We start from the raw sequence: 57,671 nt of genomic DNA on the forward strand, positions 1-57,671 counted from the left end.
TGACGCTGTAGATTCATACAGGAGAAGATTGCCACCTCGCAGGTTCGGTGGTACTCTTCGTCTGTACTTGGGGTCGATTCAGGATTCGACGGGATACTCGAAGCCCAAGGTGCATGCCGTGGGGCGGTTGGCCACGTAAAAAGCCGCAAAAAAATAGTCGCAAACGACGAAAACTACGCCCTCGCTGCCTAATAAGCAGTAGAGTGCCTGCCTCCAACGCCCCGCTTGCTGGCTGAGGATTATAGGCAGTCAAACCCTGCAAGATCGCGTGGAACCTTTGTCCGGAGGTGAAGCGTTAAAACCAATCGGACTCGCCTCGACGAAGCCTGTTGCTCGGCGTCTGAAAAGGTTAACTAAAAGAGTAACTAAGCATGTAGTACCGACGGTGTAGGTGTTTCGGACGCGGGTTCAACTCCCGCCGACTCCACCAAACGCGTTTGATAAAGCCCATCTAAGGCACCACTTAGATGGGCTTTGTTGTTTCTAAAAGCTTTTTCCCTTCCATCCGATTGCCGCTCCCGGCGTGCTGTGCCAACATCGTCGGACCCTTATGACCGTTGAGCCGCTATGGACGCTTACTCCCGCATCGAACATCTTTATCTCGACCTGATAAGCCAGGATCCCAATGCCTGTGTTGAACTGGGCCTGACGCAGCGTCTCGGCGATCTGCCTGACCCCTCGCTCAGTGCTCATCGCGCTGATGCCGAGCGGGCGCAGGAGCTGCTGGACGCGATCGCCCGGTACCCCGATGCCACGGACTTTGACCAGCAACAGGATCTTACCTTGATGGCGCTGACCGCCCAGCGAGTGTGCTTCGAGGCTGAGCTGCGTTACAACGACCGTCCTCACCTAACGCAGCTCCCCCGAGCCGGCGAGACACTCAGTAGCGGGATCTTCCTGCTGGTAGTGGCGGATCCCCGCCCTGCCCACCAGCGGCTCGATGACATCCTCTCTCGCCTTCAGCAGGCGCCAGCGTTCCTCAGCGCCATGTTCAGCCGCCTGGACAGGCCAATCCAGCGCTGGGTGGAGATCGATCTGGAGACCCTCGCTGGCCTGCCGGATCTCTTTGCCAGCATCCAGAAATGGGCGGAGCAGGAAGACTACCCCCAGCTACCAGCCCTTAAGCGGGCAGTGACGGTCGCCGACGACGCCATGGAGCGCTATGCCCGGGCACTGAAAGGGCTTGAAACCGAACAGGCATTCGCCATTGGTCCCCAAAGTGCACAAGCACTGCTGCGCTGTAACGGTATAGAGCAAAGCCTGGATGAAGTTCACCAGTATGCCTGCGACTTCGTACGCCGTACGCGGGACGATATCGAGCGGTTGCGCCAACAACTCTGCACCAAGTATCAACGCCCGGCGTCCACCACAGTGGCGCAACTGCAGGAATTCCTGAACCAACGCTTTGCAGTGGCCACCCCTGACGGGGATCTCCAGACGATACTCGAGCGCTACCACCAGGAGGCAGAGCGGATCGCACAGTTCATCCAGGAGAAGGGGCTGTTTCCGCTGCCTGCCGATCAGGCCATGAACATCATGCAGACCCCCGCGTTCATGGCACCGATGATCCCGGCTGGCGCCATGATGCAGCCGGCGGCATTGCGTCCGGGCACCAAGGTCTCTCAGATCTACCTGACCCTGAGCGAATCCTTGAGAGATGAACATACCGAGCTTGGGATCCCGGTGATGATGGTGCATGAGGGGATCCCCGGGCATCACCTGCAGTTGGCCACCGCCTGCGGCCACCCTTCGCTGGTCCGCCGGGTGTTCCCCGCCATGGAACTGGCCGAGGGCTGGACTACCATGCTAGAGGATTACATGCTCGATCAGGGCCTGATGGGCGACCTGACGGACGAAGCACGTTTTATCGCCAAACTGGATATCAGCCGGATCAGCGCCCGGGTGGCGATCGATCTCTATTTCATGACCGGGCAAACGCGCTACCTGGAGATCGGCTACCCAGTCTCCTTAGAGAGCGATGACCCCTTCGCCAACGCCGGCGTCCTGCTCAAAGCGGTCACCGGATTTACCGATGAACGCGTTCAGGCCGAACTCAACTGGTATTCACAGGAGCGCGGATACCCTCTCTGTTACCTGCTGGGGAATACCCTGGTTTGGAGGCTGAAACGGGAGTTTAACGCCGCTCACTCACACCTGAGCAGCGACGAACAGGACCGAGCGTTTCATGCGCACTTCCTTGAGGCCGGCAACATGCCCCTGGCGATGCTGCGTCAACGCTTTGAGCGTCTCGGTCTGCTGAACATCGACTGAAAATGGCACTCCCGGGCGGGGAACAAAGGAGGCAGACCGGGACAGGCTATCGTTAGGAGAGGATTTATTTCTCCACGACTGACCAAGAGGAGGCGCAGATGAGCGAATTTCGCGAAGAGGAGGATGCACTGGGTTTGGTACGGATCCCTATCGATGCTCTGCATGGCCCCCAAACCCAGAGGGCGCTGGATAACCTGCCTTTTCGCCAGTCGCCCCTGCCCCAGGACTTTATCGATGCCATCTTGATGATCAAGCTCGCCGCGGCCCGCAGCCATGGAGCGCTTAACGCCCTACCCCAGGCCCGTGCAGACGCCATTGCCCGGGCCTGCCAGTCTCTGCTGGCCGATCCCCAGCGTCATCGCCACTTCCCCCTGAGTCGCTTCCAGACCGGATCCGCCACCAGCAGCCATATGAACGTCAACGAAGTGATCGCCACCCTGGCCAGCCAGGCACTGGGATCGCGGCTCCACCCCAATGACGACGTGAACCTCGGCCAGAGCAGCAATGATGTGGTCCCCTCTGCCATTCACATCAGCTGCCACCTGGCGCTGCAGAATCAGCTGCTTCCCGCCCTGGATGAGATCCGCGCGCTCCTTGTCAGGCGGTCCGAGGAGCTGCATGACGTGATCAAGACCGGCAGGACACACTTGATGGATGCCCTGCCCATCCGTTTCAGCCAGTGCTTGCGAAGCTGGGAGTGCCAGCTGGCACACCATCAGAATGCCCTGCAACAGAGCCTGCTCCCCCTGGCTCAATTACCCCTGGGCGGGACGGCCGTGGGCACCGGTATCAACGCCCCTGTGGGTTTTAGGAAACAGGTCCACCAGGAACTGTCCCAGCTTACAAATATCGCACTGTCGCCTGCAGCGCATCCCGGCGCCTTGATATCGGCCCTGGATCCAAGCCTGACCCTCTCCGGCGACCTTAAAGGCGTTGCCTGCGCCCTGGTCAAGATAAGCAACGACCTGCGCTGGATGAACTCCGGGCCCAACGCCGGCATCGGCGAGATCCAACTGCCGGAGCTGCAGCCCGGATCCTCCATCATGCCGGGTAAGGTTAACCCCGTGGTGCCGGAGGCGGTGCTGATGGCCGCCAGCGAGGTGATCGGAAATGACACTACGGTGACCCTGGCTGGACAATCGGGTAACTTCGAACTCACGGTCATGTTGCCCCTGGTGGCGGAGAAACTGCTCGGCAGCATTGCACTGCTCACCGATGCCGTGACACTGCTCAATCGCCAGGCTCTGGCCCGGTTTAGTCTGCGGCATGACGCCATCGAGGCGCCTCTGGCCCGCAACCCCATACTGGTCACCGCCCTGGCTCCCCATATCGGCTACAGCCAGGCGGCAAAGATCGCCAAAACCGCCCAGGCCAGTGGTCGACCCATTTTAGAGGTTGCCAGGGAGATGACGGATCTCGAGTCGGCGTACCTCGAAGCACTGCTCTCTCCCGAGAAGATGGTCGATAACAACGACGCTGCAGACCCCGAAACGGATAGGAAGCCTGGGGCTAGGAACAGCCAAACAGAGAAAAAAGATCGAGAAGACCCGAAGCCTAAAGAGGATTGAGTAAAGGGGAACAAGCGGGAAGAGTTTCGGAACTCACCGAATAGAGCGCCCCGAGGGCAGTTGATCGCAATCAAGAAGAGCTGGCGTGCCGGTTAAGATATGGCACCGCCGGCACAACCTCCCTGTAAGCCAAGTTACGCCGAGATCGGCACCAGGGACTCGTCGTCATCCAGGGTGACCTTCGCGCGCTCAAGACAATACTCCGTCAGAGCTTCAAAAATCTTGTCATTGGCCTGGCGTTGGTGGTCCAGGACATCCGGCAGCGGAGCATCATAGTGCCAGAGCACCGGGAAAGGGTTCGGCTCCCACATTACCAACTCCCCTGCGATCGTCAGGGAGTAATCAAAGGCAACCCAGTCCAACCCCATCCGCTGACGCAGTAATTGCAGCCGCTGGAACTGGGCCCCCTGCTCCTTCAACAGGTAATCACGCTCCAGTGCCAGATGATGCTCATCAAAGCTGCGCTCTGCGGTATGCACACACCAGTGCCGGGAGATCACCAGGTGTCTCGGGTAGCTCTTATCCCCGATCAGTACACAGCGAAACTTGTGAAACCAGCCGTGTTGAGCGGTATCGATGAACTCACAGGCAACCGGTTCGATGAAGGGCATCCGATCGATACGATCGAAGCTCTCGCGGTCTGTGATCAAGTGCATGCGACAACGATGAGCCGCATTGTCTCTGAGGATAAAGGGCAGGCCCAGCTCATCCGTAAGCCGGTCAAATCCGCAGCTGGGCGGACAGGGCACGAAGCGCGCCGCCAGCAAACCCAGCTCTCGTGCAAGAAGGGTCGCTTCGGACTTTTTGGTATTACTGAGAGAGCGTACTGAGTTTATGACCGGGAGTCCCCGTCGTTCATACCAGCGCTCAATCCGACGCACACGACGGTAGAGCGCCAGGGAGCGCTCCTTAACCGGGTCCTGGAGCCAGGGTAAGAGTAATGCGGAACCACGTCGCGGCCTAGAGAAGATGCCTCCCACCACGGTGAAGCGCAGATGCCGATAGAGTTGCGGGCGGTTCTCTTTTAGCCACTGAAAGTAAGCGAAATTAAAGCGACGGTCGTTCTCCACCAACACCTGGAAATGCAGTCCGCCGAAGCAGAACCGTAAGTCTCGCACGTAAAACAGGTACCAGCGTTCGAGCTTTCCCCTGAGGCGTCGCAGTAGTGGATGGCGCTCAGCCGAGCCCGGCGGCGACGATGTCGCATCCTGGTTTTCAGGACTTGCGCCGCCGGCGGCTCCTGGCCAACCGCGCTGGCCGTTTAGCAGGGCGAAAACCCTCGGGGTGAATCGCGCCAGGAACCAGGCGAAACCAACCAGCAGGGTAATGGACAACAGGGGCATCAACAACCAGGTCAACAGCTGGCCCATGGGCCCGGACACCCAGGGCGCCACTAGGTGCTTGAGTAAAACCACCGTGGGGTAGTGACTGGCAAAAAGGAAAAACGCCGCTGGCGCCAGAGGCTGAATTCGATGCACCACTCCGGGTGATGCCCAGACCAGGCGAAGCATTGTCACGGTGCCAAAGAGACGGATCCCACACTCCAGCCAATGCTCAAAAGGCATGGTGCCGACCGGCTGAGTCCAGGCGGGGACAAGGACACGGGTCAGCAGCATCGCCACCAGGCCAGAGCACCAGAACAGGGTACTGCCCGGGATCGGCCCTCGCCATCCATTCAGTGCAACCGCTGCCCCGATGGAAAAGAAAAAGAGGACGTTGGCATTGAACATCAGGGGTGGTTCGTATCCGCTGAGCCACACCATGGCGAGGAAACCTAGGGTGACCAGTGCATGGCGCTTAAGCAGCCAGGCTAGAATGGGAGTCGCCAAAAGGGTCAACACGAGATCATGGATAAACCAGAACTGCAAAGCGACCGGCTGCCCGGTGGCGTCATTGAGCCACCGGTAAAGCGAACGCACGCCGCTGGGGAGGGGGTGTTCTGGCCACTGAAATCCCGTCAATGCCGTGACAATCGCGCCGGGATCTTTGGCGACATTCAATGACTGAACCGCCGCAGGCAAAAGGCCGGCCAGCGCCCACCCCACCAAGAGCCAGAGGGTCAGCCATAAGAGCGAGGGCAGCAGCAGCGTATGAACCCGCCGCCTTAACTTGTCTAGCAGGGGGCGATCACCAAGGAAAAAAAGGTAGCCGGAGATCAGACTTAACAGAGGTACGGCACTGAAAAATAGGTAGAGCACCAGGCTGTTCGCCATCTCCGGAACTAGGTTCGAGAGATCGGCGACGCCGCGAAAGGGGTTGCTGGCAGAGTGGGGTAAGGGGCCGAAGTGGACGTAAACCAGCCCGGCCACCAATAGGAAACGTAACGCCGAAATCCTGCGACTGAGCCATGATTCCAAAGCACAACCCTCTCATATCTATGAGTTAAGGAGTTTAGTTCAGCATGTGGACGACGATTGTGCTTTCTACTCAGCAAGTCGTGTCGGCTATCCCAACACGAAGAATACAACTGGGAAGAAGGCCAATTTATGGTTCCATCACCCAGCGACAGCAAACATTAGATCCAACTAAACTAGTAAAATACAAAGAGGGGAAACAGAGCCGCCCCCTTCGCCCAGATAAACCCCATGGAGTCTGTTTATGCGCCTGATGATTCTCCCCCTGTTGATACTGCCGACGTTGGCCCAAACTGCTCCTGCCCCGGCAGAGAGAGGGGCCCAATTACTCACCCCATTCAAAATGGAGTTGAAACAGACCTTGATGAAGGGCCTGGAGGAGGGGCCAGAGAGCGCCGTTACCCTATGCCAGCAGGAAGCCCCCGCCATCGCCCGTCGGCACTCCAACAACGGTATCCAGATGGGCCGCAGCAGCGACAAGCTACGCAGCCCGGAGAATCGCCCTCCCGCCTGGGTCGAGCCAATCCTGTCCCAGTTCCAGCGGGGCGAGCTCACTCCCGTCACGGTTGAGATCACCAAGGAGACCACCGGCTATGCGGAGCCCATCACCATCGCGCCGCCCTGCTTAGCCTGCCATGGCCAGCAAATCGCCAATGAGACGCGGGCACTCCTGAGCCACTACTACCCGGAGGATGAGGCTACCGGGTACCAGTTAGGCCAATGGCGTGGGCTGTTCTGGGTGGAGTTCCCCACAGAGTCAGCACAAAAAGGCGGTTAGCGGGGAAGACAAAAGTGTTTTAACCCCACCGCCTGTGATTGCGAGAAATGAAAACTGGCACGTGATAGGACCTCGCTGATGCTTCGTGAGCGGTCTGCGACAACACGGAAAGCGCAACGAAACTAAAGACCCGGCGTTGCCCAAGAGAGGAAGTCGATATCACCCAGGGCCGTTGGGCTGGGTGCCAGGAAAAGCACCACTCTCAGTCCATCGGTAAAATAGGGATCCTTGGTGTAGTTAAACTTAGGGTCTTCCCAACTCGCCCGTCCGACCCCTTCCACGTAGCCAACGGCGGCCAAATAGCGGGACGCAACCAGGTCCAGAGTGATGTAGAGCCGGGCTTCGTCGATAACCGGATCAATCTTATGGGTGACCAGGGTCTTGCTGCTGAATTTGATCCCGATATCCCGGCTTATCTGGCCAAGCCACACCGGCTGTCCATCCACCGTCACTGGCGCCAACCAAAGCCTCAGGTGATTACGTTCATCGACGTTACTCCGCGTTTTCTGTAATGCAAAGTCTTGCGCACGGTCGAACAGGTAGAGCGGGGACACCGGTGAGGTACGGTACTGGGCCCCGAACAGTGACGAGCGGACAGTGCGCCAGGCCGAGCCTCGGTGGAGCGTTTCCGTCAGATCCCAACCACGGCGTACCAAAGTAGCAAGCAGGTGTCGGCCATCGCCAACGATCACCAGGTTAAGCGGGTCCCCATCACTGCGTTGATCGCCCCCTAAGGTGCAGCAGGGCAAGGCCTGCAGGTATTGTCGAAAGGCCTCCCTATCCAGTTCACGATACTGCTCTGCTGGATACAGTTTTTCAAAATCGACGCGCACGAAATCCGCTTCAAGCCCGGGGACAAGCTGCGCAAACTCAAAACTGTGGTAGACCTGTTCCCCGAACAGCTCGATGGAGAAGGCTTTAGCCCCGGGGTCTTCGTTAGTAAACACGAAGCCGGACAGGGTTTGTCCCGCGGGGATCACCACGGGTATGTGCTGCTCTAACAGCTGTTGTTGGAGTGCTTCAAAGCTGAGCGAACTGCGTTTACGAAGCCGCCAAGCCACCTCTGAGGGCGCGAAGTAGTCAGGGTCGACACTCAGAAGCTGCAGGACGAGCTCGCTTTGTCCGCCGTTACGGATGGAGATCCAGATGGGTTGAATCCCCTGCTTTTCCATCGGCAATTGGAAATGATGCAGGGCCTCTCCGGCGCTGAGGACAACGGCCGACACCCGGATCTCCCCCCGCTCCTGCTGCTGTGCGCGAAGCCGGTAGTCTGTGGCCTGGGGCTTTGTTGACGATGCACAACCGGCTAGATAGCAAACCAGCAGCACGACCACACATGAGTGCAGGAGATAAAAAGGGCGGGATTTGGAGAGAGATTGGTGGTTCATTGAGCTCGAGAGCCAGTACGTCCGAGTTCAAAGCGTAGCAAAGAGGCGTTCTACTCGATCTGCCTAAGCATCAACGGGCAAGATTCAAGGCGCACTGTGCCCAAAGCCGATGGTGCCTCGCTGAAGCCAGGTAAAATCCAGGGTTTTGATTAAAGGAGAGTATTGACCCGAAACGTTCACTTGAGGGTCGAATTAAGCTTTGGTGGGAGTTCACAACTTCGAGGTAAGTTGGGTGGCGCCCCAGCCACATCCCGGCACATGCGTCCTCCGCGTTGGCTGCTCCCTTCCGGGCCTGACCAGGTGCACGAATTAGCATTGCGAGAGGACCGGGGCACCATAGACAGGTGCGTCCGAAAACGCTGGGGCATTATCACTGGGGGCGAAGCCCGATGCAAGGGACGGCCGAAGAATTCGCCCCGCTCTGTGTGCGTTCGCACACTTTGTCGTCAACCTCGTTCCGGCTCTCTTTCGAACCTGCGCCCTCGACTCAGCACAATCGGGTTAACTGCCTGGCTTGACACCCATCAGCCATAAGTGTGCCGATTGGCCATTCGAAACCATGCCCTGTTTTCTGAACTCAAAGCCCGGTGAGCAACGCCGTAAGCTTTCGCCTCCCGCCGGTTGAGGGTCGATTAAACGCAAGGAATGAGGGAGTTACTTCACCGGTCCACACCTTTGTTTTTGTCTCCCATGCAGCTCTGCGTCTAGAGTCAAAATTCCGATCCACCTTCGGAAACTTCAACAAGGATGTGTCATGAAAAAACTTCTACCGATCTGCCTCGCCCTCCTCTGCCAGCCCGCGCTGGCGGCTGAACCTGTCAATAATCCGGCTGCCTCACCGAGTACTGAATCGGTACACGCCATTGAAAAGGTCAACATCAACACCGCCGACGCCGAAACCCTGGCTGCAGCCCTCATCGGCGTTGGCCCTAAAAAGGCGGAAGCCATCGTCCGCTACCGGGAGCAAGAGGGGGCCTTCCGAACTCCCGAGCAGTTGACGGAAGTCAAAGGGATTGGCGCCCAAACCCTGGCTAAGAACCTGAGCCGCATTCAACTCTGAACTCGGGTATCAGGACGTAAAAAAGGGGAAGCTATCGCTTCCCCTTTTTTACGTCCTGAGCGTTCGATATTCCTTCACAGCACAGATCCCGTGACTACACTTCGTCAGGCTTTCCCACCGTGTATCCCACGCATTTAACAGGAGGTCTTGAGATGCAAGAGTTGGTCAAGAAAGCCGTGATCCCCGTTGCCGGTCTTGGCACTCGCATGCTTCCCGCCACCAAGGCGATCCCCAAGGAGATGCTGCCGGTGGTCGATAAGCCACTCATACAGCATGTCGTCGATGAAGTCGTGGCTGCCGGGATCCGAGAGATCGTCCTGGTCACCCACTCCAGCAAAAACTCCATCGAAAACCACTTCGACACCTCGTTCGAACTGGAGGCCACCCTGGAACGTCGGGTCAAGCGCCAACTTCTCAGAGAGGTGCGGGCCATCTGCCCCGATGACGTTACGGTGATAAGCGTCCGCCAGCATGAGCCCAGGGGTCTGGGCGATGCGATCCTCACCGCCTACCCCATCGTCGGCGATGCCCCGGTCGCGGTGATCCTGCCGGATGTTCTGATCGATCCCTTCGCCTGCGATCTAAGCCGGGACAACTTGGCGATGATGGTGGCACAGTTCCATCAGCGCCAGCGCAGCCAGGTGCTGGTCGAGACGGTACCGCCGGAGCTCACGGGACTTTATGGGATCGCAGACATCGGCTCGCACAGCATCGGCCCCAGCGATTCCGCCCCGATCCAGGCCCTGGTCGAGAAGCCGGAGCCAGAGACGGCCCCATCCAACCTCGCGGTCGTCGGTCGCTACGTGCTCTCCAAGTCGATCTGGCCCTTGCTGAAACAACAGGCGCCGGGGGCCGGAGGAGAGGTGCAACTGACCGACGCCATTGCCAAACTGCTGTCGACCGAATCCGTCGATGCCTTCGCCATGCAGGGGCGCAGCCACGACTGTGGCAGCAAGTTGGGCTACCTACTGGCCAACCTGGAATACGCCCTTCGCCATCCGGCTCTCAGCGAGCCCCTGCGGCAGCGGCTGAACGAGATCGCCCACTCTCCGGAGCCCTCCCCCTAACCGGTTGGTCAGCAAAAAATGAGTTAGGCGGTGGATTTTTTTCCCTATCAGCGGCATAGTCCCTGCTTGGCAGGGGCGTGCTGTCGCCACCGCCTCACCCAATTGCCTTGATTTATAACCGGAAAGATCCGCCACCATGTTTGGAAAAAATAGCAAAAGCCGCGCTTCATCTACCCTCACCTACATCGCCGAAGACTGCCGCCTCAAAGGGGAACTGACCCTCGACAGTGACTGCCTTGTCGAAGGCAACCTGGAGGGGACGATCACCGCCAAGGGCACTGTGACTATTGAGCAATCAGGCCGGATCGAAGGGGAACTGGAAGCGGCCGAAGTCCGCGTTGCGGGCAACTTCAAGGGCAAACTTAAGTGTCAGCGCCTCTCCATCACCGCTAACGGCATGGTGGACGGTGAGGTCCTCTCCGAAAAGATCGAGATCTTCGAAGGAGGCCAATTTGTCGGCACCCGCCTCAAAGAAGCGATGCTGCGCCTGGAAAGCCCCAAGCCTGCGGAAGCAGCTGAACCCAAAGCGAAAGCCAAAACCAGCGCAGCCTGACTCCAACCCAGCCCAGCGGTGCTAGGCTGAAAAAATGGACAGCCTGACCTTTACGCCTATCAGCCGCCGTAACAGCCTGACGATGCTCTTCGGCGGCCTACTCCTCGTGGCCATTAGCCTGCTGATGTACGCCTTCGGGATCACCCCGATCCTGGGCTTCTCCACCGGTCTGGTCGGCATGGTGATCACCATCCTTGGCGTCTTGAAGCGCCTGGATCCTCCCATCAGCCTCAAGCTGACCCCCGAAGGCCTGCACTACTACCACCGCAAGGGCACCTGGTTTGTTCCCTGGGAGGCGATGCAGAGACTGGATCAGCCCCGCCACACAGAAAGCATGGAGCCGCTCAATTTCGTCGGCGTGCGGCTGCGGCACAACGAAACCCACTTTCATAGCATTCAACCCCGTTTGGCCCTGGCGCTTCTGATGGAGCAACGCCCCCTACAGCGGTTGGTGAGCCCCTGTCAGGACGGCAGTTGTTTACCCACCATGACCGAGCATCACAGCGGCCTTACGGGTGTCCTGGCCGCTTACGCCGGCCATGTGACCCTGTTGCGCCAGGGGCTGGGATTTGATCTCTACCTGCCGATGTCGATGCTGGATCGCACCCCGGAGGCGATGGTTACCCTGTTGCGCCGCTATCGCGACGCGGCGCTGGTCGGCTCCACCACAGAGACAGGGCGATAACCGCCCCGCCCACAGCCAGCCTCACCAGATCCGCGTCCCGCTGCCAGATCAGCACGTTGACCAAAATCCCGGCCGGGATCAGCACATTGTTCATCACCGCCAGTTGGTCGGCGCTGACCCGGGTGGCCCCCAGGTTCCAGGCGAAATAACCTATCCCCGATGCAACCAGCCCCAGCCACAGCAGTATTCCCCACTGCAGTGACGTTTGAGGCAGGCGCTCCCCGTTGCCCAGCCAGCACCAGTTAACCAGGGCCAGAAGGGCCGCACCGATAAAAAACCAGCCGAATGCGCGGTGATAAGGTACCGGATGCTGCCGAGCCAGGCTGCGGTAGGCGACCTGGCCCAGGGCAAAGCTCAGGTTGGCGCCCTGGACCAGGGCAAACCCAAACCAGAAGCGCTCCGCCACCGGCTCGTAACGGATAATGACCGCCCCCAGCACCGCCGCCAGCGCCGGCAGCAGCCCCCGCCACTCCCAGTGTCGCAAACGCAAGTCTTCGAGAAGCCGCACCCAGACCGGTGTCATCACCGTAAAGAGCAGCACCTCAGGCACCGTCAGGTACGCGAAGGCATGATAGAGAAGGGTAAACATCAATCCGAGCTGTATCGCCCCGATGCCGGTCAGTTGCGCTGCCAGTTTGACCGGGATGGGGCGCAGCAGGGGAACAAACAGCAGACAAGCCAGCAGCATCCGTGACAACACGGCGAAGTAGGGATCCACCTGGCCGGCGATGTACTGATCGATCAAAGAGAAGGAGAAGGCCCAGACCAGGGTGGCAAACCAAAGCAGCGGCATCGTTTTGATATCTCGTTATTGGCCGTGATGACGGCTCAGTGTCTCAAAGCCAGCCAGAGCAGTCCCTGGTACTCGTGAAGTGCCCGCTCACTTACCCAAAGATTTCGGGCACTCAAACGCCAGGGATGTGTCGGCACAGCGATGAAATCGGTGGGGGCGGGCCGAGGGGACAAGCCGGCCAGTTGGTAACTGCGCATCGCCCTTGGCATATGGGTTGCGGAGGTCACCAGCACCGCTGGGGCAGCGCCGATCTCGGACGCCGTCAAGCGTGCCTCCTCCGCCGTATCCCGTGCCTGGGGGAGGATCAGGATCTTGCCATCGGGCACCCCGAGGCTGATCGCGGCCCGTCGCTGCATCTCCGCATGGGAGATAGGGTCGAAACCGCCGTAGCCGGAAACCACCAGCACAGCATCGGGGTTTGCCCGCCAGATCCGGATCCCCTCCATCAGCCTGGCCATCGCCACATTGGAGAGTTGCTGCAGGGCGGTCCGGTTGGGATCACTGTGGTGGGCATTGCCCAGCACCAGCACGTAAGCCACCTCACCATCCGGCTGCCACACCGGGTAGCGTCGCTCCAGTGATCCGGCCAATTTCTGGCTGATGGGGGAGAAGGCCAGCAGCACCAGTAACAGAGGCCCAAGCAGCAACACCCCTTGCCCCGTGCGCGGCAAGCCAAAGCGCCACAAGAGCCAGCCCGCAATCACCAGCAGGCAGGCCAGTGGTACCGGCAAGATGGTCGCCGCCACCGCTTTTTTAAGCCAAAACTCCATTCTCGCTCCCACAATCCCGTTCAGACCGAACAATCTTACCGGAACCCGGCGGCGGATCCGACGGCAATGACCTTGGTCTCTCAAACGACTGCTGGCCGGGCCCACTGCCCTTCTCGCTTCCACCAACCCGGCACCCAAAACCGAGGCAGAAAAAAGGCCTCTGTCCCAATAAGGGTTGAAGCTCCCGCTAGCAATGACAGTCAATGGGGCTGGATGTCCCGCCAGCTCTTCGCCAACTTGGAGTCGCCCGGACGAAGTGGCCAAAGACCAGGCTGAAGGCCAGGATGGCCTGAGTGGCTCACGAAGATAGGGATATCGACTCGAGCCAGAGCCGCAGACTTTGGCCACGAAAGAGAGGGGTAGCGACGACCGGAGGCAAACGGGGTTCCAAGGGGGCGGGACGCCCCCTTGGTTGCAGCCGGCAAAGTTATTGCTGGTAAATGTCAGGAACAATTAAAGGGTTAATAAAAACAATAGCTAACTCGAACAGAGCAGAAAAAAGCCCGCACTGGGCGGGCTTTGTTTCCAAGAGTCGGTATCAGGCGGCGTCGATCCGTTTCACCTCGTCAGCGATGCGCTGTGCCAGCCCCTCGACATCAAAATGCGGTTGGGCCTCCACCATCACCCGGATTAGTGGCTCGGTACCGGATTTGCGCAGCAGCACCCGGCCCTGCTCACCCATCTCGGCCTCCACCTCGGCCACTACCGCCTTCACCGACTCCGCCTCCAGCGGGGCGGTATTACCGGAGAAGCGTACGTTCACCAGCACCTGCGGCAACATGGTGAGGCCCGCCAGGGCCTCACCCAAGGTTTCATTCATCGCCTGCAGCGCATTGAGTACCTGCAACGAAGCGACGATGCCGTCCCCGGTGCTGTGGTGACGCAGGCTGAGGATGTGGCCGGAATTTTCCCCACCCAGGTCCCAACCCTTCTCTTTAAGCATCTCCACGACGTAGCGATCGCCCACCTTGGCACGGGCAAAGGGGATATCCAGCGCCTTCAGCGCCAGCTCTAGGCCAAGGTTGGCCATCAGGGTGCCAACCACGCCCCCCTGCATCTCACCGCTGCGATGCAGATGGCGGGCGATGATGTAGAGGATCCCGTCGCCATCGACGACGGTGCCATCTCTGTCCACCATCATGACCCGGTCGCCATCCCCGTCAAACGCGATCCCCATGTCGGCGCCGATCTCGGTCACCTTGGCCACCAGCGCATCCAGGTGGGTGGCACCACAGTGATCGTTGATGTTCATACCGTTGGGCTTATCGCCGATCACGGTGATCTCGGCGCCCAGTTCGCGGAACACCGCGGGGGCAATGTGGTAGGTGGCACCATGGGCACAATCGAGCACGATGTGCATCCCTTCCAGGCTGCCGGACTTGCTGAAGGTACTCTTGCAAAACTCGATGTAGCGGCCGGCGGCATCATCGATGCGGCGCACCTTGCCCAGCTTCTCTGATGCCACGCACCCCATCGGCTGATCCAGTTGCGCCTCAATGGCCAGTTCCTTCTCGTCCGTCAGCTTGGTGCCGCCATTGGAGAAGAACTTGATCCCATTATCGTGGTAGGGATTGTGGGAGGCGCTGATCACCACACCGGCATCGGCGCGGAAGGTCTGGGCCAGGTAGGCGATGGCGGGGGTCGGAAGCGGGCCGGTAAGCGCCACGTTGACCCCGGCGGCGCTGAATCCCGCCTCCATGGCCGACTCCAGCAGGTACCCGGAGATCCGCGTATCCTTGCCGATGATCACCTCCCGCGTGCCCTCCTGGGCCATGATGGTGCCGGCGGCATAGCCCAGTTTCATGGCAAAATCCGGCGTGATGGGGTACTGCCCCACCAAGCCCCGTACCCCATCGGTACCAAAATACTTTCGACTCATAATTCAACCGTTCTGTTTTGGCCGCGGCTTCAGTACCGCAGCGTCCGTGGCCCACGGGGCAACGGACAGGGAGATCGCTCGGGCCCACCGGAAAAAAATCATGAAGGCAGGCCCGGCACAGGGTGGCCGCCGAAACGCACAAGCTGCCACGGGTGTGGCAGAAGCTGAGTTATCACCGGCGGACACGGGGAAATTTGGCGCACATTATGCCATCAAAGGCCGGGAAAGTGTGTGGAGAAATCTTGTAGGAGATCGCTGATTTGATCATTGGGCAGGGTATTAATGCCCGCTGCGCTGGCCCGCCCACCGCCGCTGGGGTAACGGCGACAGAGACGGTCCGCCCCCAAAGGCGCGTTCAAGGGAGCCCTCAGGGAGACCTGGTGATGGTGATCGCCTGTTGGGATCATCAGCAGCAGCGCCTGCTCAGGGTGGGCTCGAGCCAGCCGATTGGCTAGGGTACCAATGATCCTGTGGGCCCAGGGCGCATCCGGCAACGCCAGCCAGAGTCCGCCCCTACCCGCCCGCTCCAGCGGCACGGCCAGCCCGAGCCGGAGATCCTCCTCGAAGCCCGCCTTAAGGCGATGGATAACCGAGTCCTGATCCTCCCAGGCCGCCCAAGGGGAGGCATACTGCATCAGCTCATGAAACAGGGCTGCCGGTGCGCAGTGCAGATCCGCCTCGGTGCGGCCATAGGCGTTGTAGTTAACCAACTCCCCCATCTGCCGCAACTGGGCCTGCCTCTGTGCATTCAGGCCACAGCGGTTTGCCAGTTCATCCCCCTCGGACAGCAGGTTGTCGCCATACGCACCGGCGATCGCCCACTCACGCTGCGCGCCATCCAGGTAGCGATCCACCAGTAACGCGGTACAGGTTCCCGGGGCCGGATCCAGCAGGGTGGTGAGGCGAGGCGATCGTGGTACCGAGCCGGCAAAGTGATGGTCGATATAGTGCACCCAAGCGCCCTGGTTCAGAACGCGCTTGAGCGCATCCCGGTTCCTGTCCAGGGAGATATCCAGCACCGTCACCCTGTCACCCTGTCGGACGGTGACGCGCTCCAACAAAGCAATGTCCCGCTTAACCCCGGTGACCAGGGTCGCCTCCCGGGGCTCGCTCTTGCGCAGTTGCAGCAGGGAGAAGATCCCATCCGCATCACCATTAAAAAGATCGAAGTCGGCCATCTCCCTGCCCTGGTTTATCTATCGCAACCTTGCCCAAGTCCAATGTAACCGGTGGGGCCAGCGTCTCAAGTGTCATTTGCCGCGAGGCACCAAGTCCCCGTAGAAACGGCGAGTGAGATCCTTCCCAATAATTACGCCTTCGGGCTCAGCGCCGGCTCCGCCGCTTCAGAGCTGCCGCGGACAGTCTGGCGCCCAGCGGGGAGGACAGCGCGCTGCTCAAGCAGGGCGATCAATGCCTCCACACACTCCGCCACCGTCATCTGGGCAGTGTTGAGCCGCAGCGCCGGCTTTTCCGGCGCCTGGTACTCGGCGTCGATGCCGGTGAACTGGGTCAAGGTGCCGGCGCGGGCTTTGCGATAGAGGCCCTTGGGATCCCGTTGCTCACAGGTCGACAGGGGGGTATCCAGGTGGATCTCAATAAACTGGCCCGGCGGCAACAACCTGGCTACCGCTTCACGATCCTGTCGGTAGGGGGAGATAAAAGCCGCTAACACGATGAGGCCAGCGTCGGCAAACAGCCGGCTGACCTCGCCGATGCGGCGGATGTTCTCCCGCCGATCCACCTCGCTGAAGCCGAGATCACCGTTAAGGCCATGACGCACATTGTCGCCATCCAACAGGTAACTGTGGGCCCCCATCGCCAGCAAGCGGGCCTCCAGCGCGTTCGCCAGGGTCGACTTGCCCGCCCCGGAGAGGCCGGTAAACCAGATCACCGCCGCGCCATGGCCATTAAGCGCACGGCGCTGCTCAGGGGTGACACCCTGGGGGTGCCAGACAATATTTTGGGTCATCCCCTCTCCCTCCTTAAGGGTCTGGGTGTTAAGAGCGAGTTCCTGGTTCCTAAGGGCAAGAGCCTGAGTTCTGGGTACTAGGTTCTAAGCGCTGGAATCTGGAACTCGTTCTTGCCTTTTGCTCTTAGAACCCAGGCTCTTCCCTTCAAGCGTTAAAACGGGAACACCCGGGGCACCAACAGTAACACCAGGGTGCTGTAGAGCAGCGACAGGGGCAACCCCAGCCTGAGGTAGTCCCGCTTACGGTAGTTCCCCAGGTTCATCACCATCAGGTGGGTCTGGTAGCTGAAGGGGCTGATGAAGCTGGCGCTGGCCCCGTAGGCGACCACCATAATAAAGGGCATCGCCGAGACCCCGAAGGCATCCGCCAGCCCCAGTGCCAGCGGCAAAACCAGCGCCGCCGCCGCATTGTTGGTCATCAGCTCCGTCACCAGCAGCGCCACGAAATAGACCCCCGCCAAAGCGACATAGAGCCCGGAACCCTGCAACTGCGCCTGCAACCCGAACGCCAGATCGGCCGCCAGGCCGGACTGATGAAACGCCTCCGCCATCGCTAATGCCCCGGTGATGATCACCCACAGCTCGAAGGGAAAACGTTGCCGGATATCGTTGCCGGTCAGGACCCCGCTGGCCAACAAGGCGGTAAGCAGTACCCCCAGTCCCAGCAGCAGGGGGACCCCGAAGGCCAGGTGGCTCGCCAATACGGCGGCAAAGCCACCGATGGCCAGCCACTCCTGCCAGGCACTGAGCCCGGGAGCCAGTACCGTACCACCTATCTGGTAGAAGTGACGATTGACGCGGCGCCGGCGCCGGTAACCCTCTCCGGTGGCCAGCACCAGGATGTCCCCCCCCTGGAGAGGGCGATTGCCCAGCTTGCCGGAGAGCCGTTCTCCCCGACGCCGCATCGCCACCACGGCGGCATCGAAGCGGGCCCGGAAATCACTCTGCTTCAGGGTTTGCCCCACCAGGCTGGAGGTGGGGCTGAGCAGCACCTCGATCAGGTTGCTGCCCAGCAGGCCATTGGTTCCCGCGAAGAGGCTCAGGCCTTTGAAACGATCCAGTTCGCTGATCCTGTCGATGGCACCACAAAACACCAGTTTGTCGCCATCGGCGAGGATCAGGTCCGGCGTCACCGGGGCGATGAGACGCCCCTGACGCACCACCTCCGCCAGGAACATCCCCGGCAGGGCGCGCAGGCCGTTTTCCTCGACGCTGCGGCCGATCAGCGGGCTGCCCTCAGCGATCTCCGCATCGATAAAGTAGGGCGGCTCCTCCTCGGCAGCCTCCGCCCGCACCGGCAACGTCGGAGCCAGCAGCATCAGGAGCCCCAGCCCCGCCAGCGCCACCACGGCGCCCACCGGCAGAAAATCAAACAGCGCCAGCGGTGCCCTGCCCTGCTCACTCAACACCGAGTTCACCACCAGGTGTGTGGAGGTCCCGATCAGGGTCAGGGTGCCCCCCAGGATCGCCGCATAGGAGAGCGGAAGGAGCAGCCGCGAAGGAAGATGGGTCCGCTGGCGCTGGACCGCACCGGCCATGGTCGCCACCACAGCGGTATTGTTGAGCAGCGCACTACTGAGAATGGTTCCCGCCCCCATACGGGCCAGGGTATGGGTGTAACCGCCACGGAACAGGTAGCGGCCGATCAGTGCCAGCACACCGGTTTTCTCCAGCGCCGCCGAGATAAGCAGCAGTATCAGCAGGGTGATTACCGCCGGGTTAGCCGCCAACTCGAGCAATCTCGGTGCCGGCACAAGGTCACCGATGGCCAGCAGCAGCGCCGCCGTCGCAAACAGCAGTTGCGGCCGGATCCGGGTCAACACCAGCCCCAAAACCAGGGCCAGCATCAGTGCCAAGGTCGCCCCCTGTGCCATCGTCAGGGATACCATCAAGGGGTATCGTCCTGCTCCGGCCTCGCTCCGGACTCCGCCAGCAGGTCCCGAGCGTTCCAGTGGGGGAAATGCTGTCGCACCAGGGCATTGAGCGCCAGTTCAAACTCGCTGTAGGACTCGCCGGACGGGACACGCTGAGGTTTCTCGGGCAGGGGGTTCAGGATCATCCCCGCGGCCACCGTCTCGTGATTGATCTTATCGATCAAAATGAAGGCCCCGGTGGTTCGATTATCTCGATAGCGGTCAAACAGCAGTGGCTTGGCACTGCCCAGGATCACGCTACCGATCTCGTTGAGACCCAGCAACTGGGCCGGGTGCCGATCCAATGTATTGACATCGATCCGCTCCTCGATCACCTCCACCCAGGCGGTTCCGCTCTGGGTGGCCAGCTTGATGCCGTACTCTCGCTTAGGCTGCATCGGGGTCTGGGCCATCCACACCAGGTTGGCCTGCAGCCGGGTCGAGAGGCAGGGCAATGCTTCCGGGGCCACCAGCATCTCCCCCCGGCTGAGATCGATCTCATCCGCCAGGGTCAGGGTCACCGCCTCGCCCGCGTGGGCCTCGGCATGCTCGCCATCGAAGGTGACGATGGATTTGACGAAGGTTTCGCGGCCCGATGGCATCGCCACCACCGCATCGCCGGCACAGACCCGCCCCGCGGCCAGGGTGCCGGCAAACCCCCGAAAGTCGCTATGGGGACGGTTCACGTACTGCACCGGCAAGCGAAACGCCAAGTGAGAGCTGTCCCGACTGAGCGGCAGCGTCTCCAGCAGGGTCATCAGGGGCTCACCGCTATACCAGGGCGTGCGCGCGCTGCGCCCGACCACGTTATCCCCGTCCAGCGCCGACAGGGGGACGAACTGTACCTGCTGAAGCCCGAGGGCGTCGGCCAGGTGACGGTAGTCGGCAACGATGGCATCGAAACGGTCACCATCGAAGGCCACCAGATCCATCTTGTTGACCGCGACGATCACCTGCCGGATCCCGAGCAGGGCCACCAAGTAACTGTGCCGCCGGGTCTGCTCCTGAACCCCGTGGCGGGCATCAATGAGGATAATCGCCAGATCCGCCGTCGAGGCCCCGGTCGCCATGTTGCGGGTGTACTGCTCGTGCCCGGGGGTGTCGGCGATGATGAACTTGCGCTTGTCAGTGGCGAAGTAACGGTAAGCCACATCAATGGTGATCCCCTGCTCCCGCTCCGACTGCAGTCCATCGACCAGCAGCGCAAGGTCCAGTTTCTCACCGGTGGTGCCGGAGCGCTGGCTGTCGCGACTGAGCGCTGCCAACTGGTCATCAAAGATCATTTTGGCATCGTGTAGCAGGCGCCCTATCAGGGTGCTCTTGCCGTCATCGACGCTGCCGCAGGTGATGAAACGCAGCAACTCCTTCTGCTCGTGTTGTTTAAGGTATGCCAGGATATCCTGCTCGATCAGGGCGTTATGTGCGTTCATCGTAAGGTCAGTTCCCTCTGCATGGTCCGGGTTTGGTGGGTCATCACGCTCAAAGGCCACATCAGAAGTACCCCTCCACTTTCTTCTTCTCCATGGAGCCGACGCTGTCGCGATCAATCACCCTACCCTGGCGCTCGGAGGTTTTGGTTAGCAGCATCTCCTGGATGATCGCCGGTAGGGTGTCCGCGTCGGATGCCACGGCACCGGTGAGGGGGTAGCAACCCAGGGTGCGAAACCGAACCTTACGCTGCTGGACCCGCTCTCCGGGGGCCAACGGCATTCGCTCATCGTCCACCATGATCAGGCTGCCATCCCGCTCTACCACGGGGCGCTCCGCCGCCAGGTAGAGCGGTACGATCTCGATATTCTCCTGGTAGATGTACTGCCAGATATCCAGCTCCGTCCAGTTGGAGAGGGGGAAGACGCGGATGCTCTCACCGGGATTGACGCGCCCGTTGTAGAGCGACCACAGCTCCGGCCGCTGATTCTTGGGATCCCAGCGGTGCCGTTGATCCCGGAAAGAGTAAACCCGCTCCTTGGCCCGGGAGCGCTCCTCGTCCCGACGTGCACCGCCGAAGGCGGCATCGAAGCGGTAGTGATCCAGGGCCTGCTTGAGGGATTCCGTTTTCATGATGTCGGTGTGAATGGCGCTGCCATGGACGAAGGGGTTGATCCCCATCTCCAGACCCCGCTGGTTCTTGTGCACCAGCAGTCGCAGCCCATATTCTCGGGCGATGCGGTCCCGAAACTGGATCATCTCCCTGAACTTCCAGTCGGTGTCCACGTGAAGCAGGGGGAAAGGTAGGGTTCCTGGATAGAATGCCTTACGAGCCAGGTGCAGCAGCACCGAGGAGTCCTTACCGATGGAGTAAAGCATCACCGGATTGTCGAACTCCGCCACCACCTCGCGAAGGATATGGATACTCTCCGCTTCCAAATCCTGTAAGTGCGTCCGCTGTTGCCGTTCACCCATCCTGTCCCTCTCGATTTGCTGTTCTCGGCAGTCTCATCCGCTACCGACTGCTCACGATTATTGCTTATAAAAACCAAAGCAAATATTCCACCTAGGAATAATAAAGCACGTTTTATGCCCAGGCCGATACCCGGTTTGATGCAAGGGGAACAAGAGGATGGGTTCAGCCACCAAAGTATCTGCTGCCTGCGCCCGAGTGAGAGCCACTTAACACTTTTCCCGGCGCGATCTTCCGGTATATTGTTCAGCAATATCACGATAACGCCGCGAGTGCGTCAGCGAATCCATGAAAACCATCTCCCCAGGCGGACGCACGGACCTCACCAAGCAGAAAGCCACCTCTTTCGATATCGCCCACCTGGCTGGCGTATCCCAGTCCACCGTCTCCCGGGCGTTGAGAAACAGCCCGCTGGTCAAGGCGGAAACCATAGAGCTGGTGCATAAAATCGCCCGCCAGCTCAACTACAAGGTGGACAAGCACGCCAGCAGCCTGCGCTCCCAGCAGAGCGCAACCCTGGCCCTGTTGCTGTTCGAAGACCCCACCTCGGACGACTCGCTGATCAACCCCTTCTTCCACGCCATGCTCGGCTCCATCACCCGCGCCTGTGCAAAGCAGGGCTACGACCTGCTGATCTCCTTCCAGCAACTTTCCGACAACTGGACTGGCGACTTCGCCGACAGCCACAAGGCGGATGGCCTGATCCTGTTGGGCTATGGCGATGCCATCGACTACCAGCCGAAACTGAAACAGCTGGAGGAGCAGGGCACCCCCTTTGTTCGCTGGGGCCCACAGATGGAGTCCACCTGCGGCATCGCCGTCGGCTGCAACAACCTGCAGGGTGGCTTCGACGCCACGGCACACCTGCTCGAACGGGGCCACCGGCGCATCGCCTTTATCGGCACCGCCTCCAATCACTATCCCGAGTTCTTCCAGCGTTACCAGGGCTACGTCAAAGCCCAGGTGCAGGCGGGCGTGGCCATTGACCCCAGCTTGCAGCAGGACGCCATCACCAACGAGGAAGCGGGCTATCAGGCGACTCTGACACTGCTGGAGCGGGTCAACGATCTGCACGCCATCTTCGCCGCCAGCGATCTCATCGCCATCGGGGCGATGCAGGCACTCAAGGAGCGGGGATATCGGGTGCCGGATGATATCGCCGTGGTGGGCTTCGATGACATTCCCGTGGCCCGTTTCTGCACTCCGGCCCTCACCACCGTTCGCCAGGACACGCGCCTGGCGGGGGAAGCCCTGGTCAGCAGCCTAATCAAGCAGATCACCGGCCAGCCCACCGCCCCTGCCACCATCGACACCCGGTTGGTGGTCCGGGACAGCTGTGGAGAGGTGCTAGGAGCTAGGTGCGAGTTCCTAGATCCTAAGAGCCAGAGCCGAGGAAACAGGAACTACGTTCTGGGTTCTAAATGACGGTTCCTAAATATGCTCCCCTTTCGTGAAAGCTTAAGCTCCCTGGGCTTTGCTCCGGCTCTTAGGAGCTAGGGCCTAGAACCGAGTTCCTAAGAGCTTTATGCTCCACTGCATCAGTTTGCCGTCGCGAACGGTAGGGTGTAGCACAAGTCGGAACCGTTATTTAGGAGCTCAGCTCCCAAAGCAAAGGGCGTCCCGAAGGACGCCCTGGTTAGTTTCAGGCCCGGCGCTTGGCAGCCATCACCGTTCGCCGGAGACCAGGATGCCGTCGCGCAGGGCCATCAGGCGGGCCAGTTCGGCGTTGAGCGCCGCCCCTTCGACGGTCCCATTGCGGACAAACACCTTCACTCCGTGGGCAGGCACCTGGGTTTCCAGCACAGTACCGGGCTCGATGGTGACCCACTCTCCCCCCAACTGCTCCTGCCAGCCCCCCGCCTGCAGGTACTCCCGGACCGTAAAGGCCGCCGGCTCATCCCCCTTGTTGAGCAGCACCAGGGCGGTCTGGGCCTGCTCTCCATCCTGCAGCACCCGGTAGAAGGCGGCGGTGTCCTGCTCGAACGAGAGGTTCAGCTGCACACCCCGCTGCAGGGCGGGCGTGGCCTGGCGCACCCGGGCGATCGCCATCAGCTGCTGACGGATGGGGTGGGTTCGCGCCTGCTCCACCCGCTCCTGGCCAAAGTAGTTACGGTTGCCACTGTGCTCCGCCTTGCCACGCATAAACCCCATCTCGGAGCCGTAGTAGACCACCGGGATCCCCCGGGCGGTAAAGAGCCAGTTGTGGGCATCGATAAAGCCGTTGTCGTCGGCGTTGAGCCGGGGCATATCGTGGTTGTCGTAGAAGGTGGTGAGCTCATAGGGATTGGCATAGAGACGCTGCTCCAGTTTCAGGGTCGGCAGCAGGGTGTCAAACCCCCTGCCCTGCTCGAACACCTCCCCCAACGCCGCCTTCATCGGGAAATCCAGCACGCTCATGCCACCGAAGGGCTCGTAGGTGTAGGGCGCAATCCCCTCGGCGCTGTAGTCGTACACCTCACCAAACATGAAAAACTCCGGGTGCTGCTCGCGGATCCGCGCCGCGAAGGTGCCCCAGGAAGCGGCGTCGATATGCTTGACGGTATCGATACGAAACGCCGAGGCGCCCTGTTCGATCCACTGCAGATAGGCACCAACGAAGTAGTCCATCACCTCCGGCTTGCGCTCATCCATGTCCGCCAGTTGGGCCAGGTCCGGCTGGTTGCGAAAGAAGGCGTGCAGCGGGTTGTGCTCCGGGTCCAGCGCTTGCGGAGCCAGGTTCTGGTGATCCGCCACCAGATCCCCCTGGCCATCGTACAGCTGGCCGAACAACGGCTGGGGGGGATCCATGCTGTAGGCCGGGCTGCCGTGGTTGAGCACGATATCCAGCACCGTTCCCAGTCCCTGCTCGCGCATGGCGGCGGTGAACTGTCGGAAGTTGAGGCCCTGAGATCCCCAGTGCTTATCCTCCCGGTAGAAGTTCACCCCCCAGTAGCCGTGGTAGCCGGATTTGCCCCGGTCCGTCCCGATGCTGCCCTGGGTAATGGGCGTCCCGCCGTTAAACGCCTCTGAGGGGTTTTCCACGATGGGGGTGATCCACACCGAGGTGAACCCCATTTCGCGGATGTAGTCGGTGTTGTTCAGGATCCCCTGCCAGTCGCCGCCGAGGTAGCCCACATTGGCAGTGTCGCCGTTTTCCCACCGCAGCGGCCGATCCCAGCCGCTCTCCTCGGGGTAGTTGTTGCCCGGATCGCCATCGACGAAGCGATCCGTGACGACGAAATAGACCGCCTCGCTGGCGAAGGGGTGCTCGGTTCCGATGTAACGCGCCCGCTCTGCATCCGGGCTCTGCGCCGGGGGCAAACCGGCTTGCGGGCTCGTACCGCAGCCCGCTAAAGAGATGAGGCTCGCCAGGACGCACAGGGCCGATAGGGTCGGTTTCATGATGACTCTCCGATAACGTCAACCGGAGCCTGCGAGGCTCCGGTTATCGAGGGGGTTCAGGCCGCCTGGGGGGCGGGGACGGACTCTGGCTGCTTCATCGCCAGCATGCACAGGGCGGCCAGGGCAAAGCTGACAGCACCGATCAACATGGCGTAGATCGGCTCGTTGTTGAAGCCCAAGCGCAGCAGGACGCCCAGAACGCTGGCGGCCAGCAGCTGGGGGATCACCAGGAAGAGGTTAAAGATCCCCATGAAGACGCCCATCTTGTTGGCGGGCAGGCAACCGGCCAGCATGGCGTAGGGCAGCGACAGGATGGAGGCCCAGGCAAAGCCGATCCCCACCATGGAGAGCATCAGCCAGAGAGGGTCCTCGATCACCATGATGGAGGCCAGACCCGCCGCACCCAGCAGCAGGTTGAAGGCGTGGCTAAAGCGGATCCCGATCCGCGCCACCATCAGCGGGATCACCAGTGCCGCCAGGGCGGAGAACCCGTTGTAGCCGGCGAACAGCATGCCCACCCAGTTGGCGCCCTCGTTGTAAGCGGCCGAGCTGGTGTCCATGGTGCCGTAATGCACCGAGGTCACCGCTGCGGTGGTGTAGATCCACATAGCGAATAGGGAGAACCAGGAGAAGAACTGCACCAGGGCCAGGCGCTTCATCGGCTGCGGCATGGCGTAGAGATCCGCCATCACCACGTCGGTACCGTTATGGTCCTTGCCGGCGCGGCGGCGCAGGCCCACATAGAGTTGCATCAGGGCGAACACCAGTACCGAAATGCTGAGGATGTAGAGCTGAGCATCCAACTGCCAGAAAGCGATCACTGCGGTCCCGATGGCCGCCGGCAGGAACCAGGTCACCGCACCGCGGAACCAGCGCTCGGCACTGCGGGGCTTCTCCGGCACCACGGTCTTCTGTTGCGCCTGCTCGAAGGCGGCCAACTGCTCCGGGGTGTACTCCCGGGTGCGCAGCACCGTCCAGCCCACCGCAAGAAACAGCACAACAGCACCGAAGTAAAAGGCGTAGCGGACGGTATCGGGGATCTCACCGGGTGCCGCCTCGTTGCTGACACCGTAAAGTGCCAGCAGCCAGGGCAGCATGGAGGCGACTACCGCCCCGACACCGATAAAGAAGCTCTGAACCGCGAAGCCGGTGGGCTGCTGCGCCTTAGGCAGGTTATCCCCCACCAGGGCACGGAACGGCTGCATCGAGACGTTGATGGCGGCATCCATGATCCACAGCATGGCAGCGGCAAACCAGAGATAGGGGGAGTTGGGCATGGCGATCAACGCCAGGCTGGTCACCAATGCACCGTAGAGAAAATAGGGACGGCGACGGCCCATGCGGGTCCAGGTTTTGTCACTGAAGTGGCCGACAATGGGCTGGACGATCAAGCCGGTGACCGGCCCGGCGATCCAGAGGATCGGGATGAGATCCATGTCAGCACCCAGGGTCTGGAAGATTCGGCTGACGTTGGCATTTTGCAGGGCAAAGGCAAACTGGATGCCCAAAAAGCCGAAACACATGTTCCAGATCTGCCAGAAACTCAAGCGGGGTTTATCGGTCACCATCCATTCCTCTTGTTATTATTCCTTGATGCTGGCAACACAAATGCAGAATTTAACTTTAAAAATCAGCGTTCTCTGCCATAGTTATTGGCGTCTTGCCAGCGCGCAGCCCAGGGGAAGTCAGGTCCGGAACCGCACTATCTTGGCCGATGTTAGTCACTTTGCCCTGATCGCAACAAGCGCCTGCATACGTATTCATCACGGTACTTTGGCCCCTCAGACGCTGCTTATCGGCTGTCCTGGGTGCCACACTCGACCACTAGGGAGACACAACATGCAACGCACTCTTATCCTGCCCGCCACACTGCTGGCCACCCTACTGCTCAGCACCACGGCCCTCGCCGGCCATCACGAAGAGAAGGCCAAGGGCGCTCAAGGCGCCGAACACAGCGCGGGGTACCACGCCGGAACCCACCGCCAGTTAGCCGACTACCTGGTGCTGGATGACGCCCAGCGGGAAAAGTTTGACCAGCTGCACAAAGAGTACCGCGAGCAGCGCAAAGGCATCAAAGAGGGGGATCTCTCCAAGGAGGAGCGCCACGCCCAGATGACCGCGGCCAAGGAGCAGCACCTGGCTGACATGAAAGCCCTGCTCAACGATGAACAGTTCAGCCGCTACGAAGAATACCGTAATGCCCATCATGGTAAAGGCCACCACGGCAATGACCATCATAAGGGTATGAAGCACCACGAGATGGAGAAGGGACAGGACAAGCAGGGTCAGAAATACCAGTAAGCCCTTTCGCCCCTCTAAGTGCCAGCCAACGCCCACGGAGTTCTCCGTGGGCGTTGTTGTTTTTACGGTGTCAGGGCGGTTCCTAGGGAAAAGTTTCTGGTTGCTGAGAGCCAGGAGCGGTTCCAAGGCAAGAGTTCCTAGTTCCTAGTTTGGAGGTTCTAGGTTCTAGGTTCTAGGTTCTAGGTTCTAGGTTCTAGGTTCTAGGTTCTAGGTTCTAGGTTCTAGGTTCTAGGTGAGAGCCTACACCGAATGTCCCGGGTACCCGGCTTTTTGCTCTTAGAACCTAGGCTCTTTCCTAGTACCTAGCGTTCTGCCGTTAATGCTCTTAGGAACTAGGAACTCGGAACTAGGAACTCGACAGTAAGCCCGCATTTTTCGCCCCCTGGCTGGCTTTGGGCATCAATTTTTTCCTGGCCGGGATAGTTGTGCCCCCTCCCCGATTCCCACCGCGGATATCAGTCCCTTACCCTGCGGCCGCCCATATCAGGGGCTGCGAGAGCTCCACAGGGAGCTCCATAATCCCCGGTTCCTCCTGGCAACCCTGTCACACTGGTCTAGTCTCCAATAGGCTCCGGCGCCAGGCATCACCGGACTGGACGGTTCCGATGCTCCCGATTTTCGGTGGCAATGCCCTTTTGCCAAGAGGTAAAAGCGGTACGGGACCGATCCCGACATAACGTCGATATAAGGTGCCTTACAAGGAGAGATGATGATGAACTCCCTGACTCCCCTGACCACAGGTGTCGCCCTGGTGGTCCTCACCGCCCTGGGCAGTGCCTCGGCCCTGGCAAAAGATGAAGGTTTCTACCTCGGTGCTTCCGTGGGCTCCGCCAACGTCGAGCAGAAAGGCTCGGATCCGGATCTCGGTGATTTCAAGTTCGATGAGAACGACTTCGCCTGGAAGGTGTTCGCTGGCTACCAGTTTGGCCCCATCCTCGCCATCGAGGGGGGCTATCGTGACTTTGGCTCACCCAGTGCAACGGGATTGAACATAGATCCCTACGGTATCGATGTTTACGGTGTTGCCGGTGTGCCCCTGGGCCCCATCCGCTTTTTCGGTAAAGTCGGCGGGATCTACTGGGATGCCGACACCCGGTTTGATGGCATGAAGGACAGTGATGACGGCTTCGAAGTGGCCGCCGGTGTCGGGCTGGAGTTTGAGCTCGGCAGCTTCGCCATCCGCGGCGAAGTGGAGTACATGGATATCTTCGACCAGACCTGGATGTACACCGTCGGCGCCACCTACACCTTCTGAGCTACGCCGAGCGCGAGACAAAAACGCCCACGGGATCCGTGGGCGTTTTTGTTGTCCAACTGAGTTCCTCGGCGCGAGTTCCTGGATCCAAAAAGCAAGGTTCTAGGTTCTAGGTTCTAGGTGCTAGGTGCTAGGTGCTAGGTGCTAGGTGCTAGGTGCTAGGTGCTAGGTGCTAGGTGCTAGCAGGATCCTACACCGTATTTCCCGGGTACCCGGCTTCTTGCTTTTAGAACCTAGGCTCTTCCCTAGAACCTAGGCTCTTAGGAACCAGGAACCGCGCCTCCCAACACCCAGGCTCTTAGGAACCAGGAACCGCTTTCCCTAGGAACGCGCTTCCTGCTCCTCCCGCTTACCAGGTCAAACTCAGTTCCTGTGCACTGCCATCCCAGTCAAAGGTCAGCTGCAGGCCGGACTCGACCGCTTTCACCGCGACGGTGTTACCGGCCAGGTGCGCGGAGTTGGGCAACTCGTTCATGCCGTGCAGGGTCAGGGTTATGCGACGCTGCTTAGGCGCGCCCTCGTATCCCAGCCCCTGCTTGCCAAGGCGTACCCTCATCTCCTCCTGGTCAGAATCAACTTCAAAGGAGAGCAGCTCGTAGGCCTGGCGCGCCAGGCTGTCCGGGCTGATCCCATCATCCTCGTAGACACGGCCACCGCCCCGGACCACGCTGTCATCGTGGTAGTAGTGCAGTGCCAGTTCGCCACTGGAGTAGCGGTGGGTCGCCACCGGCGCCACCATGGGCACCACACTGCCGGCCTGAACCAGCACCGGCAGGGTATCGAGGGTGACCGGCACTAAGACGCGCTGCCCCCCCTGGTAACGCTTACCGGTGAAGAAGTCGAACCAGACCCCGTCCGGCAGGGGCACCGATACCTCGGTCGCTCCCGCGGCCAGCACCGGTGTCACCAGGAAAGCATCCCCCCACAGGTAGCTGTGGGCCTCCTCGAACAGCGCCGAGTCCTCAAACGCCAGCGGACGCATCAGCGGCATGCCGGTGGTGCTGTTCTCGTAGGCCAGGGTGTACAGATAGGGCATCAGGGCGTAGCGCAGGCGGATCGCCTCCCGGGCTCGGGCCAGGGTGTCGGCATCATGGAAGACCGGCTCCGGCGCGATCTCCTCCTGGGCGTGGGGGCGGAATACCGGCTGGAACACGCCGTACTGCAGCCAGCGGGTGTAGAGCTCCGCATCGAACTGCTCACCGCCGGCAAAGCCGCCGAGATCCGAGTGCATGTAACCCATCCCCAGGACGCCCATCTGCAGACTCAGCTCCACCTGGGGCATCAGTCCCCCCCAGCTTCGGGCCACATCGCCGGACCAGGGCACCATGCCGTAGCGCTGGGAACCAACGAACCCGGAGCGCATCATGATCATCGGGCGACGATCCGGCTGCAGCTGGCGCAGCCCCTCATCCACCAGCCGGGCCCATTCGTGGCCGTAGGCGTTGTGCACCTCGTTGGCGGTGGCGGTGATCGCCTCCGCCCCATCCCGCGCCACCCGGTGCACGGCATCATGGGGGTGGACCTCCGGCTCGCCGAGATCCCCCCACCAGCCGGCAGCACCGGACTCGGCGATGCGCGCGTACTGACGCCAGAACCAGTCGCGGCCCGCCTCGCTGAACACATCCACCAGTCCGGTGTTGCCGAAGTAGAAGTCAAACCGCTTAGGCTCCCCCGCCAGGTTGGTAGCCAACGCCCGGGCTTCGGTGGCTTCCTTCCACTTGTTGGAGGTGGTCAGTATGAAAGGCTCGGTGATCAGGACAGTGTTGACCCCCTGCTCACTGAAATCCTGGATCATCTGCTCCGCCTTGGGCCAGTGCTGACGGTCCCAGTCCAGGTTGCCCATGTGCCCCTTTACATCCTCGCCGAACCAGTAGAGATCCAGCACGATGGCATCCAGCGGGATATCCGCCTCGGCGAACTTGGCCACCACCTCGCGGGCCTCCGCCTCACTGTGGTAACCGAAGCGGGAGGCGAAATTGCCCAGGGACCAGCGCGGTGGCAGCGGCTGACGGCCGGTGGCCTCCGTCAGGTGCTCGATCACTTCGCCATAGTCCGCGCCCGCCGCCACCAGGTAGGCGGTACGCCCCCCCTGGGCCTCGAACTGCAGCACATCCGGCTCGGTAGCCCCGGTATCCAGGTACCCCGACGCGGCGTTATCGAACACCAGGGCGTAGTGGTGGGAGGAGAGCACCGCCGAGAGGCCATAGTACATCTGGTCGACCCGGTCCCCGGGCTTGCCCTCGTAGCCGTAGGCGGCCCGGTTATAGAGCGGCATCCGCTCCCCCCGACGATCCATCCCCAGCACCCGGGAGCCGCCCCCCATCAACTGCTCACTCTCCTGCAAAGCGAAGCGGAAGCCGCGCAACGTGTCATGGGCGAAGTGACCCGCCTCCTCCGCCACCACCAGCTCGCCATCGTGGTAGTAGGAGAGCGCCAGCGGCGAGAGTTCGATGCGGGCGGTCAGATCCGCCAGCCGGTACTCCAGTGCCTCGCCGCTTTTAACCAACTCCCCTTTGACCACGGGCGCGCCGGGATCGATGGCGTAGGAGGGCAGCTGTTTCACCCCGGTGTTCTGGTAGTGCACCCCCAGGGCGCCGTCGCCGTAGCCGGTCAGGGTGACCGTCCCCTCATCGGTGGTCAGCACCAGCTGCTTGCCATCGAAGTGGTGCTTCTGCACCTCGGCGGCGAGGGCCGGTTGGCCCAGGCTGACCAGGGCGCCCAGCAAAAACACGGTACGCTTGAGGGGAGATGGCGGAGTTAGAGCAAAACCGGGGCGCATCATTTGACCTCCCAGATCACGGATTGCAGCGGCTGCAGGGTCAGGGCGATGGTGCCCACCTGATGGGTGACCCGCATCTCACCGGCCAGTTCACCAAATAGGCGCTCCTCCAGGGGATAGACCCCATCGGCCATTCCCCACTGGCGGATCACCGCCGCCGGCACGGTCAGGGTGGTGGAGGCGCTCCGGCGGTCGTCGAAGTTGGTGGCGATCACCAGCTTCTGATCGTCGTCGAAACGGACGAAGCTGAACAGCTTGTCGGTATAGCCCGGATTGCTGCGGCTGTCGGTGTGGATATGCACCGCCTTGCCCATCAGCGCCGGGCTGTCGACGGTGAACTGCATCAGGCGGACGTAGTAGTCCCGCAGCGCCCGCTCCGACTCGCTCAGGGCGCCGCCATCGAACTTGCCGCCATTCATCCAGCGCTGGTGGGCCGGGACGCCCCAGTAGTCAAAGATGGTAGTGCGGGTGGCTTTACCAAAGCCGGCGTCCCCCTCCCCCGCTTCGCCCACATCCTGGCCGAAGTAGAGCATGGTCGGCGAGGAGCTCAGGGTGGCGGAAAGCACCATGGCAGGCAGGGCGCGCTCCGGGCTGCCGGCGAACGCCGGGCTGGCGATGCGCTGCTCGTCGTGGTTCTCCAGGAAATGCAGCATATGGTGCTCGATGTCCGCTTTCATCTGCTCGATGGTGACGATGGCATCGGTGCTGGCGCGGCCCTGGATGATCGCCTTCAGAGTGTCGTAGAGATCCACCTTGTCGTAGAGGTAATCCATCTTACCCAGATGCAGGTAGTCCCGGTACAGGTGGGGCTGGTACACCTCCGCCAGCAGGAAGGCGTCAGGATTGGCCTGTTTGATGTGGCTGTTGAGGTAGCTCCAGAAGGCCACCGGCACCATCTCCGCCATGTCGAAACGGAAGCCGTCGACACCAAACTCGGTCCAGAACAGGGTGATGTCCCGGAACTTGGTCCAGGAGTCCGGCACCGCCTTATCCTGCCAGAAGGCGTAGTGCTCGGCGACACCCTTGCTCTCGAAGCCCGCCGGCAGCTCAGGGAAGTCGTGACTGCCGTCCGGACGCACGCCGTAGTTGATCTTCACCGTCTCGTACCAGTCGTGGACGTGGGGCTGGGCGCTGCGGCTGCCGTTGCCGGTCCACTTGGCGGGGTTTTCCGTAAACTGGCCGTCGAGCCCGGGGTAATCCTGCCCCCCCAGGGGTTCAAACCCTGCCTCGTACTTAGGCAGCTCGAACGCTTCACCGACCACGTAGTAAAAGTTGTTGTCCCGGGCGTAGGCCACCGAGGTGTCGTCATTGGCACCAAAGTCCTCGACCCCCTCCGGCTTGCCCTTGGATTCGTAGAAACGCGCCACATGGTTGGGCACGATGTCGATCAGCACCTTCATGTCGTGGGCGTGGGTGCGGTCGATCAGCGCCTTGAACTCCGCCATCCGGTTGGCGGGATCCACCGCCAGGTCCGGGTTAACGCTGTAGTAGTCCTTCACCGCGTAGGGAGAGCCCGCCCGACCCTTGATCACGTCCGGATCATCGTTGCTGATCCCGTACTCGCTGTAATCCGCCACCAGTGCATGGTGGGGCACCCCGGTGTACCAGAGGTGGGTGGTCCCCAGCTCCTTGATCCCCGTCAGGGCCGCGTCGGTGATGTCATTAAACTTGCCGACGCCGTTCTGCTCCACCGTGCCCCAGGGCAGGTTAGCGGTTTCGGTATTGCCAAACAGCCGGGTAAACATCTGGTAGACCACCGCCTTGTGGGCCGGCTTGGTAGTCGCCGGTGCGGCAACCGGAGCCTTCGGAGCGACCACCGGCGTCGCGCTCTGGATCTTCGCCTCACCACAGCCGGCCAGCGCCAGGGTGGCTGCGATGGCGGCAGTTAAAACTTTGAGTGTCATTGGAATATCTCTTATTTTCCGTGGCTTGTTATCGCAGTGGCGGCTTGGTTGCGCCGATGAATAAAACTCAGAGACGACGAACCCCCGAAGTTCGGGGGTTCGTTATCTCCAGCCGCTGAGAGTTAGAAGCTGTAGCTAAAGCCCAGCATGAAGTTACGGCCGTAGCTCTGGTGGTCCTTGATGTAGCGGGAGTCCGGACCTTCGTAGGTGACGAAAGGTTCGTCGGTCAGGTTGTTGCCCTGCAGCAGGATAACCAGCCCCTCCACACCCAGCTCAGAGAAGTCGTAGGCCAGCTGCGCATCGACGATGGTTTCCGCCTGTACGTAGCGCTTGTCACGCTGCAGCGTGGTGCTGGACACTTCACCAAGGAACTCGCTGCGGTAGCGCACCGAGGTCCGTGCCTGGAAGCCAAACTTCTCGTAGTAGACTGTGGCGTTGACCACGTCCTTGGAGAGACCGGGCAGCTGGATGGGATCGCTGTCCGAATCCTCCTTCACCCGGCTGTCGGCGTAGGAGTAGCTCAGCATGGTGCCGAAGCCGTCCAGGGCCGGAACCCACTCGCCGAAGCCGAAGGAGCCGGACAGCTCAAAGCCCCAGATGTGGCCACCGTCGCCGTTTTGCGGCGTGGTGATGAAGCCCTGGTCCAGGACCGGGTCATAGCCCGGGATCATCACATCACTGAAGTCATGCAGTTTGCCCTGCTGATAGATGTAGTTCTCCAGGTACTTGTAGTAACCCGCTACGGCGAAGTAACCCTGGTCAGAGAAGTAGTTCTCGTAGCTGAGGTCGAACTGCCACGCCATCCAAGGCTTGAGCTCGGCGTTGCCGCCGCTGCCACTCCAGGGCGAATTATCCAGGTCGCCACTGTTCTCCTTGTCCTTATCGAAGCCAATCTCCAGACCGGCGTTCATTTGGTCCATCCGCGGACGGGCCAGGGTGCGGGCCACGGCGAAGCGCAGCATCTGGTCATCCGCCACTTCGAGACCCAGGTTGGCGCTCGGCAGCACCTCCCAGTAGTCGGTGCCTCCGGAGCTTGGCATCACCTCCAGGCCACCATCGGGGTTAACGGTGACGGCATTGCCGTCGGAGGACTGATCGGTGTGTACCAGCTGCACGCCGACGTTACCGGTCAGGCGGCGATAGCCCACCTCGGTGTCGATATCCAGCTTGGTGTAGAGGGTGGTGACTTGCTCCTTGACGGCCCAGTTGTTAACCGCGCGCCAGGCTTCCACGGAAGCCGCATCACGGACGTTGTAGAAACCGTCGTTGAGCAGTGCCATGGGATCCCAGGCGATCAGGTTGCCCAGACCGATGAAGTCCAGGGAGGCGTTGCCCCTCAGGTACTGCTGCGGGATCTGCTGGCCCATCTCGAAGCCCGGCTGGCCGTAGCTGTTGAGGGTCAGGAAGTAGCCCTTGTCCTCTTTGCTTTTCTCCCGCTCGGAGTAGTTCACTCCGAACTGGATGGCGGAGAAGGCACCGCTGTCGAACAGGCGCTCGCCCTCGAGGCGGAAGCTGGTCAGCTCATCCTCGATATCCGGGTTGTTGAGGAAGCCATCCTGGGAGTCCCAGCGGCCGTTACCTTCCGGATCGCCCCAGTTTTGCGGTGCGCCCAGTAGGATCAGGTTGGGATCCGAGTAGTCCAGCAGGTGGCTGAACACGGCACCGGAGTCGGTCATGCGGAAGCCCAGGCTGTCCTTGGCGCCGTTGGCCAGGCCGCGACCGGTGCCGCCGTAGGTTTCCAGGGCAAAGAAGGTGCGCTTGGCGCGGGAGTAGGCGATGTCGGTGTTGATGGTCCAGTTGTCACCCACCGCGTAATCCAGGTTCCAGCCCAGGGACAGGTTGCTGGCGTCGGTTTCGGTGTAGTCGTTGCGCACCAGGCCTTTGACGTTGTGGAAGGTCCCTTCGGTGATCAGGCCATCTTCCAGGGTGTAGTCCGGATCCAGGTAGACGCCGCCCCCCCAGGCCAGGGGCAGTTCAATGCCACGGAGCATCTGGGCATCGTTAAATTCGGAGTAGAAGAGATCGAATACAGTGTTGATGCGGTCGTTGGGCTGGAACTGCAGGGTCGCCATGACGGAGTCCCGCTCCAGCTCGGAGGAGCGCACGTAGGGCTTGTAGCCCCCCATCACCGCACCCGGAGCAGTCTCCCACTCCTCACCCTCCGCCGGCGGTGGCCCTACCTTGGGATCGCTGGGATAGCCCCAGATGTGCGTCCGCTCCTCCTGGTTAGGGCTGGACATCTTGGCAAAACCGATGGAGAGGCCCAAGGTGTCATCGAGGAACTGGTCGATGTAGGAGACACTGAAGCGGTAACCGCTGTCGGAGACATCGGAGTTGAGCTCGCCCATGTCGTTGTATTCGCCGCGGGCGCTGACGTTGAAGCTGGTCTCACCATGATCCAGCGGACGGATGGTCTGCATGTCGATGGTGCCACCCACCGCCTGGGCCATCACGGAGGCGTCCGGCGTCTTGTACACCACCACGCCGCTCATCAGCTCGGAGGGGTACTGGTCAAACTCGACCCCACGGTTGTCCCCTGTGGTCACCTGCTCGCGGCCGTTCAGGGTCGCGGTGGTGAAGTCCGGCGAGAGGCCACGGACGGACACCACATTGGAGCGGCCATCCAGGCGCTGAGAGGTCAGACCCGGCAGGCGGGCGATGGACTCGGCGATGCTGGAGTCCGGCAGTTTACCGATATCTTCAGCGGAGATGGCTTCCACTACGGAGGTGTTTTCCATCTTCTCGGCCTGAGAGAGAGCCAGTGAACGGCGAATACCGCGGACCGAAATGGTTTCCACGTTCTCCAGCGACTCCTTGGCACCCTCTTGCTGCGCTTCTGGCTCGGCCGCACTGACGGCGGTACTCAGGCCAGCGGCACAGAGTGCCAGGGTCAACGCGCTCGGTTTAAACCACATCAATATTCTCCCTAAATTGTGAGGTTTTTTATTATGTTGCCGAGCAAGCCGCCTGATCACCGATCCCACCTCTGTGGATCCGGTCAGGCCGATTTGGGAACCCTCGCCCGGTTGTTGGAACAGGATGTAATCACCTTGATACGGCAGGGACAATGCTCTGCATACGTATTCATAACGGTGAAATCCTCTCGCCCTCCCCCAAAAAGCAGACCCTATGAGTGCCTCAACTACCGAGCTTGAGTACTTGAAACTGTTATTTTTCGGTCATTTAAGTGAAATCATGGGGGCAATGGCGTTGCCGGATGTGCCGATTGGGCAAGTCACACGCGCTTCACATTCTGTGGCGCGGATCGCACTCCGAAGGGGCACAAGTCGGCCTTGGTCATACCATTTAACAATATGTCACAACTGCACCACCTTGAATACCGTTTTCACCCCCTGCCGGACCCAAGGGCCCAAAACTTCAACAGTTGGCAACAAATCCTTTGTTTACCAAATGGTTAAATACAACCACTGAGCACAAAACACCGGCGAATGTGATGTTTTTCACCACGATCGTCGATGAATACGTATGTAAGCGATTGTTTGGCAAAAACGCCCCCCTATACCATCGGCGCACACCCAGTCCGCCGGACCCGTTGCCACAGGACCCACCCGAGCCAAGGGAAAATCTGCCAAGGAGCATTGAATGGCTGTAGACACTCCAAGCAGGGACACGACCGCAATCCGTGCCTGCATCTTTGATCTGGACGGCGTGGTGGTGGACACCGCCAAGTACCACTTCCTGGCCTGGCGCCGACTGGCGGACAGCCTGGGGATCCCCTTTAGCGAGCAGGATAACGAACGGCTCAAGGGCGTCAGCCGGATCGAGTCGCTGAAGCTGATCCTGGCGCTGGGCAACCAGACCCTGTCCGAGGCGGAGTTTGAGCAGGCCCTGGTACAGAAAAACGCCTGGTACCTGGAGTACATCGAGCAGTTGGATGCCAGTGAGATCCTGCCGGGGGCCGACACCCTGCTGGCCGCGCTGAAGCGGGATGGGGTGCCGGTGGCGCTGGGATCCGCCAGCAAGAACGCGGTACTCATTTTGGAGCGCCTCAACCTGACCGACGCCTTCGATGCCATCGTCGATGGGACCCGAGTCAGTGAAGCCAAGCCGGATCCCGAGGTGTTCCTCACCGCCGCACGGGAGCTCAATACCGCCCCGCAGCACTGCCTGGTGTTTGAAGATGCCGCCGCCGGGGTTCAGGCCGCCCGCAACGCCGGCATGCACGTGGTGGGGATAGGCGAAGAAGCCGCCCTGCCGGACGCCGACTTTGTCCTGCCGGGGCTGGCGCAGATCACCCTCGACCAAATTCAAGAACGGATCGCACAGGGCCAAGGCGCTGTGCTGCAAAAGGAAGCCTGAGATGAAAGATTACATTCAGCACCACGAGTGGCGGATCATCGAGCCGAAGTTCGATCCTTCGGTAAACCGGATCTCCGAAAGCCTCTTCTCCATCGGCAACGGCAAGTTTGGCCAGCGTGCCAACTTCGAAGAGGATTACTCCGGCGACAGCCTGCGGGGCAGCTACGTGGCCGGGGTCTACTACCCGGATCCCACCCGGGTCGGTTGGTGGAAAAATGGTTATCCGGACTATTTCGCCAAGGTGATCAACTCCACCAACTGGATCGGGATCCGTGTCGCTGTCGACGGCGAGAACCTGGACCTGGCCCGGTGCCAGTTGGAGTCCTTCGAACGGGTGCTGGATATGCAGGATGGGGTGCTCTCCCGCCGCTTCATCGCCCAGTTGCCCAGCGGCAAGCGGATCCAGGTTGAGGCCACCCGCTTCACCAGCATCGTCGATACCGACAACGGGGCCATCCGTTACGCGGTCACGCCGCTGAACTTCGAGGGTGAGATCCGCTTTACCCCCTACCTGGACCTGGACGTCGTCAACGCCGACTCCAACTACGACGAGAAGTTCTGGCTGGAAACCGCCCGGCACGCCGATCCGCAGGTCGCCTACCTCTGCGGTGAAACCAAGAAAACCGGCTTCCGCCTCGGCGTGGCGGCGCGCTTTAACCTGACCCTGGATGGCGAGAGCAAAACGCCAGCCGCGACGGTGCATGACCGCGACTGCTTCGTCGGCCAGGAGGTGGCGATCCAGGCAAAACAGGGCCAGACCGCGACCCTCTACAAGTATGCCGCGCTCATCTCCTGCCTGAACGTGGCCGAAGGGCAGATCGATGCCGCGGCCTGTGACAGCGCCGCAGCCGCCCAGGCGAAAGGCTTCGACCGGATGCTGGCGGAGCACACCGCCGCCTGGCACGCCAAGTGGCAGCAGGCAGATATCCGCATCGAGGGCGACGTGGCGGCCCAGCAGGGGATCCGCTTCAACATCTTCCACATGAACCAGACCTACACCGGGGAAGACGCGCGCCTCAACATCGGCCCCAAGGGGTTCACCGGGGAGAAGTACGGCGGCGTGACCTACTGGGACACCGAGGCCTACTGCCTGCCGTTCTACCTCAAGACCGCGGATCCCCAGGTGGCACGGCAACTGCTGATCTACCGCCACAACCACCTGGAGAACGCCATCAAGAACGCCGAGAAGCTCGGCTTTAGTGACGGCGCGGCGCTCTACCCCATGGTGACCATCAACGGCGAGGAGTGTCACAACGAGTGGGAGATCACCTTCGAGGAGATCCACCGCAACGGCGCCATCGCTTTCGCCATCTACAACTACCTCAACCACACCGGCGACGCCGATTACCTGGCGGATTACGGTCTGGAAGTGCTGATCGGCATCAGCCGCTTCTGGCGCCAGCGGGTTCAGTGGTCCGAGCGTCGTGGTGGCTACGTGATGCTGGGGGTCACCGGCCCCAACGAGTACTCCAACAACGTCAACAACAACTGGTACACCAACAAGATCGCCCAGTGGACCCTGGCCTACACCGCCGAGGCGTTGGCCAAGGTGGAGGCGGAGGCGCCGGAGAAGCTGGCTGCGCTGCTGGAGAAGGTGAAGTTCAACGGCAAAGAGGATGAGCTGGCGATCTGGGCCCAGATCCGCGAGCACATTCTGCTGCCGGTGGACGACCAAACCGGCGTCTTCGTCCAGTACGATGGCTTCATGGACAAGGAGCTCAAGCCGATGTCCGAGATCCCGGCGGCGGAGTACCCCATCCATCAGCACTGGTCCTGGGACAGGATCCTGCGCTCCTGCTACATCAAGCAGGCGGACGTGCTGCAGGGGGTGTACCTGTTCGAAGAGGAGTTTGATCTCGACACCATCCGCCGCAACTACGACTTCTACGAGCCGATGACGGTGCACGAGTCCAGCCTCTCCCCCTGCATCCACGCCATCCTGGCGGCGAAGCTGGGCTACGAGGATCGCGCCTACAAGTTCTACCTGCGCACCTCACGGCTGGACCTGGACGATTACAACAACGATACCGAGGATGGCCTGCACATCACCTCCATGGCCGGCACCTGGATGGCAGTGGTGGAAGGGTTTGGCGGCGCCCGGGTGCACGACGGTGTGCTCAGCCTGCGCCCCTTCATCCCGGACCAGTGGCGCAGCTACGCCTTTAAGATCACCTTCAAGGGCGCCCTGCTGAACGTGGTGGTCAACCAGGAGGATGTGCAGATCGAGAACCAGTCCGACACCGCCATCGAGTTGCAGCTGTTTGACCGCAGCTGCCGCGTCGAACCGCGCGCCACTCTGGTACACCCCGTGGAGGCGCCGGCATTGGGTCAGGCCTCCTAACCTCCCACCTCTCCGGTAAGCCAAGCCCCCTGAATTTCCTCCAGGGGGCTTTTTTCGTTTTCGCCCAATTCGCAATCCCAATCCCACATTCGGTAACGTCCCGGTAGGTTTTGCCGAGGGAACCGAGGCACAACACCGATACCGACGCCCATACCAACGTCCACATCGCCACCATGTTGGGCCTCGCACGCTCGGCACCAACCCACGGTTCCTAAAACCCCAACGACATTCGTTAACGCCCCGTAGGTTGTGCCGAGGGCACCGAGGCACAACACCCACACCAACGCCCACACCGCCAAAATGTTGGGCCTCGCACGCTCGGCGCCAACCTACGGGCCCGAAAAACCCAACCACACTCGGTAACGTCTCGGTAGGTTGTGCCGAGGGCACCGAGGCACAACACCGATACCGACGCCCACACCAACGCCCACACCGCCACCATGTTGGGCCTCGCACGCTCGGCGCCAACCTACGGCCCACTCCTCTCATTCGGCAATGGCTACCACATACCCTATGCTCACTCCGAACATGGAGGATGACCAATGCGCTATCGAAGAGCATTCTCTCCCGGAGGCACTTTCTTCTTTACCTTGGTTTTGCAAGACAGAAACCGCACTCTGCTTACAGAGCGAATTCAACAACTGAGGGCCAGCTTTGCTCGGGTCCAGACCGCCCACCCCTTTTTCATTGAAGCGATAGTGATCCTTCCCGATCACCTGCACTGCATCTGGTCGCTGCCCGAGGGAGACAGCAACTACTCCCAGCGTTGGAACTTGATCAAGGGCGACTTTTCACGCCAGGTGGCACAAACAGAAGCGATCAATACGTCACGGAAATCTCGACGAGAGCGGGGGATCTGGCAACGGCGCTTTTGGGAACACCAGATCCGTAATCCAGACGATCACCAGGCCCACTGCGATTACATCCACTTTAATCCGGTGAAACATGGCTACGTCGCCAGGCCGGTCGATTGGCCCTACTCCAGCATCCACCGTGAGATCCAGCGGGGCACCTTGGATACCGATTGGTGCACATCCTCGCCATAACAATGGCGGCGCCACCATGTTGGTCCCGAAAATCCCAACCACACTCGGTAACACCCCGTAGGCTGTGCCGAGGGCACCGAGGCACAACGCCGATACCGACGCCCACACCAACGTCCACACCGCCAAAATGTTGGGCCTCGCAAGCTCGGCGCCAACCTACGGTTCCGAAAACCGCAACCACATTCGGTAAAGCTCCCGTAGGTTGTGCCGAGGGCACCGGGGCACAACACCCACATCGTCGCTTTGCATACGTATGCAGGATGACGCGAAGCCAGGGAGGGATTAGAGTCGGCCCATCGGTTGAGAAGCGCCCGCTTGCGGTAAGCGTTTTGCGCGACCCGGTGCCGGAACAAACAGAGGAAAAGCGTGAAGATGAACGAGTGGTGGCGTGGCGCCCTGATCTACCAGATCTACCCTCGCAGTTTTGCGGACAGCAATGGCGATGGGATCGGCGATCTTCCCGGGATCATCGACAAGCTGGAGTACGTTGCCAGCCTGGGGGTGGACGGGATCTGGATCTCCCCCTTCTTTACCTCACCGATGAAGGACTTCGGCTACGACATCGCCGACTACCACGACGTGGACCCGATGTTCGGCACCCTGGAGGACTTTGACCAGCTGCTCGCCAAGGCACACCAATTGGGGCTGAAGGTGATGATCGACCAGGTGCTAAGCCACACCTCGGATCAACACGCCTGGTTCAAGGAGAGCCGCCAAAGCCGGGACAACGCCAAGGCACAGTGGTATGTCTGGGCGGATCCCAAACCCGATGGCACCCCGCCCAACAACTGGCTCTCCATCTTCGGCGGCGGCGCCTGGCAGTGGGAACCCCGCCGGGAGCAGTACTACCTGCACAACTTCCTCACCGAGCAGCCGGACCTCAACTTCCACCACCCAGAGGTCCAGCAGGCGGTGCTGGATAACGTCGAGTTCTGGCTGGCCCGGGGGGTCGATGGCCTGCGTCTGGATGCGATCAGTTTCTGCTTCCACGACCCGCTGCTGCGGGACAACCCCGCCAAGCCGGCACACCTTCGCACCGGCCGGGGCTTCGCCGCGGATAATCCCTACGCCTACCAGTATCACGATTACAACAATGCCCGGCCGGAGAACCTCCCCTTCCTCGAGCGGCTGCGCGCGCTGATTGATCGCTACCCGGGCGCCACGACTTTGGGGGAGATCGCCTCGGAAGACTCCCTGGCCACCATGGCGGAGTACACCCAGCCGGGCCGGCTTCACATGTGTTACAGCTTCGAGCTGCTCACCGACGACTTCAGTGCCGGCTACATCCGTGAGACGGTGGAAACGCTGGAGCGGCGGGTGAAAACCGGCTGGCCCAGCTGGGCGGTCTCGAATCACGACGTGGCCCGGGTCGCCACCCGTTGGGGCAAGGCGGCGGGGGCCGATAACCCAGAGGCCCTGAGCAAACTGGTGACCGCCCTGCTCTGCTCCCTGCGCGGCAGCATGTGCCTCTACCAGGGCGAAGAGCTGGGACTGACGGAAGCGGAGATCCCCTTTGAGCAGCTGCAGGACCCCTACGGCATCGCCTTCTGGCCCAACTTCAAGGGGCGGGACGGCTGCCGTACCCCCCTGCCCTGGCAAAGAGACGCCGAGCATGGCGGCTTCACCCATGGGACGCCCTGGTTGCCGGTGCCACAGGAGCACAGGGCCCTGGCGGTGGACCAACAGCAGGTCGACCCGGACTCCGTGCTCAACCAGTTTCGCCGCTTCGTTCACTGGCGCAAGCAATCGGCCCCCTTGCGGCTCGGCGATATCACCTTCTACGACGCTCCACAGCCGCTGCTGCTATTTGTCCGCCAGTACCGGGGCGAGTCCCTGCTCTGCGCCTTCAATCTCGGCGCTGATGAGGCATCGTTCGACCTGCCGGCTGCGCTGCTGAAACGGCTCGAAAGCGTCACCACACAAGAAGGGCATGGATTACCCGCGGGTATCCTGAGTCCGGATGGCACCCGGCTCTCCCTGCCCCCCTTTGGGGCGTATTTTGGCCGGGGCTAGGTTCAAAAAACGAGTTCCTAGATCCTATAAAGGCAGTTCCTAGGTGCGAGTTCCTAGAGCCTATAAAGGCAGTTCCTAGGTACGAGTTCCTAGAGCCTATAAAAGCAGTTCCTAGGTGCGAGTTCCTCGCCCCTAGGGGCGAGGTTCTAGGTTCTAGGTTCTAGGTTCTAGGTTCTAGGTTCTAGGTTCTAGGTTCTAGGTTCTAGGTTCTAGCAGAAGCCTACACCGTAAGTCCCGGGTACCCGGCTTCTTGCTTTTAGAACCTAGGCTCTTCCCTAGTACCTAGGCTCTTAGGAACCAGGAACCGCTTTCCCTAGGAACGCTCTTCCCAGAACCGAGGCTCCTCCCTAGCACCTAGCATTCTGCCATTAACGCTCTTAGGAACCAGGAACCGCTTTCCCTAGGAACGCTCTTCCCAGAACCGAGGCTCTTCCCTAGCACCTAGCCTCCTGTGCTTACCGCTCTTAGGAACCAGGAACCGCTCTTCCCATCACCCAGGCTCTTTCCTTTTCTAGAAAAAAGGATAAAAACAACCGATAGTTAAAAAAATCTTTCATTAGGAGTCGCCGTGTCCCCTGCCCGTGCCCTGCTCTGGTCAGTGCTCTCCCTGCCCGTCGTGGCCCAGGCATCGGATGCGCCTGCCGAAGAGCCTGCCAACGAGCACCATCACGAGCAAGACGATGCCAAGATCCTGGCCCAGCTGCAGGCACAGTGTGAAGCCGCTCCCGAGTACCGGTATATCCGGCATAATGTGTTCCAGCCGGACGAGCCCGGCTTCACCTGGGCGCACAAGCTGGCCAACAAGCTGCACTACACCACCCGCGAGGTCACCCTGGAGCAGGCGGTGGCCGGTTTCACCCCCTGCGAGGATGATCTGGATGATCTCTACGAGCTGGAGCGGCATCTGAGGGGTTTGCGTTACTTGCGAGATGCCCAAGTTAGCCAGGACAAGGAGAGCGGGCAGGTACTGGTGGAAACCTGGGATACCTGGTCACTGCTGCCCACCTTCAACTTCTCCCGTCAGGGGGGCGAAAATGCCGCCTCCATCGGGATAAAAGACTCCAACCTGCTGGGCCTGGGGATCGATGCCCAGATCTTCTACTTCTCCGACTACCAGCGTGACGGCTACCAGCTCGCCTTCTACTCCCCCATCTACATCAACAAGCACATCAATGTGGGCATCCGTCTGGCCAACACCAGCGATGGCAAGCAGGTCGGCTTCCAGCTGGATCGCCCCTTCGTCGCCCTGGACAGCGCCTTCGGCTATGAACTCAGCCTGTTCCGGGACCAGCGGCAGGAGGAGATCCGCCAGGGGGACCAGGAGGTGAACCGGTTCGACCATGATCTTCACTACTTCCATGTGGGCTACGGACGCCGCTGGCTGGAGGGGCGCGACCAGGTTCTGCGCTGGCACGTGGGACTCACCTTCGATGACCACCAGTTCGATCCCGTCGCCGGCACCACCCGACTTCCTGAGGATCGTCAGCGCGCCTACCCCTGGGTACAGCTGAGCTTTCGACAGGACCGCTTCGAAGAGCTTCAGAACGTTACCCTCATCAACGCCATCGAGGATGTGAACCTGGGTTGGGACAGTGCGGTGAAACTGGGGTGGGACGGCAGTGGCGACGGGGGCTGGCTGCTGCAGGCGCACAGCCACTGGGGCGCCCTGTTCGGGGCGAAAAGGAGGAGGTTCAGTGAGCCGATTGACAATGGCAGCACAGGACTTTGGCTGACGCGCTTCTGGCTGCACGGAGAGGAGGTCCGGGGGGCGGGAGATTATTACCAGCTGCAGTGGCGCAACGAGCTGTTCTACCCCATCTGGGCGCCGCTGAGGGTCTACGGCAAATTTGACTGGCGCCATGCCATCAACCCCTTCGTCGACCGCCCCCATACCCTGGGCGGCAGTACAGGCCTCCGGGGCTACCCGCTGCAGTACCAGCATGGCGACACCATCGCCCTGGCCACGGCGGAGCTGCGTTACTACCCGGGGATCAGCATCCTGCAGTTGTTGGAGCTGGGCAGCGCCATTTTCTACGACATCGGTGAAGCACGAGGGGGGGAGGCTTATCCGGATAACCCGGCCGGAACCCAGCAGAGCCTTGGCGCCGGGCTACGCTTCTACGCCTCCCATGCCGGCAGCCGCAACGTCATCCATGTGGATTTTGTCCGCCCCATCAGCGACGACAAACGGGTCAACAGCTGGGAGTGGCGGCTGGAAGTGAAGAGTCACTTTTAAGAGAGGGTGCTCCGTGCATTCATCCAACCCGTAGGTTGTGCCGAGGGCACCGAGGCACAACGGCGACGCCAACCCCAAATTGACCCCGGCATGTTGGGCCTCGCAAACTCAGCGCCAACCGACGCTCCATGTATTCGCCCAACCTCGTAGGTTGTGCCGAGGGCACCGAGGCACAACGGCGACGCCAATCCCGAACCAATCCCGAACCAATCCCGCAATGTTGGGCCTCGCAAACTCAGCGCCAACCGACGCTCCATGTATTCGCCCAACCTCGTAGGTTGTGCCGAGGGCACCGAGGCACAACGGCGACGCCAATCCCGAACCAATCCCGCAATGTTGGGCCTCGCCAGCTCGGCGCCAACCTACGCCCCGTGCATTCATCCAACCCGTAGAGCCGGTCAGCAAAAGCCATAACCCCCAAGCATCGCTACGCTTGATAAAATCCCATCGAACAATTCATCGTAGGTCCCCTCCACGAACCGTAGGTTGGGCTGAGCGCTGCGAAGCCCAACGACCCATCCCGAAAAGCCGTGCTTCGCCACCCTCAACTCAGCCTATCGCGACACGCTTACCCCACCATGAGATTGATGAACAAAATCACAACCGCAGAGGCTTGATAAAAAGGCCTTAAACAAAAAGCCCCCGAAACCATCGGTTTCGGGGGCTTTTTAGCGGGCGGGCCGATTAATCTTCGGCACCATAGCCATTGGGGTTTTGAGACTGCCAGCGCCAGGTGTCTGACATCATCTGCTCCAGGCTGCGGGTCGCCTTCCAGTTAAGCATTGACTCTGCCTTCGAGGCATCCGCCCAGAATGCGGGGAGATCCCCCTCACGGCGGTCAACAATCCGGTAAGGGATGGTTACCCCAGATGCCGACTCAAAGGCGCGAACCATCGACAAGACCGACAGGCCGTTGCCGGTTCCAAGGTTAAACGCCTTAGCACCAGAATGACTATTCAGCCAACGCAGGGCTTTTACATGCCCTTCGGCCAGATCCATGACATGCAGATAATCGCGCAGGCAGGTACCATCAGGGGTCTCATAGTCCCCGCCGAATACCGACAAGGACTCGCGTTTTCCAACGGCAACCTGTGCAATGAAGGGCAACAGGTTATTGGGGATCCCGAGGGGGTCTTCGCCGATTAATCCCGATGGATGGGCTCCGACCGGGTTGAAGTAACGAAGCAGGGCTACCGAAAGCTTCGGGTCGGCTTTAGCCGCGTCTTTGAGGATCTCCTCGACCATCCACTTCGAGGTGCCGTAGGGATTGACTGTCCCACCGGTTTTCATCGTCTCGACATAAGGAATGGAGGCATCCGAGCCGTAGACCGTTGCTGAAGAGCTAAACACCAGCTTTTTAACACCGGCGCGGCACATCGCATCCAGCAGCGTTATCGAGCCCGTCACGTTGTTGTGATAGTACTCGATCGGCTTCATCGTGGACTCACCCACCGCTTTGAGCCCGGCAAAGTGGATCACCGAGTCAATGGCGTGCTCTCGGAATACCCCATCGAGGCAATCCGCATCACAGATGTCACCACGGACGAACGTCAGGGTTTTTCCGGTGATCCGCTCGACCCGCCTCAACGCTTCTTCACTGCTGTTGACCAGGTTGTCCAGCACGACAACCTCTTCGCCCGCTTCCAGCAGCTCCACCACGGTGTGGGAACCGATGTAGCCAGCGCCGCCGGTTACTAAAATCGCCATAGAGTTTGCCGCTTAACCTATAAGTCCAGTGCTTGATGCCCGGCCAGTCTTAGCCATAGGTTGAGTTGAGCTTAGCGAAGCTCAACTCCCTATTCGAAGCATGCACTGAAACATGCACTGGAATCGTTGAGCTCAGAGAAACTCAACCTCCTGCCAATACCTTAAACCAAGCCCTTGATATGGGACATCAGTGCCTCACCCACTGCCGGGTGACGCAGGGCGTATTCAACCTGGGCCTTCATGTAACCGAGCTTGTCGCCACAATCATGGGACTTGCCGGTCATGTGGAAAGCCTCAACGGTTTCCTTCTCCATCAGCATGGCAATGGCATCGGTCAACTGGATCTCGTTGCCGGCACCCTGGGGGGTTTTCTCAAGCAGCGTCCAGATATCAGACGGCAGAATGTAACGCCCCACCACCGCCATGTTGGAGGGAGCCTCTTCCAGTGCGGGCTTCTCTACCACCGCCTTCATAGGCACAGATTGACCCGGATTGAGAGTCTCGCCGTTGCAATCCGCAACGCCATACTTGGATACCTCTTCCATCGGCACCGGCTCAACCATGATCTGGCCCGCGCGGCTCTCTTCAAAGCGGGCCTTCATCGCCGCCAGGTTTTCCAACTTCTGGTCCGCCGTGTACTCATCCAGGATCACATCGGGCAGCACCACGGCGAAGGGGTTCTCGCCGACCAGAGGACGGGCGCACAGCACCGCATGGCCCAGGCCTTTGGCCTCACCCTGACGAACGTGCATGATGGTCACGCCCTTAGGACAGATGGATTGCACCTCTTCCAGCAATTGCCGCTTGACCCGCTTCTCCAGTTGGCTTTCCAACTCGTAGGAGGTATCGAAGTGGTTCTCGATGGCGTTTTTGGAAGCGTGGGTGACCAGCACAATCTCCTTGAAGCCCGCCGCCACGCACTCGTTAACGATGTACTGGATCAGCGGCTTGTCCACCAGCGGCAGCATCTCTTTCGGAATGGCCTTGGTGGCTGGCAACATACGGGTGCCCAGCCCCGCAACCGGGATCACGACTTTAGTCAATGACATTACAATTCCCCTTTTAATAAACAAAGGGCCACAGCACCACGGCCACGGCCCTTCAAATGTATCTCTAGATGTAACTTACATTGAGCAGGCGCGAAGCCCAACACCCCGCACCCAAACGGGCAACCGTAGATTCCAGGTTCTAGGTTCTAGGTTCTAGGTTCTAGGTTCTAGGTTCTAGGTTCTAGGTTCTAGGTTCTAGGTTCTAGGTTCTAGGTTCTAGGTTCTAGGTTCTAGGTTCTAGCATGAGCCTACACCGCCTGTCCCGGGTACCCGGCTTTTTGCTTTTAGAACCTAGGCTCTTCCCTAGCACCTAGTAGCCTGCTTTAATCAGACCCAAACAGATCCCGCGTATAAACCTTATCCGCCACATCCCGAATCTCATCAACCATACGGTTAGAGAGGATGACATCGCAATCAGCTTTAAACTGAGACAGGTCCTTATACACCTTCGAGTGGAAAAACTCGTCTTCTTCCAGCACCGGTTCGTAAACCACAACTTCAATGCCCTTGGCCTTGATCCGCTTCATCACGCCCTGGATAGCTGAGGCGCGGAAGTTGTCTGACCCGGACTTCATGATCAGTCGGTAAACACCCACTTTTTGAGGGTTACGGCGAATGATGGAATCAGCGATGAAGTCCTTGCGGGTGGTATTCGCATCGACAATGGCACCAATGATGCTGTTCGGCACATCCTGGTAATTTGCCCGTAACTGCTTGGTGTCTTTGGGCAGGCAGTAACCACCATAACCAAAGGAAGGGTTGTTGTAATGGCTACCGATACGCGGGTCCAGGCCAACGCCTTCGATGATCTGTTTGGCATCAAGACCGTGAGCTTCGGCGTAAGTATCCAACTCATTGAAGTAAGCAACGCGCATCGCCAGGTAGGTATTGGAGAACAGCTTTACCGCTTCCGCTTCGGTGGCATCGGTAAAGAGCACATCGATGTTCTCTTTAAGCGCGCCTTCTACCAAGAGGTTAGCAAACACTTTGGCGCGTTCTGAACGCTCACCAACGATGATGCGGGAGGGGTGGAGATTGTCATAGAGCGCCTTACCTTCCCGCAGGAACTCCGGCGAGAAAATCAGGTTGTCACAACCCAGCTCCGCCTTGATGCGGTCGGTATAACCAACCGGGACCGTAGACTTGATCACCATCACAGCATCGGGATTGATGGCAATAACGTCCTTGATAACCGCTTCAACAGATTTGGTATTGAAGTAGTTCGTCTCGGTGTCGTAGTCCGTCGGCGTGGCGATCACCACGTACTCTGCGCCTCGATACGCTTCTTCTTTATTAAGAGTGGCAGTGAGATCCAGCGACCGGTTCGCCAGAAAATCTTCAATCTCAGCATCCGCAATCGGCGATTGGCGATTATTAATCATCGCGACTTTCTCTGCGATGATGTCTACCGCGACCACTTCATGGTGCTGCGCCAGCAACACCGCATTAGACAGGCCTACATAGCCTGTACCTGCTACAGAAATCTTCATTTTTCCCCAAATATATTTTTCGAGACTTAAAGTCGCAAATGCGTCAACTCTATTTTTATTGCAGTTTGGCCATCAAAACTGAACTTGTCAGTTTATAGCATAAGACCCATCTTATAGTGCTCCGGACAAGAAATTTAACTAATAGATGAGGAGGAAACCAAAGACTATTCATTGCTCATATTTAAGCAGTGAATATAAAATCTATTTGTTTATGGATAAAAACACTTTATGTAACTTTTTACCAAATAAAGAACTAGGCTTATAAAAAGGGTTATTAGACATATCAAGAATCGTATCTCTCAACTCCCCTAACGTGATTGGGTATGTGGAAGGGAGACTTAACGTTATCTCAGAATGCATTTGTTCAATAAAGTAATCAACTAATTCCTCAACGCACATATAGTTTATCGTATATTGCTCGTCATAAACTACCAACTCCCGACCATGAATAGCGTTACAAATCCAAGTCGCCAAAATCGAGTTATGATCAGGTTTAGCACCGATACCAAAAAGATGTGGGAGTTTACAAATATGAACGGGAACAGAAACACTACGTCCGTACTCAAAGATCATATTCTCCGCTTCTAACTTCGTATTTCCATAAGAGCTATTTGTATGACCAGCATGAATGGTAGAGGAAAAAACAACGGGAATCGGATGACTCCGAAGCAACCCAAGTAGCTTAGCAGTCAGTTCTACATTAGCAGAGTAGAATTTTTCATAAGATGCTTTTGGATTGACCTCTCCAGCGAAATGGTAGCAATAGTCAGCGACTTTAACCATTTCGTCCATTTCTTCATAAGAAGTATTTCTAGTTACAGGTAGTACATTAACATCAGATCCTGACAATCTTTCAACTAACGCACTACCAAGAAAACCGTTACTACCAGTGATTAGTATGTTCTTCATGTTAGAATCAACTTAATAAAATCTGACCAAACTTGATCTTTAGGTTGTTGATACTCGATGCTGGGAATGACATAATCCCAATTATCAATAATCTCAGAAATATCCGTTGCTGTCGAAAACTCAAACACCTTGTTAGGGTAATTTTTAAGCAGACTACCAAAAGTACCGGAACGAACAAAGATCGGAACATTACTTTCTAAAGCCATAGCAAATCTAGTTGGCAAACTACAGTGACTTCTCGCATTATCGAGACCGTTATATAGCATTAATACACCATCATGCCTGTCAACAAAATTGAGCAACTCTCCTCGTAGAATGTCTTCAAACCCAAAAGGCTCGAATTTATTCAGTCGAGTATTTCCTTCTATATCTCTTGAATTCTGAACCCAGACATTAAATCCATCACTAGTTAATCTAACAAGTTCTTTTTCTACATTGTCTATTGTACGACTCTTGAAAAATGTATTACCAAGAAAAACAAGGTCAACAGTATCATTATTTATTTTTTTATGACTTGGAATTCTTTTTACAAATGGACAAATAACATCAGTTGAAACTAGGATTTTTTTTCCTTCAATTAGGCCATTTACTCGTAGATGCTCCTTCATTTCCGATGATGGAACCGCTAAACCATCAAAAGAATTGAAATAGCATTTATCAAAAATAGAGTAAATGCTCTTTTGGGCGAAATTGCAGTCAGTTCGGACAGGGTAGGTGTTAACTATTAGAATACTCTTAGCTTTAAGCCCTAGCTCTAACAAAGAATTATCTATCGCCTTTTTTTCTTGCTTAAGAGTAGTACTCCAAAAGTAAATGATTATATCTGGCCTATTCTCCCTTACATGCTCTTTTACCCTTGAGTATTGTTCGCAGCTTAGTGACGATATGTTTTCTTTCATAGCCAATATAAAAGAAACCATATGTGAACGATCTAATCCCATCTTAGACAAGAACCTTTTCATTTTAGACTCTTGACTGAGGGAAAAGTTTGTTCTAATTACTGTCGTAACATCTTCATTCGTAGACTTATTATTCCTTACTTGCTCTCTGCTGCTATCTATAAATGATAAGTCATTACTAATTTTAGAAAAAATATCTAAATAGGCATGCGTAAAAAGAGTGTTAGAAGAGCCAACAAAACATATTTTCACTGACGAAGTATCCTTTTGGCATCATCAAGGTCTTTCAACCACCAATCAAGGCTACTAATCTCTTGTATTCTTTCTTTAGGAAGACGATATCGTATCAACTTCGCGGGAACGCCTACAACGATTCCGAAATCAGGGACATCTTTAGTAACCACAGCCCCGGCACCTACAATTGCGCTATTGCCAACTCTTACCCCACCTTTTATGCATACATTGGCACCCACCCAACAATCATGCCCGATGACTACCTCAGAAAAGTCTTCCTCTCTCTTACCTTTAAAGAGACTTTCATTATATAAATATGGAGACAAAGATGGGCCTTCAGTGGGGTGCTCTCCTAAACCAATTGCACAACTTGGCCCAATAGAGGTGTACCTACCGACTGTACAATTCACCAATATTGAATTAGGTGAGACATAAGAGTATGCACCGATTTTACTAGAGATAACCCTGCACCCATCATTAATTAAGTTATTACCAGACAACTTGGAATCTGGCGTGATAATGGTTCCCTTTCCTATGTTCACTCGGCGAGTAACCAAGCGCAAATACATCTTATACAAAAAAACAACAAAACTCTTAGCAATGTTTTTTAGTAACGCTTCCATACTTCCCTCCGGTTGAAATCAAAAACATAACTACGGAAATAAAGAGATATACTGGGAGTGTCCAAATTGACATTTCTGAGAATTCGATTCCCAACATCCAGATCAAAGCTATAAAGCCAAAAAATGTCAAGCTCAAATATCTACTCACTCTTGAAATACCCCGATGCAGATCAACTCTATGCGCAAGCATTGAGAACACGAAAAGCTCGATTAAACTAATCGTTTTTAGTGTGCAAATTGCCATCAGAATTAATGGTTCAGCCTCAAAACCATACACAAAACTCAAACCAAAACTTGTGCCTAAGTATAGAAACAAAAATAATATTGGAATAACAGATATTACTTTAGGAAGAATATTGTTAATGCTACCGTGAAAAGAAACCGAGCGAATTATCACTTTGGTGGCCGATGACGTCGGAAGCATGATTAGCCCACAAATGGAGAGTATGGGCAAAACATGGCTCGAAGATTGAGCAGTTAATGCAATAAGAACAAATACTTTATCAACATATCGATTAATTGTCGGTATCGCTGAGGAAATCAAATATCCTACAGAAACCTTCCTAATTCCTCTAAAAGAAAAAGATACCGTAATGATGTTGCATCTAAATAATGAGCGTATTGAATAAAGGCAAGATGTTATATTCGCCAAGGCATAAGCAATAAAGACATCAAAGTTTGAATAAAAAAGGACTATAAAAACTGTTGTCTGTATTAAAAGCATTTTTGCAATTGTTCTATCTTTCTCTGCGATTCTTAATAGGTTCATCGCAGTATCGGCCAACATTAACGAGCAGAGAAAAACTACAATTAATAAGTCAACCTGATCTTGAAGTATTCCAACCGCAAAAACGAAGAAAGCGTATACTATTGCAATGTAGAAAAATATAGAGACATCGTACTTATTTTTACCGCTATCTGAAATCACAACAACGTTATAACATGCTGTATTTAACACGTGAACAAAAAGAAGCGGAACGTACATTAAGTAGTTAAACTTTAAGTATAAGTCAACATCCCTCCTGTACAATTCTGGAAGTACTATAAGCTGCAAAAGCATCAAACTCAGCAGCATAGGTCCAAAGCTATAAAGAAACTGTACTATGTTTTTCTTCAAACTTGCTCACCCATCTTTTTCGCTTGAATGCAACTAAAACAGCAGTCATTGAAATGACAACATAATTATCCAAATTGTTACCGCTAAACATTGAACCAATAAAGATCACTGCCAAGGAGTAGTAAAGAACTGAATAGCTCTCGAATTGACTTGAAACAACATCAAAAAATAGTTTTACAAACTGTATAAGTAGAAACAGACTTAATGCAAATCCAAAAATCCCATTAAAAAATATCAGTTCGAGAAACAGATTGTGCGGATAGGGGAATTGATCGTGCCCAAATTTGGTTATAAAAATATCATAAGATTGGCCAAAGCTTACTATCCACTCTAAAGGATTATTGAAAAATTCTGCCCATGGCGCTAAGCGCAGGGATAATGATTGATTCCCTTCGTAATCAAAGTTAAATAAACGACTACTTATAAGAACTTCTTGATTTCCGATAACAAAAACAACCATTATAGAAAATACGGAAAACAACCAAAAAATACCACTAGAGATTTTAATTTTACCAAGGCAACTATGGAATGCTGCGAATAGTAAAAGCGCTATGGCGATAATCCCCCCTCGAGATCCAGTCGCAACAATCCCCAATATCATTATTGAAATTGTAAACGCTATCAATATTACTTTGCGAAGGGTAGTATTTATAAATTTAATCAACAAAAGTGGAAAAAGTGACAATACTGCAAAGACTCGATACAGCATATTAGGTCCGAATACGAAACTACCGCGCTGACCACTACTCAATATTGTCCCGCAAACAAAGAATGCCAGAAGAAGCAAAGACGACACTGCCAGTGTTCTTGTGAATTTTTCCGACCACTCATTTCTTCTTATATAACTAAATAAAAATGCCAAACAGAAGACTGATACTATGCAATGGAAAACCCACATCGGATAATAATATTCATAATCAGCCAATGCGCTTGTTATAAAGACGGGAATTAAGGACAGAAGGAATAAAATCGTACCTTTAGAAAACACAATGCTATAGTTATTACAAGAAAGCATGAAAACACTCACAATAGCAACAGCAAAAGGAAACACTCTAATGCCCATCACATCGGAACCACCAGAAAAAAGTAGCCAAAAAAATGAAACAATAACCAGGATTGGGGCTATATTCATGCAGTGTAATCTTGTTCAACTTTGAAATCAAAGAGACATTTCAGCTGCAAGTAAGGCTCGGCTTACTTGCAGTTGAATATTGAAATAGATAGAAGGTTTTACTTTCTAAATATGGCTCTATATCCATAATTAGCAAAATGGAAAAGAGCAATACTAAAACTTAGCCCCTCAATCTCCCGATAAATCTGCCACTGTCGTTTGGCCTTTTTTAATTTGTTCGAGGAAATTGAACCATTGACGATTCTATAATAAGTCAAAACTGTTTTGAGACACGTTGCGCTTTCACCGTCCTTTAGAATACTAAGCCAAAACGCATAGTCCTGACCAGTTCTGATTAAAGGCATTCTTTTTGAGCCAATAATTCTCTTTTTTATGACGACGGTTGAGCATCCTATCGTTGCTCTCTTTGACAGCATATCATTATAACCAACAGTTCCCATAGAGTTTGCATCAATGACATTAGTACCTATGACGCCATCCTCAGAGATTGTCGAGTAGGACGTAAATGAGAAATTTATATCTTTATTTCTCATAAACTCTATTTGAACTTTAAGCTTATTTTCATTCCAGATATCGTCTGAGTCCAGAAAAGCAACATATTTTCCAGAAGCCATTTCTATCGCCGCATTCCTTGTCACGGCAGCTCCAGAGTTATCACTATTCCTATATAATTTGATTCGACTATCTTTGCTAGAGAATTCTTCAAGAATTGAAGCCGTCATATCCGTTGAACAATCGTCCACCACAATTAGTTCCCAATTGCTGTAAGACTGCTTCAATACTGAATTAATGGACTCCGCTACAAACCTCTCAGAGTTGTAGCATGGCATAATTACACTGACTAATTCCATATTCAAATATTATCAAAAATTTCTTTAAAACTAGGAAGCAACTTGTCTTTATCAGAAATCAAAGGGGAATCTACCTTCCAATCAATATTCAAATGCTCATCATTCCAAATGATCCCTCCTTCATCTTGAGGATCATAATATTCTGTACATTTATAATGAAAATCAGCAAATTCACTAAGTACAGAAAAACCATGAGCAAAACCAGGTGGAATCCAAAGCTGTCGATTGTTAACGTCATTGAGAATTACAGCTAGCGATTTGCCAAATGTCGGAGAATTCTCCCTCAGGTCAACAGCAACATCAAGAACTTCTCCACGGGTAACGCTAACTAACTTACCTTGAGGTTTGTTTTTCTGAAAGTGTAACCCTCTAATTACACCTTTCGATGATCGAGAGCGATTATCCTGAACAAAGTCAAAGTCAATACCAGACTTTTTGAATCTTTCCAGTTGAAAAGATTCAAAAAAGAATCCTCGACTATCTCCAAATACTTTAGGCTCAATTATATAGCAGTCTGACAGCTCAGTATTGATTACTTTCATTATACATTTGCTCTCGTTGATTTTCTTAACACAGAGTCTTGCACCAGTGAATTTAGATACTTTCCATATTCATTTTTCTTCATTAAATCGGCCACTTTCAAAATATCAGAGTCAGTTAACCATCCTTTGTTCCAAGCAATTTCTTCTAAGCAAGCGACTTTCAACCCTTGTACATGTTCGATGGTCTGAATAAAGGAAGATGCTTCATGTAAACTTTCGTGTGTACCGGTATCAAGCCAAGCAAAACCTCGACCCAATAACTCTACATTTAGTTCACCATTTTCAAGATACATCTGATTTATTGAAGTTATCTCTAGCTCCCCGCGTTCCGAAGGAGTGACTGACTTTGCGTAATCGACGACTTGGCTATCATAAAAATAAAGCCCTGTCACAGCCCAATTAGATTTTGGATTTTGGGGCTTTTCTTCAATGGACGTAGCCCGATAAGTATCATCGAATCCAACTACACCAAATCTCTCAGGATCTTTTACATGGTATCCAAAAACGGTAGCTCCGCGATTATTTTTGATAACGCTTTGCAGTTGCCTAGAAAAAGACTGCCCATAGAAAATATTATCTCCCAAAATCAAACATACTGGGTCTTTACCGATAAAGTCTTCACCAATCAGGAAAGCCTGCGCTAAACCCTCAGGTTTTGGCTGAACAGCATAGGAAACATTAATACCGAACTGAGAACCATCTCCGATAAGACGTACAAATGAATCATTATCTTCAGGAGTAGTAATAATTAGGATATCTCTAATCCCAGCCAACATCAGTGTTGATATAGGATAGTAGATCATCGGCTTATCATAAACCGGCAACAATTGTTTTGACACGCCCATTGTGATTGGATATAAACGAGTTCCTGAGCCACCTGCGAGAATTATTCCTTTCATCTTATTTTACCCCTTGAAACCTAATCTTTCACCAACATACGAACCATCCAAGACACGTTCCCACCAATCTTTATTATTTAGGTACCACTCGACCGTTTTACGGATCCCGGTATCAAAAGTTTCTTCCGGCTTCCAGCCCAGTTCGCGCTCGATTTTAGACGCGTCGATTGCATAGCGAACGTCATGGCCCGGGCGATCAGTAACGAAAGTAATAAGATCTTCGTAAGCGTTAACATCTTCAGGCTTATTTGGGTGTAGCTCTTCAAGCAGAGTGCAGATGGTTTTTACCACATCAATATTAGCTTTCTCGTTATGGCCACCAATGTTGTAGGTTTCTCCTACCACACCTTCTTTTACCACCTTGTACAGTGCTCGTGCATGGTCTTCCACGAATAGCCAATCACGAACCTGCATGCCATCGCCATAAACTGGCAATGCTTTGCCAGACATGGCATTAAGGATCATCAATGGGATCAGTTTTTCCGGGAAATGGTATGGCCCATAGTTGTTAGAACAGTTCGTGACGATTGTTGGCAGGCCATAAGTACGACGCCAAGCTCTTACTAGATGGTCACTTGAGGCTTTAGATGCAGAGTATGGGCTGCTCGGCTCGTAAGAGGTCGTTTCGGTGAATAGGTCATCAGCGCCTTCTAAATCGCCATATACCTCATCGGTTGAGATATGGTGGAATCGGAACGCTTTTTTCTGGGCATCTTCGAGTGTGTTCCAGTATTGGCGAGTCGCTTCCAGCAAGATATAGGTGCCCACGATGTTGGTTTCGATAAAAGCTGCGGGTCCATCAATGGAACGGTCAACATGACTTTCCGCCGCAAGGTGCATCACCGCATCGGGTTTATGCTCAGTAAAGACGCGGTCCATTTCTGCTCGATTGCAAATATCAACCTGCTCAAATATGTAACGGCTAGACTCTTCCACTTCACCGAGTGACTCAAGATTGCCAGCATAAGTGAGCTTATCAACATTTACTGCAGTGTCTTCAGTATTCTTAATAATGTGCCGTACAACAGCGGATCCAATAAAACCAGCTCCGCCCGTAACCAAAATTTTCATAATTTATCCTGGACTAAAGATTAGAATGTTCACCAGACAGGCTCTGAAAGCTACAGCCGGGTGATGTCAAAAGTGTTTTAATTGAGACGCTTTTCACCCCAAAGAGAAAGCCTCTTTTGATTA

General features: G+C 57.1%; 43 protein-coding genes and 2 other RNA genes (1 of these 45 cut by a window edge). 17 read left to right on the forward strand and 28 right to left on the reverse strand.

Features of this window, described 5'->3' with window-relative positions; translation table 11 throughout:
- The 4 genes from smpB to ABD997_RS00865 form a co-directional block, all read left to right on the forward strand.
- On the forward strand, positions 1-3 hold the 3' end of the coding sequence (smpB, locus tag ABD997_RS00850) for an SsrA-binding protein SmpB (RefSeq protein ID WP_345315121.1). It extends 486 nt beyond the left edge of the window; only the last 3 of its 489 coding nucleotides appear in the window; its start codon lies off the left edge, out of view; the stop codon is at positions 1-3.
- A 66-nt stretch (positions 4-69) separates the two neighbouring features.
- Positions 70-430: a transfer-messenger RNA gene (gene ssrA / locus ABD997_RS00855) on the forward strand.
- Positions 431-567: 137 nt separating this feature from the next.
- Positions 568-2,271 (forward strand): DUF885 family protein, encoded by a 1,704-nt coding sequence (locus ABD997_RS00860; protein ID WP_345315122.1) that lies wholly within the window; start codon positions 568-570, stop codon positions 2,269-2,271.
- A gap of 98 nt (positions 2,272-2,369) precedes the next feature.
- On the forward strand, positions 2,370-3,839 hold the full coding sequence (locus tag ABD997_RS00865) for a class II fumarate hydratase (RefSeq protein ID WP_345315123.1): 1,470 nt from the start codon (positions 2,370-2,372) through the stop codon (positions 3,837-3,839).
- A 134-nt stretch (positions 3,840-3,973) separates the two neighbouring features.
- On the opposite strand, the gene ABD997_RS00870 is transcribed toward ABD997_RS00865, so the two are convergent.
- Positions 3,974-6,196 (reverse strand): acyltransferase family protein, encoded by a 2,223-nt coding sequence (locus ABD997_RS00870; protein WP_345315124.1) that lies wholly within the window; start codon positions 6,194-6,196, stop codon positions 3,974-3,976.
- A 241-nt stretch (positions 6,197-6,437) separates the two neighbouring features.
- Here ABD997_RS00870 and ABD997_RS00875 point away from each other — a divergent pair, with 241 nt between their 5' ends.
- Entirely contained in the window at positions 6,438-6,971 is a 534-nt protein-coding gene (locus tag ABD997_RS00875; protein WP_345315125.1) for a c-type heme family protein, read from the forward strand.
- Positions 6,972-7,093: 122 nt separating this feature from the next.
- Here the strand turns inward: ABD997_RS00875 and ABD997_RS00880 are convergent, their stop codons facing one another.
- On the reverse strand, positions 7,094-8,197 hold the full coding sequence (locus ABD997_RS00880; protein ID WP_345315126.1) for an LssY C-terminal domain-containing protein: 1,104 nt from the start codon (positions 8,195-8,197) through the stop codon (positions 7,094-7,096).
- Between the two features lie 397 nt (positions 8,198-8,594).
- Positions 8,595-8,691, reverse strand: an RNA gene (ffs, locus tag ABD997_RS00885) — signal recognition particle sRNA small type.
- Between the two features lie 422 nt (positions 8,692-9,113).
- On the opposite strand from ffs, the gene ABD997_RS00890 reads away from it, so the two are divergent.
- From ABD997_RS00890 to ABD997_RS00905, 4 genes are all read left to right on the forward strand, one after another.
- Positions 9,114-9,419: a ComEA family DNA-binding protein gene (locus ABD997_RS00890; protein WP_345315127.1), complete on the forward strand. Its 306-nt coding sequence runs from the start codon at positions 9,114-9,116 to the stop codon at positions 9,417-9,419.
- Between the two features lie 152 nt (positions 9,420-9,571).
- Positions 9,572-10,486 carry a UTP--glucose-1-phosphate uridylyltransferase GalU gene (galU, locus tag ABD997_RS00895; protein ID WP_345315128.1) on the forward strand — a complete coding sequence of 305 codons (915 nt, stop codon included), beginning with the start codon at positions 9,572-9,574 and terminating at the stop codon, positions 10,484-10,486.
- Positions 10,487-10,622: 136 nt separating this feature from the next.
- Positions 10,623-11,039 (forward strand): bactofilin family protein, encoded by a 417-nt coding sequence (locus ABD997_RS00900; RefSeq protein ID WP_345315129.1) that lies wholly within the window; start codon positions 10,623-10,625, stop codon positions 11,037-11,039.
- Between the two features lie 34 nt (positions 11,040-11,073).
- Positions 11,074-11,724, forward strand: coding sequence for a DUF2982 domain-containing protein (locus ABD997_RS00905; RefSeq protein ID WP_345315130.1), 651 nt, complete (start codon positions 11,074-11,076; stop codon positions 11,722-11,724).
- Here the strand turns inward: ABD997_RS00905 and ABD997_RS00910 are convergent.
- From ABD997_RS00910 to cysD, 8 genes are all read right to left on the reverse strand, one after another.
- Positions 11,660-12,517 carry an EamA family transporter gene (locus tag ABD997_RS00910; protein WP_345315131.1) on the reverse strand — a complete coding sequence of 286 codons (858 nt, stop codon included), beginning with the start codon at positions 12,515-12,517 and terminating at the stop codon, positions 11,660-11,662. The two genes, ABD997_RS00905 and ABD997_RS00910, sit on opposite strands and share 65 nt — an antisense overlap.
- A 35-nt stretch (positions 12,518-12,552) precedes the next feature.
- Positions 12,553-13,287, reverse strand: a complete 735-nt coding sequence (locus ABD997_RS00915; RefSeq protein WP_345315132.1) for an ElyC/SanA/YdcF family protein — start codon at positions 13,285-13,287, stop codon at positions 12,553-12,555.
- A gap of 538 nt (positions 13,288-13,825) precedes the next feature.
- The gene (gene glmM / locus ABD997_RS00920) at positions 13,826-15,169 is read right to left on the reverse strand and encodes a phosphoglucosamine mutase (protein WP_345315175.1); all 1,344 of its coding nucleotides are present in this window, start codon (positions 15,167-15,169) and stop codon (positions 13,826-13,828) included.
- Positions 15,170-15,378: 209 nt separating this feature from the next.
- Complete coding sequence (locus tag ABD997_RS00925) at positions 15,379-16,344, reverse strand: DHH family phosphoesterase (protein WP_345315133.1); 966 nt, start codon at positions 16,342-16,344, stop codon at positions 15,379-15,381.
- 131 nt (positions 16,345-16,475) lie between these two features.
- Positions 16,476-17,135 (reverse strand): adenylyl-sulfate kinase, encoded by a 660-nt coding sequence (gene cysC, locus ABD997_RS00930; RefSeq protein ID WP_345315134.1) that lies wholly within the window; start codon positions 17,133-17,135, stop codon positions 16,476-16,478.
- A gap of 152 nt (positions 17,136-17,287) precedes the next feature.
- On the reverse strand, positions 17,288-19,024 hold the full coding sequence (locus ABD997_RS00935) for an SLC13 family permease (protein WP_345315135.1): 1,737 nt from the start codon (positions 19,022-19,024) through the stop codon (positions 17,288-17,290).
- Positions 19,024-20,478, reverse strand: coding sequence for a sulfate adenylyltransferase subunit CysN (gene cysN / locus ABD997_RS00940; RefSeq protein WP_345315136.1), 1,455 nt, complete (start codon positions 20,476-20,478; stop codon positions 19,024-19,026). Before cysN ends, ABD997_RS00935 begins: the two co-directional genes overlap by 1 nt.
- 61 nt (positions 20,479-20,539) lie before the next feature.
- Positions 20,540-21,451 (reverse strand): sulfate adenylyltransferase subunit CysD, encoded by a 912-nt coding sequence (gene cysD, locus ABD997_RS00945; RefSeq protein WP_345315137.1) that lies wholly within the window; start codon positions 21,449-21,451, stop codon positions 20,540-20,542.
- 286 nt (positions 21,452-21,737) lie between these two features.
- Between cysD and ABD997_RS00950 the strand changes: the two genes are divergently transcribed.
- The gene (locus ABD997_RS00950; RefSeq protein ID WP_345315138.1) at positions 21,738-22,874 is read left to right on the forward strand and encodes a LacI family DNA-binding transcriptional regulator; all 1,137 of its coding nucleotides are present in this window, start codon (positions 21,738-21,740) and stop codon (positions 22,872-22,874) included.
- 240 nt (positions 22,875-23,114) lie between these two features.
- Here the strand turns inward: ABD997_RS00950 and ABD997_RS00955 are convergent, their stop codons facing one another.
- Together ABD997_RS00955 and ABD997_RS00960 are read right to left on the reverse strand one after the other, a co-directional pair.
- On the reverse strand, positions 23,115-24,830 hold the full coding sequence (locus tag ABD997_RS00955) for an alpha-amylase family glycosyl hydrolase (RefSeq protein WP_345315139.1): 1,716 nt from the start codon (positions 24,828-24,830) through the stop codon (positions 23,115-23,117).
- 56 nt (positions 24,831-24,886) lie between these two features.
- Positions 24,887-26,398: an MFS transporter gene (locus tag ABD997_RS00960; protein ID WP_345315140.1), complete on the reverse strand. Its 1,512-nt coding sequence runs from the start codon at positions 26,396-26,398 to the stop codon at positions 24,887-24,889.
- 271 nt (positions 26,399-26,669) lie between these two features.
- On the opposite strand from ABD997_RS00960, the gene ABD997_RS00965 reads away from it, so the two are divergent.
- The gene (locus tag ABD997_RS00965; RefSeq protein ID WP_345315141.1) at positions 26,670-27,131 is read left to right on the forward strand and encodes a hypothetical protein; all 462 of its coding nucleotides are present in this window, start codon (positions 26,670-26,672) and stop codon (positions 27,129-27,131) included.
- A gap of 709 nt (positions 27,132-27,840) precedes the next feature.
- The gene (locus tag ABD997_RS00970; protein WP_345315142.1) at positions 27,841-28,386 is read left to right on the forward strand and encodes a porin family protein; all 546 of its coding nucleotides are present in this window, start codon (positions 27,841-27,843) and stop codon (positions 28,384-28,386) included.
- A 349-nt stretch (positions 28,387-28,735) separates the two neighbouring features.
- Here the strand turns inward: ABD997_RS00970 and ABD997_RS00975 are convergent, their stop codons facing one another.
- From ABD997_RS00975 to ABD997_RS00985, 3 genes are all read right to left on the reverse strand, one after another.
- Complete coding sequence (locus ABD997_RS00975; protein WP_345315143.1) at positions 28,736-31,168, reverse strand: glycoside hydrolase family 31 protein; 2,433 nt, start codon at positions 31,166-31,168, stop codon at positions 28,736-28,738.
- On the reverse strand, positions 31,165-33,069 hold the full coding sequence (locus ABD997_RS00980) for an alpha-amylase family protein (protein WP_425557021.1): 1,905 nt from the start codon (positions 33,067-33,069) through the stop codon (positions 31,165-31,167). The genes ABD997_RS00975 and ABD997_RS00980 overlap by 4 nt, the downstream gene beginning before the upstream one ends.
- A 122-nt stretch (positions 33,070-33,191) precedes the next feature.
- Positions 33,192-35,984 (reverse strand): TonB-dependent receptor, encoded by a 2,793-nt coding sequence (locus ABD997_RS00985; protein WP_345315144.1) that lies wholly within the window; start codon positions 35,982-35,984, stop codon positions 33,192-33,194.
- 688 nt (positions 35,985-36,672) lie between these two features.
- Here ABD997_RS00985 and pgmB point away from each other — a divergent pair.
- From pgmB to ABD997_RS01010, 5 genes are all read left to right on the forward strand, one after another.
- Entirely contained in the window at positions 36,673-37,389 is a 717-nt protein-coding gene (gene pgmB, locus ABD997_RS00990; protein WP_345315145.1) for a beta-phosphoglucomutase, read from the forward strand.
- Position 37,390: 1 nt separating this feature from the next.
- Complete coding sequence (locus tag ABD997_RS00995; protein WP_345315146.1) at positions 37,391-39,730, forward strand: family 65 glycosyl hydrolase domain-containing protein; 2,340 nt, start codon at positions 37,391-37,393, stop codon at positions 39,728-39,730.
- 542 nt (positions 39,731-40,272) lie between these two features.
- Positions 40,273-40,776, forward strand: a complete 504-nt coding sequence (locus ABD997_RS01000) for an REP-associated tyrosine transposase (protein WP_345315147.1) — start codon at positions 40,273-40,275, stop codon at positions 40,774-40,776.
- Positions 40,777-41,142: 366 nt separating this feature from the next.
- Positions 41,143-42,789, forward strand: coding sequence for an alpha-glucosidase family protein (locus tag ABD997_RS01005; protein ID WP_345315148.1), 1,647 nt, complete (start codon positions 41,143-41,145; stop codon positions 42,787-42,789).
- Positions 42,790-43,357: 568 nt separating this feature from the next.
- Positions 43,358-45,025: a BamA/TamA family outer membrane protein gene (locus ABD997_RS01010; RefSeq protein WP_345315149.1), complete on the forward strand. Its 1,668-nt coding sequence runs from the start codon at positions 43,358-43,360 to the stop codon at positions 45,023-45,025.
- A 684-nt stretch (positions 45,026-45,709) separates the two neighbouring features.
- Here ABD997_RS01010 and galE read toward each other — a convergent pair.
- The 12 genes from galE to rfbB all read right to left on the reverse strand — a co-directional run bounded on the left by galE (position 45,710) and on the right by rfbB (position 57,548).
- A complete protein-coding gene (galE, locus tag ABD997_RS01015; protein WP_345315150.1) occupies positions 45,710-46,732 on the reverse strand; it encodes a UDP-glucose 4-epimerase GalE in 1,023 nt (340 codons plus the stop codon).
- A gap of 161 nt (positions 46,733-46,893) precedes the next feature.
- A complete protein-coding gene (gene galU / locus ABD997_RS01020) occupies positions 46,894-47,781 on the reverse strand; it encodes a UTP--glucose-1-phosphate uridylyltransferase GalU (protein ID WP_345315151.1) in 888 nt (295 codons plus the stop codon).
- A 323-nt stretch (positions 47,782-48,104) separates the two neighbouring features.
- Positions 48,105-49,271, reverse strand: a complete 1,167-nt coding sequence (locus tag ABD997_RS01025) for a nucleotide sugar dehydrogenase (RefSeq protein ID WP_345315152.1) — start codon at positions 49,269-49,271, stop codon at positions 48,105-48,107.
- A 201-nt stretch (positions 49,272-49,472) separates the two neighbouring features.
- Complete coding sequence (locus ABD997_RS01030; protein WP_345315153.1) at positions 49,473-50,180, reverse strand: NAD-dependent epimerase/dehydratase family protein; 708 nt, start codon at positions 50,178-50,180, stop codon at positions 49,473-49,475.
- On the reverse strand, positions 50,177-51,331 hold the full coding sequence (locus ABD997_RS01035; protein WP_345315154.1) for a hypothetical protein: 1,155 nt from the start codon (positions 51,329-51,331) through the stop codon (positions 50,177-50,179). Before ABD997_RS01035 ends, ABD997_RS01030 begins: the two co-directional genes overlap by 4 nt.
- Positions 51,328-51,936 (reverse strand): CatB-related O-acetyltransferase, encoded by a 609-nt coding sequence (locus ABD997_RS01040; RefSeq protein ID WP_345315155.1) that lies wholly within the window; start codon positions 51,934-51,936, stop codon positions 51,328-51,330. Before ABD997_RS01040 ends, ABD997_RS01035 begins: the two co-directional genes overlap by 4 nt.
- Positions 51,908-53,053 carry a hypothetical protein gene (locus tag ABD997_RS01045; RefSeq protein ID WP_345315156.1) on the reverse strand — a complete coding sequence of 382 codons (1,146 nt, stop codon included), beginning with the start codon at positions 53,051-53,053 and terminating at the stop codon, positions 51,908-51,910. Before ABD997_RS01045 ends, ABD997_RS01040 begins: the two co-directional genes overlap by 29 nt.
- Entirely contained in the window at positions 53,022-54,185 is a 1,164-nt protein-coding gene (locus ABD997_RS01050) for an O-antigen ligase family protein (protein ID WP_345315157.1), read from the reverse strand. The genes ABD997_RS01045 and ABD997_RS01050 overlap by 32 nt, the downstream gene beginning before the upstream one ends.
- A 98-nt stretch (positions 54,186-54,283) precedes the next feature.
- A complete protein-coding gene (locus ABD997_RS01055) occupies positions 54,284-55,036 on the reverse strand; it encodes a glycosyltransferase family 2 protein (RefSeq protein WP_345315158.1) in 753 nt (250 codons plus the stop codon).
- A 2-nt stretch (positions 55,037-55,038) separates the two neighbouring features.
- Positions 55,039-55,578 carry a dTDP-4-dehydrorhamnose 3,5-epimerase gene (rfbC, locus tag ABD997_RS01060; protein ID WP_345315159.1) on the reverse strand — a complete coding sequence of 180 codons (540 nt, stop codon included), beginning with the start codon at positions 55,576-55,578 and terminating at the stop codon, positions 55,039-55,041.
- Positions 55,578-56,477: a glucose-1-phosphate thymidylyltransferase RfbA gene (rfbA, locus tag ABD997_RS01065; RefSeq protein ID WP_345315160.1), complete on the reverse strand. Its 900-nt coding sequence runs from the start codon at positions 56,475-56,477 to the stop codon at positions 55,578-55,580. Before rfbA ends, rfbC begins: the two co-directional genes overlap by 1 nt.
- A 6-nt stretch (positions 56,478-56,483) precedes the next feature.
- Entirely contained in the window at positions 56,484-57,548 is a 1,065-nt protein-coding gene (rfbB, locus tag ABD997_RS01070) for a dTDP-glucose 4,6-dehydratase (protein WP_345315161.1), read from the reverse strand.
- Positions 57,549-57,671: the final 123 nt, after the last annotated feature.

This window comes from Ferrimonas gelatinilytica, assembly GCF_039544205.1.
Taxonomy (GTDB): Bacteria; Pseudomonadota; Gammaproteobacteria; order Enterobacterales; family Shewanellaceae; genus Ferrimonas; species Ferrimonas gelatinilytica.

What these genes read in the sequence shown, in the direction of transcription:
- rfbC (WP_345315159.1), bottom strand. Translation starts at nt 55,578, where the DNA reads ATGAAAGTAATCAATACTGAGCTGTCAGACTGCTATATAATTGAGCCT.
- ABD997_RS01050 (WP_345315157.1), bottom strand. Translation starts at nt 54,185, where the DNA reads ATGAATATAGCCCCAATCCTGGTTATTGTTTCATTTTTTTGGCTACTT.
- ABD997_RS00860 (WP_345315122.1), top strand. Translation starts at nt 568, where the DNA reads ATGGACGCTTACTCCCGCATCGAACATCTTTATCTCGACCTGATAAGC.
- ABD997_RS00955 (WP_345315139.1), bottom strand. Translation starts at nt 24,830, where the DNA reads ATGAAACCGACCCTATCGGCCCTGTGCGTCCTGGCGAGCCTCATCTCT.
- ABD997_RS00905 (WP_345315130.1), top strand. Translation starts at nt 11,074, where the DNA reads ATGGACAGCCTGACCTTTACGCCTATCAGCCGCCGTAACAGCCTGACG.
- pgmB (WP_345315145.1), top strand. Translation starts at nt 36,673, where the DNA reads ATGGCTGTAGACACTCCAAGCAGGGACACGACCGCAATCCGTGCCTGC.
- ABD997_RS00900 (WP_345315129.1), top strand. Translation starts at nt 10,623, where the DNA reads ATGTTTGGAAAAAATAGCAAAAGCCGCGCTTCATCTACCCTCACCTAC.
- rfbA (WP_345315160.1), bottom strand. Translation starts at nt 56,477, where the DNA reads ATGAAAGGAATAATTCTCGCAGGTGGCTCAGGAACTCGTTTATATCCA.
- ABD997_RS00995 (WP_345315146.1), top strand. Translation starts at nt 37,391, where the DNA reads ATGAAAGATTACATTCAGCACCACGAGTGGCGGATCATCGAGCCGAAG.
- ABD997_RS00925 (WP_345315133.1), bottom strand. Translation starts at nt 16,344, where the DNA reads ATGGCCGACTTCGATCTTTTTAATGGTGATGCGGATGGGATCTTCTCC.
- ABD997_RS00985 (WP_345315144.1), bottom strand. Translation starts at nt 35,984, where the DNA reads ATGTGGTTTAAACCGAGCGCGTTGACCCTGGCACTCTGTGCCGCTGGC.
- ABD997_RS00980 (WP_425557021.1), bottom strand. Translation starts at nt 33,069, where the DNA reads ATGACACTCAAAGTTTTAACTGCCGCCATCGCAGCCACCCTGGCGCTG.
- ABD997_RS00975 (WP_345315143.1), bottom strand. Translation starts at nt 31,168, where the DNA reads ATGATGCGCCCCGGTTTTGCTCTAACTCCGCCATCTCCCCTCAAGCGT.
- galE (WP_345315150.1), bottom strand. Translation starts at nt 46,732, where the DNA reads ATGGCGATTTTAGTAACCGGCGGCGCTGGCTACATCGGTTCCCACACC.
- ABD997_RS00960 (WP_345315140.1), bottom strand. Translation starts at nt 26,398, where the DNA reads ATGGTGACCGATAAACCCCGCTTGAGTTTCTGGCAGATCTGGAACATG.
- ABD997_RS00970 (WP_345315142.1), top strand. Translation starts at nt 27,841, where the DNA reads ATGATGAACTCCCTGACTCCCCTGACCACAGGTGTCGCCCTGGTGGTC.
- ABD997_RS00910 (WP_345315131.1), bottom strand. Translation starts at nt 12,517, where the DNA reads ATGCCGCTGCTTTGGTTTGCCACCCTGGTCTGGGCCTTCTCCTTCTCT.
- ABD997_RS00865 (WP_345315123.1), top strand. Translation starts at nt 2,370, where the DNA reads ATGAGCGAATTTCGCGAAGAGGAGGATGCACTGGGTTTGGTACGGATC.
- galU (WP_345315151.1), bottom strand. Translation starts at nt 47,781, where the DNA reads ATGTCATTGACTAAAGTCGTGATCCCGGTTGCGGGGCTGGGCACCCGT.
- ABD997_RS01030 (WP_345315153.1), bottom strand. Translation starts at nt 50,180, where the DNA reads ATGAAGAACATACTAATCACTGGTAGTAACGGTTTTCTTGGTAGTGCG.
- ABD997_RS00875 (WP_345315125.1), top strand. Translation starts at nt 6,438, where the DNA reads ATGCGCCTGATGATTCTCCCCCTGTTGATACTGCCGACGTTGGCCCAA.
- ABD997_RS00915 (WP_345315132.1), bottom strand. Translation starts at nt 13,287, where the DNA reads ATGGAGTTTTGGCTTAAAAAAGCGGTGGCGGCGACCATCTTGCCGGTA.
- ABD997_RS01055 (WP_345315158.1), bottom strand. Translation starts at nt 55,036, where the DNA reads ATGGAATTAGTCAGTGTAATTATGCCATGCTACAACTCTGAGAGGTTT.
- ABD997_RS01000 (WP_345315147.1), top strand. Translation starts at nt 40,273, where the DNA reads ATGCGCTATCGAAGAGCATTCTCTCCCGGAGGCACTTTCTTCTTTACC.
- galU (WP_345315128.1), top strand. Translation starts at nt 9,572, where the DNA reads ATGCAAGAGTTGGTCAAGAAAGCCGTGATCCCCGTTGCCGGTCTTGGC.
- ABD997_RS01025 (WP_345315152.1), bottom strand. Translation starts at nt 49,271, where the DNA reads ATGAAGATTTCTGTAGCAGGTACAGGCTATGTAGGCCTGTCTAATGCG.
- ABD997_RS00935 (WP_345315135.1), bottom strand. Translation starts at nt 19,024, where the DNA reads ATGGTATCCCTGACGATGGCACAGGGGGCGACCTTGGCACTGATGCTG.
- ABD997_RS00890 (WP_345315127.1), top strand. Translation starts at nt 9,114, where the DNA reads ATGAAAAAACTTCTACCGATCTGCCTCGCCCTCCTCTGCCAGCCCGCG.
- cysD (WP_345315137.1), bottom strand. Translation starts at nt 21,451, where the DNA reads ATGGGTGAACGGCAACAGCGGACGCACTTACAGGATTTGGAAGCGGAG.
- ABD997_RS01040 (WP_345315155.1), bottom strand. Translation starts at nt 51,936, where the DNA reads ATGGAAGCGTTACTAAAAAACATTGCTAAGAGTTTTGTTGTTTTTTTG.
- ABD997_RS00965 (WP_345315141.1), top strand. Translation starts at nt 26,670, where the DNA reads ATGCAACGCACTCTTATCCTGCCCGCCACACTGCTGGCCACCCTACTG.
- cysN (WP_345315136.1), bottom strand. Translation starts at nt 20,478, where the DNA reads ATGAACGCACATAACGCCCTGATCGAGCAGGATATCCTGGCATACCTT.
- cysC (WP_345315134.1), bottom strand. Translation starts at nt 17,135, where the DNA reads ATGACCCAAAATATTGTCTGGCACCCCCAGGGTGTCACCCCTGAGCAG.
- rfbB (WP_345315161.1), bottom strand. Translation starts at nt 57,548, where the DNA reads ATGAAAATTTTGGTTACGGGCGGAGCTGGTTTTATTGGATCCGCTGTT.
- ABD997_RS00950 (WP_345315138.1), top strand. Translation starts at nt 21,738, where the DNA reads ATGAAAACCATCTCCCCAGGCGGACGCACGGACCTCACCAAGCAGAAA.